At 31.7% G+C, this 57,671-nt stretch carries 52 protein-coding genes; 3 read left to right on the top strand and 49 right to left on the bottom strand.

The window, feature by feature from the left end; translation table 11 throughout:
- Positions 1-102: 102 nt before the first annotated feature.
- The 3 genes from recG to NR218_RS01840 all read right to left on the bottom strand — a co-directional run bounded on the left by recG (position 103) and on the right by NR218_RS01840 (position 4,777).
- Entirely contained in the window at positions 103-2,154 is a 2,052-nt protein-coding gene (gene recG, locus NR218_RS01850) for an ATP-dependent DNA helicase RecG (protein WP_265883231.1), read from the bottom strand.
- A 575-nt stretch (positions 2,155-2,729) separates the two neighbouring features.
- Complete coding sequence (fakA, locus tag NR218_RS01845) at positions 2,730-4,388, bottom strand: fatty acid kinase catalytic subunit FakA (protein ID WP_265883230.1); 1,659 nt, start codon at positions 4,386-4,388, stop codon at positions 2,730-2,732.
- Between the two features lie 14 nt (positions 4,389-4,402).
- A complete protein-coding gene (locus tag NR218_RS01840; RefSeq protein ID WP_002448841.1) occupies positions 4,403-4,777 on the bottom strand; it encodes an Asp23/Gls24 family envelope stress response protein in 375 nt (124 codons plus the stop codon).
- Between the two features lie 269 nt (positions 4,778-5,046).
- Here NR218_RS01840 and rpmB point away from each other — a divergent pair, with 269 nt between their 5' ends.
- Entirely contained in the window at positions 5,047-5,235 is a 189-nt protein-coding gene (rpmB, locus tag NR218_RS01835; protein ID WP_002448748.1) for a 50S ribosomal protein L28, read from the top strand.
- A 51-nt stretch (positions 5,236-5,286) separates the two neighbouring features.
- Here rpmB and NR218_RS01830 read toward each other — a convergent pair whose 3' ends face one another.
- The 9 genes from NR218_RS01830 to NR218_RS01790 all read right to left on the bottom strand — a co-directional run bounded on the left by NR218_RS01830 (position 5,287) and on the right by NR218_RS01790 (position 14,333).
- Positions 5,287-5,928 carry a thiamine diphosphokinase gene (locus tag NR218_RS01830; RefSeq protein ID WP_265883229.1) on the bottom strand — a complete coding sequence of 214 codons (642 nt, stop codon included), beginning with the start codon at positions 5,926-5,928 and terminating at the stop codon, positions 5,287-5,289.
- Positions 5,929-5,932: 4 nt separating this feature from the next.
- Entirely contained in the window at positions 5,933-6,577 is a 645-nt protein-coding gene (gene rpe / locus NR218_RS01825) for a ribulose-phosphate 3-epimerase (RefSeq protein ID WP_265883228.1), read from the bottom strand.
- The gene (rsgA, locus tag NR218_RS01820) at positions 6,577-7,452 is read right to left on the bottom strand and encodes a ribosome small subunit-dependent GTPase A (protein ID WP_265883227.1); all 876 of its coding nucleotides are present in this window, start codon (positions 7,450-7,452) and stop codon (positions 6,577-6,579) included. The genes rpe and rsgA overlap by 1 nt, the downstream gene beginning before the upstream one ends.
- Positions 7,453-7,749: 297 nt before the next feature.
- The gene (gene pknB, locus NR218_RS01815) at positions 7,750-9,774 is read right to left on the bottom strand and encodes a Stk1 family PASTA domain-containing Ser/Thr kinase (protein WP_265883226.1); all 2,025 of its coding nucleotides are present in this window, start codon (positions 9,772-9,774) and stop codon (positions 7,750-7,752) included.
- Complete coding sequence (locus tag NR218_RS01810) at positions 9,771-10,514, bottom strand: Stp1/IreP family PP2C-type Ser/Thr phosphatase (RefSeq protein ID WP_087436520.1); 744 nt, start codon at positions 10,512-10,514, stop codon at positions 9,771-9,773. The genes pknB and NR218_RS01810 overlap by 4 nt, the downstream gene beginning before the upstream one ends.
- 5 nt (positions 10,515-10,519) lie before the next feature.
- Positions 10,520-11,614 (bottom strand): 23S rRNA (adenine(2503)-C(2))-methyltransferase RlmN, encoded by a 1,095-nt coding sequence (rlmN, locus tag NR218_RS01805; RefSeq protein ID WP_265883225.1) that lies wholly within the window; start codon positions 11,612-11,614, stop codon positions 10,520-10,522.
- 1 nt (position 11,615) lies between these two features.
- Positions 11,616-12,923, bottom strand: a complete 1,308-nt coding sequence (gene rsmB, locus NR218_RS01800; protein ID WP_265883224.1) for a 16S rRNA (cytosine(967)-C(5))-methyltransferase RsmB — start codon at positions 12,921-12,923, stop codon at positions 11,616-11,618.
- Positions 12,920-13,852 carry a methionyl-tRNA formyltransferase gene (gene fmt, locus NR218_RS01795; RefSeq protein ID WP_025987215.1) on the bottom strand — a complete coding sequence of 311 codons (933 nt, stop codon included), beginning with the start codon at positions 13,850-13,852 and terminating at the stop codon, positions 12,920-12,922. Before fmt ends, rsmB begins: the two co-directional genes overlap by 4 nt.
- Positions 13,845-14,333: a peptide deformylase gene (locus NR218_RS01790; RefSeq protein ID WP_019835572.1), complete on the bottom strand. Its 489-nt coding sequence runs from the start codon at positions 14,331-14,333 to the stop codon at positions 13,845-13,847. Before NR218_RS01790 ends, fmt begins: the two co-directional genes overlap by 8 nt.
- Positions 14,334-14,509: 176 nt before the next feature.
- Here NR218_RS01790 and NR218_RS01785 point away from each other — a divergent pair, with 176 nt between their 5' ends.
- Positions 14,510-14,713 (top strand): TM2 domain-containing protein, encoded by a 204-nt coding sequence (locus NR218_RS01785; RefSeq protein WP_145435905.1) that lies wholly within the window; start codon positions 14,510-14,512, stop codon positions 14,711-14,713.
- A 59-nt stretch (positions 14,714-14,772) separates the two neighbouring features.
- Here NR218_RS01785 and priA read toward each other — a convergent pair whose 3' ends face one another.
- From priA to gmk, 4 genes are all read right to left on the bottom strand, one after another.
- Complete coding sequence (gene priA / locus NR218_RS01780) at positions 14,773-17,181, bottom strand: primosomal protein N' (RefSeq protein WP_265883223.1); 2,409 nt, start codon at positions 17,179-17,181, stop codon at positions 14,773-14,775.
- Positions 17,181-18,389 (bottom strand): bifunctional phosphopantothenoylcysteine decarboxylase/phosphopantothenate--cysteine ligase CoaBC, encoded by a 1,209-nt coding sequence (coaBC, locus tag NR218_RS01775; RefSeq protein WP_265883222.1) that lies wholly within the window; start codon positions 18,387-18,389, stop codon positions 17,181-17,183. The genes priA and coaBC overlap by 1 nt, the downstream gene beginning before the upstream one ends.
- 257 nt (positions 18,390-18,646) lie before the next feature.
- On the bottom strand, positions 18,647-18,859 hold the full coding sequence (gene rpoZ, locus NR218_RS01770; protein ID WP_002448867.1) for a DNA-directed RNA polymerase subunit omega: 213 nt from the start codon (positions 18,857-18,859) through the stop codon (positions 18,647-18,649).
- Complete coding sequence (gmk, locus tag NR218_RS01765) at positions 18,859-19,482, bottom strand: guanylate kinase (protein ID WP_002448723.1); 624 nt, start codon at positions 19,480-19,482, stop codon at positions 18,859-18,861. Before gmk ends, rpoZ begins: the two co-directional genes overlap by 1 nt.
- 158 nt (positions 19,483-19,640) lie before the next feature.
- Between gmk and NR218_RS01760 the strand changes: the two genes are divergently transcribed.
- The gene (locus NR218_RS01760; protein ID WP_019835569.1) at positions 19,641-21,344 is read left to right on the top strand and encodes an Rqc2 family fibronectin-binding protein; all 1,704 of its coding nucleotides are present in this window, start codon (positions 19,641-19,643) and stop codon (positions 21,342-21,344) included.
- 61 nt (positions 21,345-21,405) lie between these two features.
- Here the strand turns inward: NR218_RS01760 and NR218_RS01755 are convergent, their stop codons facing one another.
- The 33 genes from NR218_RS01755 to NR218_RS01595 form a co-directional block, all read right to left on the bottom strand.
- Positions 21,406-21,810 carry a VOC family protein gene (locus tag NR218_RS01755; RefSeq protein WP_017174564.1) on the bottom strand — a complete coding sequence of 135 codons (405 nt, stop codon included), beginning with the start codon at positions 21,808-21,810 and terminating at the stop codon, positions 21,406-21,408.
- Between the two features lie 319 nt (positions 21,811-22,129).
- A complete protein-coding gene (locus NR218_RS01750) occupies positions 22,130-22,354 on the bottom strand; it encodes a hypothetical protein (protein ID WP_231103763.1) in 225 nt (74 codons plus the stop codon).
- A gap of 14 nt (positions 22,355-22,368) precedes the next feature.
- Positions 22,369-22,977 carry an orotate phosphoribosyltransferase gene (gene pyrE / locus NR218_RS01745; RefSeq protein ID WP_017174562.1) on the bottom strand — a complete coding sequence of 203 codons (609 nt, stop codon included), beginning with the start codon at positions 22,975-22,977 and terminating at the stop codon, positions 22,369-22,371.
- 1 nt (position 22,978) lies between these two features.
- Complete coding sequence (gene pyrF, locus NR218_RS01740; RefSeq protein ID WP_017174561.1) at positions 22,979-23,671, bottom strand: orotidine-5'-phosphate decarboxylase; 693 nt, start codon at positions 23,669-23,671, stop codon at positions 22,979-22,981.
- A gap of 100 nt (positions 23,672-23,771) precedes the next feature.
- Positions 23,772-26,945, bottom strand: coding sequence for a carbamoyl-phosphate synthase large subunit (gene carB, locus NR218_RS01735; RefSeq protein WP_017174560.1), 3,174 nt, complete (start codon positions 26,943-26,945; stop codon positions 23,772-23,774).
- Positions 26,938-28,044 carry a carbamoyl phosphate synthase small subunit gene (locus NR218_RS01730; protein ID WP_017174559.1) on the bottom strand — a complete coding sequence of 369 codons (1,107 nt, stop codon included), beginning with the start codon at positions 28,042-28,044 and terminating at the stop codon, positions 26,938-26,940. Before NR218_RS01730 ends, carB begins: the two co-directional genes overlap by 8 nt.
- 1 nt (position 28,045) lies before the next feature.
- Positions 28,046-29,320 (bottom strand): dihydroorotase, encoded by a 1,275-nt coding sequence (locus NR218_RS01725; RefSeq protein ID WP_017174558.1) that lies wholly within the window; start codon positions 29,318-29,320, stop codon positions 28,046-28,048.
- A 2-nt stretch (positions 29,321-29,322) separates the two neighbouring features.
- Positions 29,323-30,216 (bottom strand): aspartate carbamoyltransferase catalytic subunit, encoded by an 894-nt coding sequence (locus NR218_RS01720; RefSeq protein WP_017174557.1) that lies wholly within the window; start codon positions 30,214-30,216, stop codon positions 29,323-29,325.
- 25 nt (positions 30,217-30,241) lie between these two features.
- Positions 30,242-31,555: a uracil-xanthine permease family protein gene (locus tag NR218_RS01715; protein ID WP_019835566.1), complete on the bottom strand. Its 1,314-nt coding sequence runs from the start codon at positions 31,553-31,555 to the stop codon at positions 30,242-30,244.
- 224 nt (positions 31,556-31,779) lie between these two features.
- The gene (gene pyrR, locus NR218_RS01710; RefSeq protein WP_017174555.1) at positions 31,780-32,307 is read right to left on the bottom strand and encodes a bifunctional pyr operon transcriptional regulator/uracil phosphoribosyltransferase PyrR; all 528 of its coding nucleotides are present in this window, start codon (positions 32,305-32,307) and stop codon (positions 31,780-31,782) included.
- Positions 32,308-32,574: 267 nt separating this feature from the next.
- Entirely contained in the window at positions 32,575-33,492 is a 918-nt protein-coding gene (locus NR218_RS01705) for an RluA family pseudouridine synthase (RefSeq protein ID WP_017174554.1), read from the bottom strand.
- Between the two features lie 11 nt (positions 33,493-33,503).
- Positions 33,504-33,980 carry a signal peptidase II gene (gene lspA, locus NR218_RS01700; protein ID WP_002448847.1) on the bottom strand — a complete coding sequence of 159 codons (477 nt, stop codon included), beginning with the start codon at positions 33,978-33,980 and terminating at the stop codon, positions 33,504-33,506.
- Between the two features lie 84 nt (positions 33,981-34,064).
- Positions 34,065-34,541 carry a CHAP domain-containing protein gene (locus tag NR218_RS01695; protein ID WP_025987213.1) on the bottom strand — a complete coding sequence of 159 codons (477 nt, stop codon included), beginning with the start codon at positions 34,539-34,541 and terminating at the stop codon, positions 34,065-34,067.
- Positions 34,542-34,545: 4 nt separating this feature from the next.
- Positions 34,546-35,340, bottom strand: a complete 795-nt coding sequence (locus tag NR218_RS01690) for a VOC family protein (RefSeq protein ID WP_019835565.1) — start codon at positions 35,338-35,340, stop codon at positions 34,546-34,548.
- Positions 35,341-35,532: 192 nt separating this feature from the next.
- Entirely contained in the window at positions 35,533-36,948 is a 1,416-nt protein-coding gene (locus NR218_RS01685) for an NAD(P)H-binding protein (RefSeq protein ID WP_265883221.1), read from the bottom strand.
- 196 nt (positions 36,949-37,144) lie between these two features.
- The gene (gene ileS, locus NR218_RS01680) at positions 37,145-39,895 is read right to left on the bottom strand and encodes an isoleucine--tRNA ligase (RefSeq protein ID WP_145421779.1); all 2,751 of its coding nucleotides are present in this window, start codon (positions 39,893-39,895) and stop codon (positions 37,145-37,147) included.
- Between the two features lie 219 nt (positions 39,896-40,114).
- Complete coding sequence (locus NR218_RS01675; RefSeq protein WP_071560724.1) at positions 40,115-40,795, bottom strand: DivIVA domain-containing protein; 681 nt, start codon at positions 40,793-40,795, stop codon at positions 40,115-40,117.
- 63 nt (positions 40,796-40,858) lie between these two features.
- A complete protein-coding gene (locus NR218_RS01670; protein WP_054105452.1) occupies positions 40,859-41,632 on the bottom strand; it encodes an RNA-binding protein in 774 nt (257 codons plus the stop codon).
- 75 nt (positions 41,633-41,707) lie between these two features.
- A complete protein-coding gene (locus NR218_RS01665; RefSeq protein ID WP_049431814.1) occupies positions 41,708-42,004 on the bottom strand; it encodes a YggT family protein in 297 nt (98 codons plus the stop codon).
- A 22-nt stretch (positions 42,005-42,026) separates the two neighbouring features.
- Positions 42,027-42,617, bottom strand: coding sequence for a cell division protein SepF (locus NR218_RS01660; protein WP_017174547.1), 591 nt, complete (start codon positions 42,615-42,617; stop codon positions 42,027-42,029).
- 5 nt (positions 42,618-42,622) lie between these two features.
- Positions 42,623-43,297, bottom strand: a complete 675-nt coding sequence (locus NR218_RS01655; protein ID WP_017174546.1) for a YggS family pyridoxal phosphate-dependent enzyme — start codon at positions 43,295-43,297, stop codon at positions 42,623-42,625.
- 62 nt (positions 43,298-43,359) lie between these two features.
- Positions 43,360-44,190, bottom strand: a complete 831-nt coding sequence (gene pgeF / locus NR218_RS01650; RefSeq protein ID WP_048685142.1) for a peptidoglycan editing factor PgeF — start codon at positions 44,188-44,190, stop codon at positions 43,360-43,362.
- A gap of 154 nt (positions 44,191-44,344) precedes the next feature.
- Complete coding sequence (gene ftsZ, locus NR218_RS01645) at positions 44,345-45,523, bottom strand: cell division protein FtsZ (protein WP_017174544.1); 1,179 nt, start codon at positions 45,521-45,523, stop codon at positions 44,345-44,347.
- 29 nt (positions 45,524-45,552) lie between these two features.
- On the bottom strand, positions 45,553-46,986 hold the full coding sequence (gene ftsA / locus NR218_RS01640) for a cell division protein FtsA (RefSeq protein WP_017174543.1): 1,434 nt from the start codon (positions 46,984-46,986) through the stop codon (positions 45,553-45,555).
- Positions 46,987-47,089: 103 nt separating this feature from the next.
- Complete coding sequence (locus NR218_RS01635) at positions 47,090-48,235, bottom strand: cell division protein FtsQ/DivIB (protein WP_019835559.1); 1,146 nt, start codon at positions 48,233-48,235, stop codon at positions 47,090-47,092.
- Between the two features lie 18 nt (positions 48,236-48,253).
- Positions 48,254-49,600: a UDP-N-acetylmuramoyl-L-alanine--D-glutamate ligase gene (gene murD / locus NR218_RS01630; protein WP_017174541.1), complete on the bottom strand. Its 1,347-nt coding sequence runs from the start codon at positions 49,598-49,600 to the stop codon at positions 48,254-48,256.
- Position 49,601: 1 nt separating this feature from the next.
- Positions 49,602-50,567 (bottom strand): phospho-N-acetylmuramoyl-pentapeptide-transferase, encoded by a 966-nt coding sequence (mraY, locus tag NR218_RS01625; protein WP_017174540.1) that lies wholly within the window; start codon positions 50,565-50,567, stop codon positions 49,602-49,604.
- 174 nt (positions 50,568-50,741) lie between these two features.
- A complete protein-coding gene (locus tag NR218_RS01620; protein WP_265883220.1) occupies positions 50,742-52,988 on the bottom strand; it encodes a penicillin-binding protein in 2,247 nt (748 codons plus the stop codon).
- A complete protein-coding gene (gene ftsL, locus NR218_RS01615) occupies positions 52,969-53,370 on the bottom strand; it encodes a cell division protein FtsL (protein ID WP_017174538.1) in 402 nt (133 codons plus the stop codon). The genes NR218_RS01620 and ftsL overlap by 20 nt, the downstream gene beginning before the upstream one ends.
- Before the next feature lie 13 nt (positions 53,371-53,383).
- Positions 53,384-54,319 carry a 16S rRNA (cytosine(1402)-N(4))-methyltransferase RsmH gene (rsmH, locus tag NR218_RS01610; RefSeq protein ID WP_019835557.1) on the bottom strand — a complete coding sequence of 312 codons (936 nt, stop codon included), beginning with the start codon at positions 54,317-54,319 and terminating at the stop codon, positions 53,384-53,386.
- A gap of 14 nt (positions 54,320-54,333) precedes the next feature.
- Complete coding sequence (gene mraZ / locus NR218_RS01605; protein WP_002455463.1) at positions 54,334-54,765, bottom strand: division/cell wall cluster transcriptional repressor MraZ; 432 nt, start codon at positions 54,763-54,765, stop codon at positions 54,334-54,336.
- Positions 54,766-54,907: 142 nt separating this feature from the next.
- Positions 54,908-56,521, bottom strand: coding sequence for a bacillithiol biosynthesis cysteine-adding enzyme BshC (gene bshC / locus NR218_RS01600; RefSeq protein WP_019835556.1), 1,614 nt, complete (start codon positions 56,519-56,521; stop codon positions 54,908-54,910).
- A 382-nt stretch (positions 56,522-56,903) separates the two neighbouring features.
- On the bottom strand, positions 56,904-57,593 hold the full coding sequence (locus NR218_RS01595; RefSeq protein WP_002448764.1) for a YjjG family noncanonical pyrimidine nucleotidase: 690 nt from the start codon (positions 57,591-57,593) through the stop codon (positions 56,904-56,906).
- Between the last annotated feature and the right edge of the window lie 78 nt (positions 57,594-57,671).

The following is a 57,671-nucleotide window of genomic DNA, read 5'->3' as shown; positions in this document are numbered from 1 at the left end:
TAATCATTCCTCACATATCATAACACTTTCTATTTATTATCCTCAACAAATATTACATGTTCATATAATAAATAATTTGAATTAAATATCAGTTTACTGATGTTAATCAAAACTTATGTTAAGTAAATGGTCGTTGATAAATGCTCTTAAACGTTCATATTTCTCAGTAAAGAACTCCCCGGATTGAATGAGTTCTGCAGCCTCATCATGAGCTACTTCTAGCATACGATAATCTTCTACTATATTAGCAACCATAAAATCTGGTAACCCGCTTTGTTTAACTCCAAAGAAATCACCAGGGCCTCTCATTTCTAAGTCACGTTCACTTAATTCAAATCCATCTGTAGTTTGTGTCATAATGGTCATTCTTTCTATGCCAGTTTCTGTTTTAGGTGATGCAATTAATACACAATAACTTTGATGTTCACTACGTCCAACACGACCTCTAAGTTGATGTAATGTAGATAATCCAAAGCGATCAGCATCATAAATCATCATGAATGTAGCATTAGGAACATTAACGCCTACTTCAACTACGGTTGTCGACACTAAGATATCAATATCATGATGACTAAAACGTGCCATTACATCATCTTTTTCGTCTGCTGACATTTTCCCATGTAATAAACCTACATGTGTTTTACCATAAAATTCTTGTAGTGACTCAAAAAGTTCAACAACATTTTGTACATCTTCTAGATGTTCAGAACTTTCAATTAGTGGACAAATCACATAGGCTTGGCGTCCTTTTTTTAGTTCGCTTGTCATTTGAGCTAACACTTGGTCATACTGTTCATGTTTCGCCCAATGTGTAATAATTGGCTTTCGACCTTTAGGTAGTTGTTTAATTGAGGACACATCCATTTCTCCAAATACTGAAATGGCTAACGTTCTCGGTATAGGCGTCGCAGTCATAAACAATACGTTGGTCATAGCACCTTTTTCTCTTAGTAATTGACGTTGATTCACACCAAAACGATGCTGTTCATCAGTAATCACTAACCCTACATTTTTAAATTGTACATCATCTTGAATCAATGCATGTGTACCAATTAAACAATCGATCGTTCCATTCTCTAATTGTTCTAGCAATACACGTCTTTTTTTTCCTTTTACCGATCCAGTTAATAAAGCCACATTCATATGGTCACCGAAAAGTTCTGTTAAACTGTTTGCATGTTGTTCAGCCAAAATTTCTGTAGGTACCATCAGTGCAGATTGATAACCAGCAGTTTTGAGTGCATACATACAAATTGCTGCTACAACTGTTTTCCCTGACCCAACATCACCTTGTAATAAACGATGCATGCGTATTGGCGCTTTCAAATCTCTAAATATTTCATTAACGCTCGATTTCTGTGCATCTGTTAATTCAAAAGGTAACGACTGGATAAATGACTTTACTTTATTAATATCATAATTAATTTCAATGGCTTCATCTGAAGCTTTTTCTAAGCGATTTAACCATTGCATACGTAGTTCAAACATAAATAATTCAGTAAAAGCATATGTACGTCTCGCACGCATAAGCGCTTGTTTATCTTTAGGTAGATGTAACGTTTTAATAGTATAATCTAGTAATTCCAATTTGTACTTTTGTCTTAATTCCTCTGTAATCCATTCATGTATAGTGACATCATTAAGAGATTGATGAATCATATCACGCATCTGTTTTTGTTTAATACCTTCTTTAAGTCGATATACCGGTTCTAATCTCACTTCTTCAGTAGAGGTATGAGTGTCATTAAAAAAAATACGATTGCCATTAATTTCTTGTTTAGCACGATTCCATTTACCTTTTATTGTTACTATTTGATTTAACTCAATTTTCTTTTTTAAATACGGTTGATTAAAAAATACACATTTAACTGCGATATTATCAATCATTAAATGGACAGTTAATTTTGATTTATTCCGGCCAAAAAAGGCTACCGTGGGTACAGAATAAATTTCTCCTGCTACTGTCACAGTAGATTGATCTTCAGCTAAGTTTAAATCTACGACAGTATTATCTTCATAACGTGTTGGTAAATATAACATTAAATCTTCTATTGTGTGAATGTTTAATTCATGTAGTAAAGCAATTCTCTTTGGTCCAAGTCCTTTTATAGATTGAAGCGGATATGGACTTTCAATTAAACTAACTTTCGACATTATTTCTCACCTAATATTTTTAATCTTATTTATATTTTATCACGTTTATTATAAATATTTAGTGATACCATCTTACTATAGTCCACTTGACAAATGAATATCACTCACTTCATTTAAACGTACAACATTCACTTTTAATACTAATATCGTTTTATCATACTTAACTAATAATATGAAAGAGAGCATAAATCTATTTTAAATGATTTTGCATTAGCTCTTAATCTTATTTAAATTTTAGAAGTACGAAGTATTTTTATGTTCCATCAAGGTTTAAATCAAAAAACGATTTATACATACATTCCCAGTTATTATTACTGCTAAATTATATGATATTTTTTTAATCACTCTTTGAATATTAGTTATCTTCTTAATTGTGATATCTTCCTCTATTTTACAGTTCATTATTGATAGCATATTTTTCTATTTTAATATATATTGACTGGTCATTATGTCTTGAAAAACCTATTAAAGTAAGTTTTCCAGTGTCATATTTTTCAATACTTTTATTAAATATAAAATGGGGAGTGACAACGATAATCATTTCATCGTTATCACTCCCATTATTAAATCTCACTTTATTCTACAGCAAATAAATATGGATAAATTGGTTGATCACCTTTATGGATTTCTATTTCAACATCTGGATATTCATTTTCTACCCATTCTTCTAATTGAGTTGTCATATCAGATTGTGCATCTTCACCAGTAATCACTGTTAAGATTTCACTTTCTTCATTTAACAATGTACTTAATAAGCTAGTAATAGTTTTAAATTCATCTGCATTACTAGTCACAATTTTACTTTCAGCTAATCCCATAAATTCATCTTTTTTAATATCTACATCATCAATCTTAGTATCTCTGACAGCAAATGTAATTGAGCCAGATTTAACTGTTTCTAACGCTGTATTCATATGAGACGCATTTTCTTCTAACGTAGATGCAACATCATATTGGAAAAGTGCTGCAATACCTTGAGGAATAGATGTAGTTGGAATGACTACTGTGTCAGCTTTAACAAGTTGTGCTGCTTGATCACTAGACATTCTAATATTTTTATTATTTGGCAAGATAATTGCACGCTGACATTCAGACTGTTCAATCACCTTAACAATATCCTCTGTAGAAGGATTCATTGTTTGCCCACCACTAATAATGTGTGTCGCACCCATTGAAGTGAACAACTCAGAGATACCTTCACCCATTGAAATGGCAATTACTGCTGTTTCAACTGTTTTAGGTTGTTGCGAAGCTGTTGCTTGTTGATGACTTTGTTCTTTTCTAATTACTTCACGATGTTGTTCACGCATATTTTCTACTTTTAATTTAATAAGTTCACCATATTGTTGTCCATAATTGAACACTTCACCTGGTGTTTCTGTATGTACATGGACTTTAACTATTTCATCATCATTAATAACTAATAACGAATCACCAAATTCGCTCATGTCATTTCTGAATGTTTGTTCATTAAATTCTTTTTTATCTTTTCCAAAGCGTACCATCATTTCAGTACAATAACCGTACTTAATATCTTCTGTATTAATAACCCCATGAAAATCATGTTCTTCATGAACCAAATCTTCTGTGTCTAATTTTTGTTTGTTAGCTTCAACTTTTTCGCCTTTTAGTCCTTTTAAAAAGCCTTCGTATACACACAATAAACCTTTACCGCCACTATCCACTACGCCTACTTCTTTTAAAACTGCTAATAAATTTGGCGTATTATTTAAAGATTGCTCAGCTTTTTCGATTGTATATTCCATTACTTCGATGCAATCATCTGTTTCTTCTGCTTTAGTCATAGCTGCACTTGCTGCATCTTTGGCAACAGTCAAAATAGTTCCTTCAACTGGTTTCATGACTGCTTTATAAGCTGTATCGACACCTGCTTGAAAACTACTAGCAAATTGTTGAGCATTAATTTCCTTTTCATCTTCAATATTTTTGCAAAATCCTCTAAATAATTGAGATAAAATAACACCAGAGTTACCACGTGCTCCCATTAAAAGTCCTTTAGAAAAAGTTTTACCTAATTCACCAATACTTTGAGATAAATTATTTTCAACTTCTTCGCGACCTGAGGTAATTGTTAAATTCATATTTGTTCCTGTATCACCATCAGGTACCGGATATACATTAAGGGAATCAACTAAATCTGCATTATTAGATAAATTGTGTGCCCCTTGTATTATCATATCGGCAAATAATTTACCATTAATTTTGCTAATCATCGTGCTTTGTCCTCCTATACCTTCTTGCCCTTGTTATTAAGTCTTACACCTTGTACAAAAATATTAATAGAATTCACTTTAATATTAAGTGAACTTTCGAGTGTATATTTTACTGATGATTGTACATTGTTAGCTACTTCAGAAATTTTGACACCATAACTTACAATGATGTACATATCTATATCAATCACACCATTATCTTCTTTAACAACAATACCTTTAGCATAATTCTCATGTCCTAATATTTCAGCAATACCGTCTCTTACTTGTTGTCTAGATGCCATGCCAACAATGCCATAACTTTCTACAGCTTTACTTCCTACAACAGAAGCAATGACCTCATTTGAGATATCAATTTTGCCATAGTCATTTAAGATTTCTAATGTCATCTTCATTATCCTCCTGAATTATGGTTAAAATCATATTTAAAAATGATGTATACATATATGATAAAGATAACTATTTTATAAATAAGCCAATCTACATAAAAATATATTATAATAACTCCACAATAGTTAATTATACCATAGATTTACATTTTCAAAACAATTAACATAAATTACATATGATTTTATTGCTTTAAATATTGATATATGGTATCTTATTTAAAGTATATAAGTAGTTAAGTGTATTTATATTTATTAAAGGAGGTACTTTGATGGGTAAACAATGTTACGTAACAGGTCGTAAAGCTACGACTGGTAATAATCGTTCACACGCTTTAAATGCGAACAAACGCAGATTTAACGCTAACCTTCAAAAAGTTAGAATTTTAGTTGACGGTAAACCTAAAAAAGTTTGGGTTTCTGCTCGTGCTTTAAAATCTGGTAAAGTTACTAGAGTTTAATAAATATAATGCACTAAAAATGCCTTCATATGTGGTGAAGGCATTTTTTTATTACTCTAAATCTTTACTTCTCATTTGCAATACTTGACCTTTTTCAACTTCGATAATCGCTATTGATTGATCGACTTCATTAGAAATTGTCAGTGTAGAGCCTATTTCTAAATGCTGATGATCTAAATTATATTTAAACCCAGATAAAGATACTATCACTTCTCCATTTACTGGAATAAATGAAACATATTGATATTTATCAGATTTATGAAGTTGATGTGTCCCTTTATTAAGTAGTATGATTTCATTTTGCTTATCTATTACTTTAATTATAATTTCTTTTTTTATATAGACTGACTTGAAAAGAATTTGTAATGTTCCCATAAAATGATCTAATCTTCCACCCGTTGCTCCATAGATATTTATTTCTGTATATCCTTTTTGAATGGCTTGTTCTACGCCTAATGCTAAATCAGTGTCATCTTTTTCAGCTTTAACTGGATGAATATTTAATGTTTTTTTTAAAATTTCTCTTTCTTCATCATTGACGGAGTCAAAATCGCCCACTGAGAAAACAGGTACAATACCTTGTTCAGAAAGAATTAAAGTCCCACGATCTATTCCGCCCCACGGTTCAGTTGATAATTTTGAAAAAATATGAGGGGGTAAATGCCGATCTCCACATAGTAAATTAATTTTCATTATCTCAACCTCTCAATATTTTAGTCACTGTTTTATAATCATCTTGGTTAAAAAAGTATGAACCTGTAACAAAAAGGTTAGCCCCATGTTTTGCACAAATATCTATCGTTTTATCATTTATACCACCATCTACTTCAATATCAAAATTTAAATTAAAAGATGACTTCAAATCATTTAATAACTTAATTTTTGAAGCACACATGTCGATAAATGTTTGTCCACCAAATCCAGGATTAACCGTCATTACTAAAACATAATCCACCATAGAAAGAACAGGTACAACCCTATCTACAGGGGTGCCAGGATTAATTACTACACCTGCTTTTTTATCTAGACTTTTGATAAGTTGAATAGCACGATGAATATGAGGGGTTGATTCAATATGGACTGAAATCATGTCTGCCCCATGTTTTGCAAATGTCTCAATATAGTTTTCAGGATTCTCAATCATGAGGTGTACATCAATTAGTAATTGCGTAGTTGATCTTACTGCATCTAATATGGGTAATCCAATTGATATATTAGGTACAAATTGACCATCCATAACATCAAAATGTAGACCGTCAACGCCTGCTTCTTCTAATAATTGTATTTCCTGTTTTAAATTCAAAAAATCGACTGATAATAAAGAAGGAAAAATGTGTCTCATTAATATCTAACCTTTCTATTCGAAATTTCATTAACTAATTGTAAATAATGTTCATAGCGAAATCGCGCTAAATTATTGTTTTCTAATTGATGTTTAACATTGCATTTAGGTTCTTTAATATGATTACAATTTCTAAATTTACAATCATTTCCAAAAACATTAATTTCTTTAAAGTAATATTTTACATCATCTTTTTCAATATGATCAAAATCAAGTGCACTAAAACCAGGTGTATCTGCTATAAAACCATTTTCTCTTTCAAATAGTTCTACATGTCTTGTCGTATGTTTACCTCGATTAAGTGATTTAGAAATATCATTGGTTTCAAGATTTAGTTCTGGTTTAAACGTATTTATAAATGTTGATTTTCCAACACCAGATTGTCCACTTAGCACAATTAGACCATTAGGCCAGGTATTCACAATATCAACTTTATCAGTTTCTTTACCTACAAATTGAACAGAATATCCTATTTCCTTATATGTATTTAGTAATGTTTCGATATGACTGATTTGCGTTTCACTAGCAATATCTTTTTTAGTGACTAATATACTAGGAGATAAGTTGTAAGAATGTGCAATCACTAAAAATCTATCTAACAATTGTGTTGAAAAATTAGGTTCAACCGCACTCATTACAATAACCAGACCATCAATATTACTTACTGGAGGACGCTTTAATGCATTGTGGCGTTCATGTACGTGGTGAATATAACCTTCATCTTCATTTTGAATATCAAAGTCAACGATATCTCCTACTACAGGAGAAAATTTTTTCTTTCTAAAAAGACCACGAGGTTTAGTATTATATTTTTTTCCACCTACATCTACTTGATATACTCCACTAATTAATTTAACAATACGTCCTGTTTCCAAATTAACACCTCAAATTAAGTATTTATATTTATATTATTATAGCAAACATAGAATTAATAATATATATTCTATACCATCATCATAAAGATAAGGATAGAAAGACATTGAAATCGCTCAAAATAATTAACTTTACATAATAAAATTATAGTTGTTAAAAAGACAATTTCTATATTATTTCAATAGAAATTGTCTTTTTAAATTGACATCATTTATATCATAAAATATATATTAATGTATAAACAGTAAACGATGCATAACTTATCATTACTATCTTACTCTCGTTCTGATATTTGAAATTTATTCGTAGTCAATATCTTTATCTGCAATAACATTGTCATCTACTTCAATCGTATATCCAGCAGGATCACCTTGTTCAATTTTTAATGGAATAGTAATGATCTTATCTTTGTGAATATTGTATGTTTGACTTACCTGTGTACCACTATTATTTTTATCTCTAATATAAATCTTTACCTTTTGACTTTCTCCATCATTTCCAGTATACGGAATATGATAAGTTTCCGTATAATTTTTTACGCTTGTCGTATGAGTATCTTTCTTATCATCAGAAGAATCTGAGTCCTTTTTTGAATCTTCTTTTTTATCTTTACCCTTAGAAACCATCAATTCTACTGTACTTCCTTCATTTACTTCAGTCTGCTTTGGAGATTGTGAAATAATGATATCCTTATCTTTAGTATCACTATTAGTCGTCTTAACTTGTACGTTTAGACCCATCGACTCTAATTCTTTTTTAGCATTTTGATAGTTTTTATTTTCATAGTCTTTGACGTAAACTTTTTTTACACCTAACGATTCAGTCAGTACAATATGATGATCGTTAAGTTTCACCGATTCATTAGGGTTAATATTTTGCTTGAAAATATATCCTTTTGGCATTTGACTATTATATTCTTGATTAATTGTCACATGATTTAATTTATGATCTTTAAGTTTTTTTATAGCATCTTCTTTTTTAATCCCGATCACATTAGGCATATTTATCTTTTCTGGGCCTTTTGATAACACAACATCTACTTTTTCTTGTTGGTTAACACGTTCTCCTGCTTTAGGATTGGAGTTAATAATTTTATTTTCGGGATAGTTATCATTATATTCTCTAGATATATGTCCTATTTCTAAATGCGAAGCTTTTAATACTTTTTCTGCTTCTTTTTCAGTTTTACCCGTTAAATCAGGCATTTCTGTATATTTATCACTAAGCATGCCCCAAGCGATAAACCCAATCAAACTTAATAATAAAAGCGCTAAAATAAAAATAATAGCGAACTTTTTCTTTTTAGAACGTTTTTTACGTTTAGATGTGTATACATTATTTTCGCTTGCTTGAAATTTATGATGATTGATAATAGGAATTTGCATCGTTTGCGCTATATCTTTTTTATGAGTTTCTTCGTCGAGTTTATTTTTTATTTCTTTTTTATCAATGGGTACTGTTTGAGTTGTATCACTTATACGCGTATGCTTTTCTTCATTTAATCTGCTTGTAACAAGCACACTACTCAAATCATTATACATTTCTTCTATCGTTTGATAACGATCTTTAGGATTTTTTTCAGTCGCCTTAAGTACCACATTACTTAAAGATTGTGGAATATTTGGATATTTTTCAGTAATATTAGGAACCGTTTCTTGAATATGTTTAATAGCAATACTTACAGCTGTCTCTCCACTAAAAGGTGGTTCACCAACTAACATTTCATACAACACTATACCAATTGAATAGATATCGGTTGTTTCATTCGTTTTATCTCCTTTAGCTTGTTCTGGAGATAAATATTGAACCGTTCCAAGCACATGATTTGTTTGAGTCATTGATGTCTCACTTAACGCTTTTGCGATGCCGAAATCAAAAATTTTTAAGATTTTATCTTTATTAATTAGCACATTTTGAGGTTTAATATCTCTATGTATAATACGTTGCTCATGCGCTTGTTTTACTCCATTTAAAATTTGCTTAATAAAATCAATAGCTGTTTCTATATTCAATGGACCATGACTATGTATATACTCAGATAGTGTCGGCCCATCAATATATTCCATAATAAGATAGAAATTATCATCATCTTCTTCAACATCATATACTTCCACGATATTTTCATGAACAATTTGTGTAGCACTATTTACCTCTCTGTAGAAACGTTTCATAGTTTCATCTTTTTCGCTTTGGGGAATAGAAATTGCTTTAATAGCCACTTTACGTTCAAGTATAGTGTCTTCAGCAAGATAAACCATACTCATTCCTCCGCCACCAAGTTTATCTAAGAGTTGATAGCGATCATTAATTAGCTTGCCATTCATACATTATTACCCTCAATTTCAGCTAATAGTACACTCACATTATCTTTAGATTGATGATCTAAGGCAGCTTGTATCAGTGCTTCTCCAAGTTCATTTAATGATGTAGACTGATTCATTAACATTTCTATTTCATGATTTCTTACATAATCTGACAGTCCATCAGAATTAAGTAATATATAATTATAGTAACTGATGCGTTTTGTAAAAATATCAGGACTTACTCGTCGATCGGTACCCATTACTTTAGTAATTATATTACGTTGAGGATGATTAAACGCTTCTTCTTCAGTAATTTGTCCAGTCATAAGCAAATGATTAACAAATGAATGATCATATGTAATCTGTTCAATTTCTCTTGAATTAATCACGTATGCTCTAGAATCACCAATATTTGCTACTACAATTTTATTATCAAATATGAGGGCACATACACACGTTGTGCCCATACCACGATATTCTTCATTCGTTGTAGCATATTCAAATAATTCGAGATTAATATCTTTTAATGTTTGACTTAACCATGATTCAGCTCGGTCTAATTCAATAAAATTTTCTTTTTCAAAATAGTCTTGTAATTGATTAGTAACAAATTGACTTGCAACTTCACCTGCTTTATGACCACCCATTCCATCACACAACACTAACAATTGTTGATGTGTTTGGTTATAAAATATACCTCCCGCGTCTTCGTTCTTTTCTCGATGTTGTCCAGTATCTGTGAAAAACTGTGCGTTAAGCATGATGATTACCTCGTTTCTACTTGTCGTTCCTTAGCTCTTAATTGTCCACATGCTGCATCTATATCTGAGCCTTGTTCTCTTCTAATTGTTGCATTGATGCCTAAACGTTTCAATTCTTTTTCAAATTTAAAAATATCATCTTTTGGTGTTTTAACATAATTACGTTCAGGAACATGATTGACTGGTATAAGATTTACATGACAGTTTAAATCTTTAATTAAATATGCTAAATCTCTTGCATGTTCAAGTTGATCATTTACGCCTCCAAACAATCCATATTCAAATGTAATTCGACGATTCGTTTTTTCTTGATAATATTTAATTGCTTCCATTAATTTTTCAACATTATACGCTCTATTAATTGGCATTAATTTTGAACGAATTTCATCTTTAGCGGCATGTAAACTTACTGCAAAATTAATTTGAATTTGTTCATCAGCAAAATCATAAATACGTGGGATAATTCCTGACGTTGATACTGTAATATGTCGCGCTCCAATGTTTAAACTATTATCATCATTGACTATTTTTAAAAAGTCCATCATTTCATCATAATTTTCGAAGGGTTCACCAATTCCCATAATAACAATTTGTGATACACGTTCATTAGTAGCATCAAGTGCTTTTTGAACTGTAAGTACTTGAGATACAATCTCGCCAGCCTCTAAGTTACGCTTTAAACCACCTAAAGTTGAAGCACAAAATGTACAACCAATTCGACAGCCAACTTGAGTCGTTACACATACAGAATTACCGTAATCGTGTCTCATTAATACCGTTTCAATAGTATAACCATCTTGTAATTCAAATAAAAACTTAATTGTTCCATCTTTACTTTCTTGTTTAACTACGGTAGTTAACGTTGTCATAACAAAGTTATCTTTTAACAATTGTCTTAAGTCTTTAGATAAATTAGTCATCTCATCAATAGTGTCTACACGCTTTTGATATAACCATTCAAAAATTTGTTTAGCTCTAAATTTTTGTTGTCCGTGCTCAACTAACCAATTTTGCATTTCATCATATCTTAACGAATATATTGATTGTTTTTCAAAATTTGGTAAAAATTTATTTTTTTTCTTTTTTTCAGCAGTTATCATCTTAACTTTCCTTTCTTTTTATTTTAGTAATGAAAAAGCCATCTGAATTAAAGTCTTGTGGCAAAATTTGTAGTGTTTTTACTTTTTCACCAGTAATAGGATGCGTTATCAATTCAAATTCAAAATCTTTATTTTCCTTTAAAAATGTATAAATTACATTTTCATTTTCCATTTGTTCAATTGTGCAGGTTGAATAAATAAGTGAACCGCCTGGTTTCAAGTTATGTTTAACATTATCTAATATACTTAATTGAATTTCTACAAGATCATTAATACTATCCTTAGATTGTACATATTTAATTTCAGGCTTATGTCTTAATACACCTAATCCACTACAAGGTGCATCTACTAAAATTTTGTCATATAGTTCTGAATATGGTTGTGTTGCATCATGGTCGAAAGTGGACACATTCTTTAATTTTAACTTTTTGATATTTTCTTTAATTAAACCAATTTTATGCTTATAAATATCTGTAGCATCTACATGGCCTGTGGATGCTAGTAATTCTGCCATATGACAAGCCTTACCGCCAGGAGCACTGCATGCATCTAATATGGTATCGTCTTTTTGAACATCCATTAAATACCCTACTAACATTGAACTTTTATCTTGGATGGAAATAAGTCCATCTTTAAAAGCTCGAGATTCAATCACTGGTTTACCTGTAAGGTGTAAACAATATGGAATGAGTTGATCAATATCCACATGATAACCTTCTTGTAAAAGCTCCTTACTTATTGTTTCAACATCCGTACGACTTGTATTCACTCTTACTGTACTTGCAGATTGTACTAGAAATGATTTTGCAATCTTATGTGTCGTTTCTATTCCGTAATGTGTAATCCAATGCTCAATAATCCATCTTGGTATACTATACTCAATCGTCATACGTTGCTTTTCATTCTTAATTGTTTCCAATGTCGGTAAGTCACTTTTAAATATGTGACGAAGTATAGCATTAACAATGTTCCCATTGTGCTGGCCACCTCGACGTTTAGCAATATTAACTGCTTCATTTATAATTGCGTGATTAGGTATTTTATCTAGGAAGACATATTGATATAAACTCATCCATAATAATTGACGTACCCAACCTTTAATTCTAGTCTTAACAAAGGGTTTTAAATAAAAATCTAAAGTCATTTTACGCTTTATTGTTCCATAAACTAATTCTGTAAACAATGCTTTATCGACAGTTGCAATATTATATTGGTTAATGACTTCGTTAATTTTTAAATTGCTATAAGCATTATCGTTTAAAATATCTTGAATGGTATGAAATGCAAGGTCTCTTACTGATTGTGTCATACTAATTTAGTCCCCACTAATGAATCTTGTACACCGCTTAAATATTGAGCAGCAAGCATTCGTTTTTTCCCAGATAATTGAATATCTGTTAATGCAATAGCATCCAAAGAGCCAGTTCCTACAATAATTGCAGTCTTAGTGATTTCTATAATTTCACCTGGTTCTCCGTTTTTTCCTTTTTCAATATGAGCTTGATATAGTTTTAAATTTTTATCATTCATAGTTGTATAAGCCACTGGCCATGGTGATAATCCGCGAATATGATTGTGTATCTCTTTAGCGCTTTTAGTCCAATCGATACGTTCGTCTTCTCTGCTAATATTAGACGCAAACGTTGCTTTTGAATCATCTTGTGGAATACTTTCATTTGAACCATCTATAATAGAAGGTAATGTTTCTTTTAATAAATCTGCACCTAAAAAGCTTAATTTATCGTGCATTGATCCTACATTATCATCATCTTCAATGTCGATGGCCTTTTGAGAAATAATATTACCTGCATCTAACTTTTTCACCATATACATGATTGTAATACCCGTTTGTGCTTCACCATCTATAATGGCTTGGTGAATAGGTGCTCCACCGCGATATTTTGGCAATAATGAGGCATGTACATTTACAGCACCTAACTTAGGAAGATTTAATAGACTGTCAGGTAATAATTGTCCAAATGCTGCCGTTACAATTAAATCAGGATTTAAATCCATAAGTTCATTTAACTCATTAGAATCTTTTAACTTTTCAGGTTGATATACTGGAATATGGTATGTTTCTGCCACTTTCTTTACAGGAGGAGGGGTTAATACACGCTTACGTCCTACTGGTCTATCTGGCTGAGTAACTACTGCGATGACTTCATGTTCAGCGATTAACATCTCTAGTACTTTTGTTGAAAAATCTGGTGTTCCCATAAAAATTATCTTACTCATTGTCAAAATATGCCTCCACTTCTTTTTCAGTCAATATTTTTGTAGCACGTTCGGTAAATGGAATACCATCTAATTGATCAATGATGTGCAGTATCATTCTAGCCACATCATCATAAGCAGTTAATTCAATCTCGTGACCTTCTAAATCATTTGCTTCTACAGTTATCATTTTACTACGTTCTACCTCCCCAAATACATTAGGAAGATTAACCGAACCTTCTAAATCAATGATTTTCTCATTAGATTCTATTTTGATTTTAGGATTGATTAATTGCAAGAGTCCTTCTGCTTCCATGTCAATTATAGCAACACGTTGACTTACACCAATTTGTGGCGCTGATAAAGCTGATGCTTCTTCAGAATATAAAGTGTCTTCAATATCTAATAATAAACGTTTTAAATTTTCATCAAAAGTTGTTATCTTTTTTGCTTTTTTAGATAAAACAGGATGAGTCGATGGAACTAATTTCTTTATTGCCACTTAGAACGCCTCCCGAAAAAAATTCATCATATTATTATAACGTAATTCAATTTAAAATGCGACCTTAGTCTTATCTTCACTCTTCTCAGATAACTTTAATTGCTTTTAATTTTTTTCATATCTAAAATAATTATGAAGACAATTAATATATTAAATAGACTAAGGAGGTATAAAGAATGGAAGTCAATAAAGTGATTTACATTATCCTAGCTATCTTTTTAGGTGGCTTTGGCGTACACAAATTTTATGCTGGTAAAATGATGTCTGGTCTTCTTCATTTATTATTCTGTTGGACAGGAATTCCTCATATTATTGCAATCATCAGTGCGATTCTGACATTACTAAGACCAGCAGATGAAAATGGAAACGTAACAATGTAACATGTAAATACAAAAAGAGTTACACCACGCAGTTAAACGCAAACGGTGCAACTCTTTTTTTACATTAATATTTGAGGATTGATATCAATCTTTAATGATAATTTATCTTTAATATATGCTTCATGATAATAATCATCTAAGTACTGTAATGCATGAATTAATTCTGGCTCACTCTTGTATTTAACCAATATTTGAAAACGATGTTCGTTATTAATTCTAGCAATTGCCGCTGGAGAAGGTCCAAGTACGAGTGCTCTTTCTGAAAGATGTTGCAGTAAAATTTGATGTACATGTTTAGCAGCTTCCATTACTTTTTTCATATTTTTATGCGCAATAGTAAAATTAATTAAATAATAATAAGGTGGATATTTACCTAATTTTCTAAATTGCATTTCTTTATGATAAAACGTTAAATAATCATTTTTTTGAACATCTTCTATTGCATAATGAGTTGGATTATATGTTTGAATAATCACTTTACCGGGTTTTTCATGACGACCAGCACGACCTGAAACTTGTGTAAGTAACTGATACGTTCTTTCACTCGCTCTAAAGTCGGGCAAATTTAACATTGTGTCGGCATTAAGCACACCAACTAATGTTATATTTGGATAATCTAAACCTTTTGCAATCATTTGTGTGCCTAATAAAATATCGCCTTTTCCCTTTTCAAAATCAGTCAATAGCTTTTCATGTGCACCTTTTCTTGACGTCGTATCTACATCCATACGAATAATACGTGCCTCTTCAAATTCTTGTTGTAAAATTTCTTCTACCCTTTGTGTACCTGTACCAACCTGTCTGATATGCGGGCTTTCACAATTAGGACACAGGTTAGGAGGCAAGTCTTGATAGCCGCAATAGTGGCATTTTAGTTGGTCTGTCGTCTTATGATAAGTTAACGAAATATCGCAATGTGGACATTGTGGAACATATCCACAATCTCGACATAACATAAACGAAGCATAACCCCGTCGATTTAAAAATAAAACGATTTGTTCATTTTTATTCAGTCTATCTTGAATCGCTTGTCTTAATTCTTCTGAGAACATGGAACGATTACCTGAACTTAGTTCTGCTCTCATATCAATGATATCTATTGAAGGTAAAGCTTGTTGATTAACTCTTTCAGGTAAAGTAAGTAATTGATATACATTTTTTTCTGCCCGTGCATAAGATTCAAGACTTGGTGTCGCACTTCCTAATACTAATGGACATTGATGAAATTGACTTCTCCATTCTGCTATGTCTCTAGCATGATAACGTGGATAATCTTCTTGCTTATATGTTGATTCATGTTCTTCATCAATAATAATAATGCCTAAGTTTTTAAATGGTGCAAAGATACTTGATCTCGCACCTACGCTTACACGTGCTCTTCCATCTCTAATTTTTTGCCATTCATCATATCGTTCACCATTTGACAAACCTGAATGTAAGACAGCTACATCATCACCAAAACGTCGCTTAAAGCGTAAAACCATTTGTGGTGTCAGCGCAATTTCTGGAACAAGCATCATGGCTTGTTCATCTTTTTTTAATACTTCTTCAATGGCTTGCAAGTAGACTTCAGTTTTACCTGAACCTGTGATGCCGTGTAATAAAAATGTACGTTGTGCGTTGTGATCTATTTTTTCTTTAATTTGTTGAAATGCGTTATTTTGATCAGGGGTTAACATTCGTTTTTCTTCTTTTTCAAAGATACGATTTGCAAAAGGATCTCGTTCAATTTCAGCATCATATTTTTCAAGGAAACCTTTTTTGACGAGACCCTCTATACTTGATTTAGAAAACCCCATTTCTTCAAGTTCTTTTAAAAATACATTTCTATGATGTTCTTCTAAAAGATAAGCATACACATCATATTGTTTTAATTTCTTTTCTAGTAAAGCTAATATATCATCTGGATTGTATCCTTCAACAACTCGTACTGCACGCTGTGTTTTTCTTTTTGTATGTTGAGATAATATGGTTTCTTCTTCTATTAAATGTTGTTCAAGTAAACGGTTTAATATATTTAAATGATTATTTTTTTGCGCATCTTTATACTTATAATATCCGTTGTTATCAAAATATTTTAATATATCTTCTTCAATATCATTGTGACGGACTATTTTAAATACTTTAGTGTATTTTGCTTTAATCGCGCTTGGAAGCATTGCCTCTAACACAGAAATGCGTTTTGAAATATGATAATGACTCAACCATTCACTTAATTGGATAAGTTCAGGTGTTAATTCTGGTCGAATATCTCTAATTTCTTTAATTGGTTTCAATTTATCTATATTGACATCTTCACTTGGTTGTTGTTGTATATCCATAACATATCCTTGAATAGTACGTGGACCAAACGGTACAACAACTCTTACACCCACTTTTATAAAATCTTTTAAATGGTCAGGTACGAGATAATCGAATTTAAAATCAACACTCTTAGAAGGAATATCTACAATGACCTTCGCAATCATTATTGCCACCTAGTTTCCAGTTCATCTAAAATTTGTTGTGCAAGTTGCACTTTCTTTCCTTTTTTTATATTAATACGTTGTCCATCTTTAAAATGCATAGTGAGTTCATTATCATCAGATTGAAATCCAATGGTCTGATCTCCTACATTATTCGAAATAATGACATTCGCATTTTTACGTTTTAATTTATCTTGTGCATAAGCATTAATATTTTGGGTTTCAGCTGCAAATCCGACCAAATATTGATGTGTTTTATGTTCACCTAAATATTTCAAAATGTCCTTTGTTCGCTTAAAAGTGACAGAAAGATTGCCATCTTGTTTTTTCATTTTATGATTCAATACATCAGCCGGCGTATAATCTGAGACGGCTGCTGCTTTAACAACAATATCTTGTTCTTCATATCGACTTGTAACTGCATTAAACATTTCTTCTGCACTTTCTACATGAATGACTTCTACATTCTCTGGATTATCAAGTTGCGTTGGTCCTGCCACAAGCGTCACCTTTGCACCTCTTTTAGCTAAAGCTTCTGCAATTGCATATCCCATTTTTCCAGAGGAACGATTAGATACAAACCTTACTGGATCAATTACTTCAATTGTAGGACCTGCAGTAACTAAAGCATGTTTCCCTTCAAAAGAAGTATGAGATATGTGTGATAGTTCATTCTTATCTTTAAAATAATCATTTATGATTTTGACAATTTGAAGAGGTTCCTCCATACGTCCCTTTGCAATGTACCCACATGCTAAAAAACCATCTCCAGGTTCAATAAAATGATATTCATCGTCTTTTAATACAGAAATATTATGTTGCGTACGTTTATTTTCATACATATGAACATTCATAGCTGGAGCAATAAATTTAGGGGTTTCTGTAGCAAGTAGCGTTGATGTGACGATATCATCAGCAATACCTACACTTAATTTGGCAATAGTATTAGCAGTAGCAGGTGCAACAACGATACAGTCTGCCCAATCACCTAATGCTATATGTTGAATGTCTTCAGGGTTTTCTTCAATAAATGTATTGGTATATACAGGGTTTCTACTAATGGCTTGAAAGGCTAAAGGTGTAACAAATTCTTGTGCATGATCAGTGAGCATTACTCTTACATCATAATTCGCTTGCGTAAGTTTACTAGTTAAATCAATTGCTTTATAAGCAGCAATGCCTCCTGTAACAGCTAATAGAATGTTCTTCATGATTCGACTCCTTTAGTTATATTTATAGTCTTCACTTTTAAATTTATTATACACAACTAAGATGAAAAACTAAAAACACGGGAGTAGAACAGATTTTTAATTCACTGTTCTACTCCCGCAAGATTAACTGATTCTAAAAACGCTTATATAAGTACATTTTCAATTGAATCAGAGATTGCAAAAATGTTTAAAAGTCTGAAACACATGGTAACTTATATTTCAGAACAACAACTTAACTGATAACGAAATAATTTTATTTATGCTTGAAACTCTTCAGGTACAACAGGTGAAATTTTTCCGCTTGCAATTTCTTCTAGTGCTTCACCCACAGGTTTTGCTGAATGATAACCATTTAGTAATGCAGTTTCAGGCTTTTCGTCTAATTCACGTGCACGTTTAGCAGCTGTTGTTGCAATTAAATATTTTGAATTAATTTGTGATTGTAATTGATTTAACGGTGGGTTTAACATTATTTCTTTGCCTCCAATAACATTTTTCTATATATCGCTTCAACGCGTTCTCTTTTTAAGTGCTCGGCTTCTACAATTGATTGAATTCTTTCTTTAGCCAAATGAACTTCATCATTAACAACGACATAATCGTAAAGATTCATCATTTCTACTTCTTTACGTGCTTCATTTACCCTACTTTGAATCTTTTCATCTGTTTCTGTACCGCGACCAATAAGACGTTCTTTCAAATGATCTAAGCTTGGCGGTGCAAGAAAGATAAATAATGCGTCAGGAAATTTTTTTCTTACTTGTTTCGCACCTTCAACTTCAATTTCTAAAAACACATCATGACCTTCAGCCATTGTATCTTTAACATATTGTACGGGTGTCCCATAGTAATTTCCTACATATTCGGCATATTCAATAAATTGATCTTCTTGAATTAATGCTTCAAATTCTTCTTTCGTTTTAAAAAAGTAATCTACACCGTTAACTTCTCCTTCTCGCATTTGACGCGTAGTCATCGAGATTGAGTATTTATATGATGTAGTTGGATCGTCAAATATCTCTTTACGAACAGTTCCTTTACCTACTCCTGAAGGACCTGAAAGAACAATTAGTAATCCTTTTTCATTATCCATGCCTTACGACCTCTCTAAGCTATTCTTCTATTATTTAAATATGATATCACATTGTTGTTTACGTTGTATAGAGTGTACTAGGATAAACTTAACTCATGACGCTCTATTGTTACCATGTTACAATATAATGAATGACAAAACTGAAGGTGGAAAAAATTATGGCTTATGATGGCTTATTTACAAAAAAGATAATAGAATCACTACAATTTTTAGTAACAGGTAGAATTCACAAAATTAATCAACCAGAAAATGACACAATCATTATGATTATTCGTCAAAATCGTAAAAACCATCATCTATTGTTATCTATTCATCCCAATTTTTCAAGAATGCATCTCACCAATAAAAAGTACGACAATCCCTTTGACCCACCAATGTTTGCACGTGTCTTTCGTAAGCATTTAGAGGGAGGTATTGTTAAATCAATACGACAAATCGGTAATGATCGTAGAGTAGAAATTGACATTGAAAGTAAAGATGAAATTGGCGATACGATATATCGAACAGTGATATTGGAAATCATGGGTAAACATAGTAATTTAATACTAGTAGATGATCAATATAAAATTATAGAAGGCTTTAAACACTTGACGCCAAATACAAATCAGTATCGTACAGTGATGCCTGGTTTCAAATATGAAGCTCCTCCTACTCAAAACAAACGAAATCCATATGATATTTCAAGTGATGAGGTGCTCAAATTCGTTGACTTTAATGCCGGAAAAATTGCTAAACAATTACTCAATGCGTTTGAAGGCTTTAGTCCTCTAATTACAAATGAAATTACAAATCGTTACCAATTTATGAATCAAGATACTCTTCCTCAAGCTTTTGAAGAAGTGATTGACCAAACATTAAAAGTACCCGTACCAGTATTTCATAAAAATCATGAAACAGGTAAAGAAGATTTCTATTTTATGAAATTAAAACAATTCTCGGATGATATTGTTATCTATGATTCGTTACATGATTTATTAGATCGTTATTATGATGCTAGAGGTGAGCGAGAACGTGTAAAACAACGTGCGAATGATCTAGTACGCTTCGTACAACAACAATTACAAAAATATCAACACAAGTTAAGTAAACTTATAGACGAATACGAAAGTGCTAAAGATAAAGACACACAACAATTATACGGTGAACTCATTACTGCTAATATTTATCGTATTCAACAAGGTGACGCGTCTATAAACGTTCTAAATTATTATACTAATGAAGAAGTAACGATTCCATTAGACCCTACTAAATCACCATCTGTGAATGCTCAATACTACTATAAGCAATATAATCGAATGAAGACACGAGAAAAAGAACTCGATCTTCAAATTGCTCTTACACGTGAAAATATTGACTATTTTGCCAATATTGAACAGCAATTAGAACATATTACAGTTGATGAAATTGATGACATTCGTGATGAATTGGCAGAACAAGGATTTATGAAACAACGTAAAAATACTAAAAAGAAAAAACAAGATAAAATCCATTTACAAACATATATCTCTTCAGATGGAGACACGATTTTAGTAGGTAAAAATAACAAGCAAAATGATTATTTAACAAATCGTAAAGCTCAAAAATCACATATATGGTTCCATACTAAAGATATTCCAGGTTCGCATGTTGTCATTTTAAATGATGCACCGAGTGAGACTACGATAAAAGAGGCAGCAATGCTTGCGGGATATTTCTCTAAAGCTGGAAATTCTGGTCAGATACCGGTAGACTATACAGAAATCAAAAATGTCCATAAACCTTCTGGCGCTAAACCAGGATTTGTCACATATGATAATCAAAAAACGTTATATGCAACACCTGATTATGACCAAATCCAGCGTATGAAGCAGGATAAAAATTAAAAAAATAAAAATCCGTAGATGCTTTTTTTAAGTCATCTACGGATTTTATATATCATAGTGTCTATTTTTCTGGTAATGCAAGTTGGAAACTTACTCCAAATTTATCTTGCACCCATGCAAACTCACGAAATGGTGGCATAGAAGTTTTAGGCATCAGTATAGCACCTTCTTTTTTTAGACCATTAAATAAACGTTCCATTTCCATAGCATCTTCAACAGTGATATATAAAGAGATGGAAGGATTCATTGGTAATTCTTCACCATTATCGGCATCTATCGCCATGAATACTTGACCATTTAATGTGAAAATAGAATGTTGAACTGTCCCAGGTTCTCCAGGACCATCTTCTCCGTATTTTACCATTGTTAAAATCTCACTGTTTTTAAATAAGCTTGTATATAAATTGACTGCTTCTTCAGCTTGATTATTAAACATTAAAAATGGTGTTACTTTAGGTATTTCCATTGTAATCCTCCTATAATTTATAATTAATGTCTATTTTAAACTATTTTTAAAAATAATAAAAAGTTAGCTATTAAGAACTTTGAATTAAAAGTAGCTTTAATTTTGAAAACTTTCCATAAACAGTTAAAATTAAATAAAAGTATAATAGGAGGCATTTAATATGATGCATTATATTCTACCACTATTAGCAATGGTCATCGTTTTATTAATCGGATGGGTGTTAATTAAAATCTTTATACGTTAAGTTAATTATAGATTGATATAAAAAGATACATATAAATATGTTGATTCATATTTATATGTATCTTTCTTTCTATATTTAGATTTTATCTTTTTGACGTAAACGTGCTTTGGCTTTTTTAAAGAAGTCACTTGTATGCTCAAAAGATTCCATTTGTGCGTGATGCATATGTTTAATACTTTCTTTAATAGTTAACACATGTGCTGTTTGTTTAAATTCTTTTTCACTGTATAAAAATTGATTCACATGTTTTAACTGATTATAAAATGCATTATTATCTTTGTCTTTAGACAACTTTATCACCCTTTAAGCGAAACTTAGAGATTATCGCGCCAATCCACTAATGTTTGAATATCATTTTCTGAAATTTTGCCTTCTTCTTTAGCTACTTCAATAAGTTCATTATAATTACTTAGCGTATAGAATGGTAGATTCGCTTGTTTGAACATGTCGTCTGCTTTAGCTAGACCATAAGTAAAGATTGCAACTACACCTACGACTTCAGCCCCTGCTTCTCTTAAAGCTTCCACTGCAGTAATTGACGATCCCCCTGTTGAAATTAAATCTTCCACGACAACGACTTTTTTATTTTTACTTTGTGCGCCTTCAATTTGATTTTGTTTACCATGACTTTTACTTTTAGATCGTACATAGTTCATTGGTAAGTTTAGTTTTTCAGAAATATAAGCAGCATGTGGAATACCAGCAGTTGCTGTTCCTGAAATAACCTCTACATTATCAAAATGTTCTGTAATAAGTTCACTTAATCCATCACGAATGTCTTGACGTACTTTAGGGTAACCTAATGTAATACGATTATCACAATAGATAGGTGATTTTATGCCTGAACTCCATGTGAATAAGTCATTGGGTGATAAACTTACTGCTTCAATATCTAATAATGATTTTGCTATGTGTTTTGACATATTAACTTAACCAACTTTCCTTTATTTTTGTATAACTCTCTTGTGGATGCTCACTTTGAGTTATTGGACGACCCACTACAATGTGAGTTGAACCTAATTGTTTCGCGTCTTCTGGAGTTGTAATACGTTTTTGATCATTCACCGCTGCACCTTTAGGTCTGATACCAGGCGTCACCTTTAAAAAGTCAGAACCTAGAGACTTTGTCAGTAATTTAGCTTCTAATGGTGAACATACTACGCCATCTAATCCTGACTCCTGCGCTAATTTTGCATAATTCAACACTGCTTCTTCAATAGACGTTTGGATATTTTGTTCTTGATGTAGCATTTCTTCAGTCGTTGATGTTAATTGAGTCACTGCTATTATTTTAGTAGTTTCATTATATTTACGTAACCCTTTTACAGCATGTTTCATCATTTCAGTTCCACCAGCAGCATGCACGTTAACTAAATCAACATTTAACTTACCTAAACCCTCCATAGCTTTTTGAACTGTATTAGGAATATCGTGTAACTTAAGGTCTAAAAATATATCATGTCCACGTTCTTTTATTTTCTTAATTAAAGCTGGTCCAGTTTGATAATATAATTCCATTCCTACTTTTACAAAAAGTGGTTCATCAAATTGATCTAAAAAATCAAGAACATGATCCTCAGAATCAAAATCTAAAGCTATAATTGGTAAATCTCTCATTCATTAAACTCCTTTAAATAACTCACTTTTATTTTAAAAAGAAGCGACTTGTGCTTAAACATAAAGCAAGTTAACACATAAGTCGCTTATAATTACGGCATTACATATTTCTCATTGAAAATGTCATACTTTCAATGACATTTGTTAATGCACTTGCAGTATCTAATGAAGTTAAACATGGCACTCCGTTTTCTACAGTAGTACGTCGAATTTGGAAGCCATCTCTTTCAACTTCTTTACCTTTTGTCATTGTGTTAATAACAATTTGTACATCCCCATTTTGGATACGTGTTAATAAATCATCTTCTCCACCGATTTTACCAACAACTTCAACAGGGATATTGTGCGCTTCTAATTTTTGTGCAGTACCTTGTGTAGCTAAGATTTTATAACCTACTTCATTTAAACGGTGCGCAATATCAACGATTTCTTCTTTATCTTTATCACTTACTGTCATTAATACGGTACCATGATCTTTTACTTCTACACCACTACCTGTTAAACCTTTATATAAAGCTTTTTCAAGTGTTAAATCTTTACCCATCACTTCACCGGTAGATTTCATTTCAGGTCCAAGTGTCACGTCAACATTTTTTAATTTATTAAAACTAAATACCGGTGCTTTAACAAACACACCCTCTGAATATGGTTGAATACCTTGTTGATAGCCTAAATCTTTAAGTTTTGTGCCCATTATCGCTTGCATGGCAAGTTGTGCCATTTGAATATCAGTAATTTTACTTAAGAAAGGCACTGTACGACTTGCACGTGGGTTAACTTCTAATACATACACACCATCATGTGCAATAACGAATTGAATATTGATGAGACCCACAATGTTTAATCCTTTAGCTAATTTAATTGTATAATCTTCGAGTGTATTTATTTCTTCATCGCTCAATGTTTGTGGTGGATACACTGCAATTGAATCACCGCTATGAACACCTGCACGTTCAATGTGCTCCATAATACCCGGAATAATAACTGTTTCACCATCAGAAATTGCATCGACTTCTATTTCTTTACCTGTTAAATATCTATCCACTAATACTGGATGTTCTGGACTTGCTTTAACAGCTTGTTCCATATAGTCTTCTAATTCTGCATCACTATTTACAATTTCCATGGCACGGCCACCTAATACATAAGAAGGTCGTACAACTACTGGATAACCAATTTCACGTGCATTTTCTAATGCTTCTTTAGGAGAAGTGGCTGTTTTACCTTTAGGTTGTGGCACATCAATTTTTCTTAAAAGTGCTTCAAATTCTTTTCTATCTTCTGCACGATTTAAATCTTCTAATGATGTTCCTAAGATTTTCACACCATGTTTAGCTAATTTATCAGCTAAATTGATTGCTGTTTGACCACCAAATTGAACTACTACACCTTTAGGTTGCTCTAAATTAATGATATTCATTACATCTTCTTCAGTTAGCGGTTCAAAATATAATTTATCTGAAATTGAAAAGTCTGTTGATACTGTCTCTGGATTATTATTAACAATGATTGCTTCATATCCGGCATTTTGAATTGCCCAAACTGCATGCACTGTCGCATAATCAAACTCTACACCTTGTCCGATACGTATTGGTCCAGAACCTAATACTAAAATTTTCTCTTTATCTGTAACTATAGATTCATTTTCTGTTTCATATGTTCCGTAATAGTATGGTGTAGATGATTCAAATTCTGCTGCACACGTGTCTACCATTTTATACACAGGTTTAATATCATTATCTTGACGTAATTGATATACTTCTTCTTCAGTCATATCAAAGCGATGAGCAATCACTTTATCACTGAAACCATAATCTTTTGCATATTTAAGATATTCTAAGTCTCCTGGATGCGCTTTAAGTTCATGTTCAATATGAATAATATTAAGGAATTTATTTAAGAAGAAATAATCAATTTTAGTCATTTCATGAATTTCTTGTAATGATGTGCCACGTCGAATCGCTTCACCAATAAAGAATAAACGCTCATCATCTTGATGACTAATACGTTCTTTAATGTAGTCTAAGTCATAACTTTCACCGTTTGGTAAACCAAGATGATGGACACCATATTCTAATGAACGAATCGCTTTTAATAATGATTCTTCATATGTACGACCAATAGCCATCACTTCACCAGTAGCCTTCATTTGTGTTCCTAATTCACGTTCACCTTTTTCGAATTTATCAAATGGGAAACGTGGAATTTTTGAAATGACATAATCAAGTGTTGGTTCAAACGCAGCATAAGATGTTCCAGTTATAGGATTTAGCATCTCATCTAATGTTAAACCAACCGCAATTTTAGCCGCTAATTTAGCAATTGGATAGCCTGTTGCTTTTGATGCTAGTGCAGATGAACGAGACACACGTGGATTAACTTCAATAATGTAATAATTTAATGAATATGGATCTAAAGCCAGCTGTACATTACAACCACCTTCAATACCTAAAGCACGAATCACTTTAAGCGATACATCACGTAACATTTGGTATTCAACATCTGATAGTGTCTGACTAGGAGCTACAACAACTGAATCTCCGGTATGGATACCTACTGGGTCAATATTTTCCATATTACATACTACAATGGCATTGTCATTTTTATCACGCATCACTTCATATTCAATTTCTTTATATCCTGCTATTGATTTTTCAATTAAACATTGAGTCGCTGGACTATAATGTAATCCATTACTTACAACTTCTTTTAATTCTTCATCATTATGACAGATACCACCACCAGTACCCCCCATTGTAAAGGCAGGACGTACAATTAATGGATATCCTACTTGTTCTTTGAATGCAAATGCTTGTTCTACAGTATTTACTATATCACTTTCAGGTACCGGAACATCTAATTCATTCATCAATGATCGGAATAATTCTCTATCTTCTGCTTGTTGTATAGATTCTAATTTTGTACCTAATAACTCTACATTATTTGCTTTTAATACACCGCTATCATGTAATTGTATTGCCATATTTAAACCTGTTTGTCCACCTAATGTAGGTAATAATGCATCAGGTTGTTCTTTACGAATGATACGTGCAATAAAGTCATGAGTTAAAGGTTCAATATATACTTTATCTGCAATTTCTTTATCAGTCATAATGGTTGCAGGATTTGAGTTTACTAAAATAACACGGTATCCTTCTTCTTTTAAAGCAAGACACGCTTGTGTTCCAGCATAGTCAAATTCTGCAGCTTGTCCAATAATAATAGGACCTGAACCAATTACTAAAATCGTTTTAATATCGTCACGTTTAGGCATTCGTTTTACTCTCCTTTTTATTATCTTTAAAATCTCTCATCATGTCTAAGAACTCATCAAATAAGTAATTTGAGTCACTTGGGCCTGGTCTTGCCTCTGGATGATATTGCACTGAAAAGGCTGGTAATGTTTTATGTCTTAATCCTTCAACCGTACCATCATTTAAAGCAATATGTGTCACTTCTAAATCTGTATTTTCTAATGAGTCTTTATCAATAGCATAACCGTGATTTTGACTTGTGATATCTACTTTACCTGTGCGTAAATCTTTTACAGGATGATTCGCACCACGATGTCCGAACTTCATCTTAAATGCTTTGGCACCTTGAGATAATGCAAATAACTGATGACCAAGACAAATGCCAAAGAATGGTATATTTCCTAAAACACCTTTAATCATATCTAAGGCAACATTAACTTCTTCTGGATCTCCAGGTCCATTTGAAAGCATGACACCATCTGGTGACATTGCTAATATTTCCTCTGCTGAAGTATCATAAGGTACTACAGTAACATTACATCCTCTTGAATTAAGCTCTCTAACAATATTTTGCTTTTTACCAAAGTCTAATAACACGACGCTTAAATCTGAGCCTGTTGATACATACGGTGTTTTTGTTGACACAGTAGTTACCTCATCACGAGGTAATTCTGCAGTTTTTAAGTTAGCTGCAAGTGATTCAATTTCCTCTTTATTGTCAGTAAATCCTGCTTTTAATACACCATATTTTCTAATTTTTCTAGTAATACTGCGTGTATCTACCCCTGAAATACCAGGAATTTGATATTGAACAAGCACTTCATGTAATGTTTTTTGTTTTCTAAAATTACTTGGATGCGTACTTGCTTCCTTAACCACTACCCCATTTAATGTAGGTGTAAGTGATTCAAAATCGTCTCTATTAATACCATAATTTCCAATTAAAGGATAAGTAAATGTAACAATTTGACCAGTATATGATGGATCAGAAATCGTTTCTTGATATCCAGTCATCGCTGTATTAAATACAATTTCACCGATTGATAATTGATCTGACCCTAATTTATATCCTTCATAATATGAACCATCTTCAAATACGAGATATCTACGTTCAAACATTTTACTTGTCCTCCTTAAATTTAACTTCACCCTCAACCATTGTTAAAACAGGGTTACCATATACTTTATATCCTATAAATGGTGTATTATCTGCTTTAGATAAGAAGTCTTCACCACGAATTTCTCTTTCTTCATCTAAATTGATGATTGTTAAGTCTGCATAGCTGCCTTCTTCTAATTTTCCATAAGGTAAATCAAATATTTGTGCTGGTTTAATTGTTAAGTAATCAACAAGTTGTTGTAATGACCAGTCTCCATTTTTAACAAAATGAGTATATAATAATGGGAAGGCTGTTTCACTTCCTACAATACCAAATGGTGCTTTTGTCATTGGCTGAGCTTTTTCTTCTTTGGCATGAGGCGCGTGATCTGTAGCAATACAATCAATGGTACCATCTAGTAATCCTTCTAATAATGCATCTCTATCTTCTTTACTTCTTAATGGTGGATTCATTTTAAAAATGGCATTATCACCTGGAACATCATCTTCAGTTAATAACAGATGATGTGGTGTCACTTCAGCAGTAACATGAATGCCTGCTGCTTTAGCATCACGAATTGCTCTTACACTTTCTTTTGTTGAAACGTGGCACACATGATAGTGACAATTTGCTGCTTCTGCTAATAAAACGTCTCGTGCAATTTGTACAGATTCACAAATGTTTGGAATGCCAGGAATACCTAATTCTTCACTACGTTTACCTTGATGCATTGCACCACCATAAATTAAGCTATTATCTTCACAATGAGCAACAACTGCTTTATTTAATTTTGCAGCTTGTTGCATCGCTTCATACATCATTGCTGACTCCTGAACACCTACACCATCATCTGTAAATGCAAATGCACCCTCTTTTGAAAGTGCTTCAAAATCAACATGCTCTTTACCAGCTTGACGAATTGTAATTGATGCATAAGGCAAGACACGGACTTGTGCATTTTCTTTAATTAATGATTGCAACTGATCCATGTGTTCTACTGTATCAGGTACAGGACGTGTATTAGGCATAGGACATACTGTTGTAAATCCTCCACGTGCAGCTGCTTTTGTTCCAGTTTCAATTGTTTCTTTATGTTCTCCACCTGGTTCTCTTAAATGTACATGCACATCTACTAGTCCTGGTGCTACAAACTGACCATTTGCATCAATGACTTCAGTACCTTCATCAATATTAATATTTTCATTCATTTCCTTGATATATTGTCCATCAATTAAAATTGACGTTGATTTAAGTTCACCATTGTCTAAAATTTTAGCATTTTTTATAAGTTTCATAATTATTCTCCTTTTCTTGATAAAAGTTTATCTATTACAGCCATTCTTAAATACATTCCATTTTCCATTTGTTTAAAGATTCTTGACTTAGGTGCTTCAACTAGTTCACTATCGATTTCTACGCCACGATTTACTGGAGCAGGATGCATCACTATCGCATCATCTTTTAAACGACGATACCTTTCTTTAGTTAACCCATATTGTTCATGATAATGATCAGCTTTAAAGTTTGCTTCATCAGTAATACCATGTCTTTCATGTTGAACTCTTAAAAGCATAATGATATCAACTTTATCAATCACATCATCAATATTTACATAGGGAGCATCTAATGTTTCATCTACCCATTCATTAGGACTTGAGAACATTACTTTAGCGCCAAGTGAGGTTAAACTTGTATAATTACTTCTTGCTACACGAGAATTTTTAATATCTCCACATATTAAAATATTTAATCCTTCAAACGTTTCGTATTCTTCATAAATCGTCATTATATCCAATAAGCTTTGAGTAGGATGCTGACCACTACCATCTCCAGCATTTGCAATCGGAATATTTAAATTTTCTAGTTCTTCGTAATATGCATTTTGAGGATGTCTAATGACTAATAAATTGACGCCAATACTCTCTAACGTTTTACAAGTGTCATAAAGTGATTCTCCTTTTTGTACTGAAGAAGTGCTTGTTTCAAAGTTAACTTGTTTCAATCCAAGATTAAGTTCAGCTACTTCAAAACTGCATTTTGTACGTGTTGAATTTTCAAAGAATAAGTTAGATACATATTTTCCTTCATACTGAGGGACAATTTCTTTTCCTGATTTAAAACGACTCGCTGTTTGAATAAGATTAAAAATATCGTCGTTTGTTAAATATTCCATTGAAAATAAATTTTTCATGACCTGCCTCCTAAAAGATCCTCTTTTATTTAATGTCTGATTCTTCTTTTTCTTTTGGCAAAATAAGATTTAATATGATTCCTGATAATGCTGCTAAAGCCATGCCTTCAATTTGTAGGTTCACACCAAGACTTTTTAAATTGATAAGTAAATTTCCAATACCAACTACTAGTACTACTGATGCAATAACTAAATTACGATTACTAGCAAAATCAACACGACTTTCTACCAACATTCTAAGTCCACTTGCTGCAATAATACCGAATAATAAGATAGATACACCACCCATAACTGGTGTAGGAATTGATGAAATTAAAGCTGAGAACTTACCTATAAATGATAAGATAATTGCAATCACTGCTGCGCCACCAATGACATAGATACTATATATTTTTGTAATTGCGAGTACACCAATATTTTCGCCATAAGTTGTACTAGGCGGTCCTCCAATAATACTAGCGAACATTGTTGAAACACCATCACCTATAATTGAACGATGTAAACCTGGATTTTCAAAGAAATTACGTCCTACAATTTTATTAATTACCATTTGATGGCCAATATGTTCACTGACTGTTACAAATACTATAGGCAACATGACTAAAATAAGTCCGATATGTATCGATGGAACATAATCTTTAAATGGTAAATATATATCTGGAAAATCTAGCCAACTGGCTTTAGCAATTGGTTTGAAATTAACAATGCCTACAAAAATTGACACAATATAACCTACAATAATTCCTATTAACACAGGAATAAGAGAAAGGAAGCCTTTAAAGAATCCTTGAACAATAATAGTTACTAGTAAAGTTACTAATGCTACTAATAAATAGCTTAAATTGTAACCCTTCATATCTCCTGAATTCTCATACATTGCCATGTTTACTGCTGTTGGTGCGAGACTTAAACCAATGACCATAATAACTGGACCAACAACAACTGGTGGTAAAAGATGCATCAACCAACCGGTACCACTTAATTTTATGAAGATACCAATAACGATATACATTACGCCACTAGCGAATAATGCGACAAGCATATCTCCTAAACTGTGTGTACTTAACCCCGTAATAATTGGAGTAATAAATGCAAAGCTTGAACCTAAATAGGCAGGTATCTTTGCTTTAGTAATTAATATATATAGTAATGTTCCTATCCCAGATGCTAATAATGCTGCAGAAATAGGTAACCCTGTTAAAAATGGAACAAGGACAGTTGAACCAAACATTGCAAATAGATGTTGTAAGCTTAAAAACGCCCATTGTGCTGGTTTTGGTTTATCTTTTACATCTAGTACTGGTTTGACAGTACGTTCAAACATTTGCTCATTTTCCATGAAATGTTCTTCCTTTCTAAAAAAGTCTCTTTACACTATGGTAAAGAGACTAAAATAAATTAATGAAATATTATAAAAAGCTTCTTTAAGTTTTTTATAACATGACATAGGAAAAGTATTTAATTTAAGTGAGACATATCATCTATCCAATTAATAAATACATTACACGCTCACCATTAAATACTTTACCTTTTTCAGTCTCTCGTACTGGTTTAAAAGGTTAGTTATTCAATTACTACTGCATTTCTATCATCTATTTCTTCAAGATAAACAGATACTGCTTCATCTTTTGCAGTAGGTATATTCTTTCCAACAAAGTCTGCTCTAATTGGCAGTTCACGATGGCCACGATCCACAAGGGCAGCGAGGCCAATTTTTATAGGTCGAGAATGTAATAAAATTGCATCTAAAGATGCTCTAACTGTTCGTCCAGTATAAAGTACATCATCAATAATGATCACTATCTTATCTGTAACATCTTGATCAATTTCAATGGCATCTTTAGTGATAGGCTTTTTCGAGTTTTCAATATCATCTCTAAAATGAGTAATGTCAATCGTACCTGTTGGAACTACATGATGTTCAATTTGTTTAATTTTTTCTTGAATACGACGTGCTAAAAATTCGCCTCTTGTTTTAATACCTAAAAGAACAAGTTGTTCAGTTCCTTTATTATATTCTAGAATTTCATGTGCTATACGTGTAACAGTACGTTGTATAGCTGCTTCGTCCATAATAATACGTTCTGACATGATTACACCTCTTAAAAGAAAAAACCTCATGCCTTTTACAAAGACATGAGGTTTAATGTATATAAAAATATTTTATATGATTCGTCTGATAACAATCGAACAATTAAAGTTAATCATATTTATATCATTAGTCACCCTGTCTTTTGAGCCTCTCTGGACTCTTTTTAAAAGACACTGTTTTGTTTAATTTTAACTGTTATTAGCTTAAATCTTTTTAGTTCATAAGTCAATATGCTTTCTTTTAATTTACGACTTTGTTCTCTAATTTTATGATTCTCTTAATCGAATATCTTCTAATAGCGATTGAAACTCTTGAGGTAACTCAGCATGACGTTCAATATATTCATGAGTGACAGGATGTTCAAAACCAATAACTCCAGCATGTAAAGCTTGTCCACCAATATCTAATGTTTTTCTAGGACCATATTTAGGATCTCCAACAAGTGGGAACCCAATATATTTCATATGAACACGAATTTGATGAGTACGACCTGTTTCTAATTGACATTCAATTAATGTATAGTCATTGAAATGTTCTATTACATTAAAATGAGTCACTGCTTCTTTTCCATCATCAACAACATCCATAGATTGACGGTCTTTTTTGTTTCTGCCTATTGGAGCATCAATTGTTCCATAATCATGAGGGATATTACCATGTACTAAAGCTGTATACTTACGCTTTACTGTTTTATCCATAAGTTGTTCTACTAGACCACGATGTGCTATATCATTTTTAGCTACCATAAGTAAACCAGACGTATCTTTATCAATACGATGAACAATACCAGGACGTATCTCTCCATTGATACCTGATAAATCTTTAATTTGATACATTAACCCATTAACTAATGTACCTGTATAATGACCTGGTGAAGGGTGTACAACCATGCCTTTAGGTTTATAAACAATGGCTACATCTTCATCTTCATAATAAATATCTAAATTGAGGTTCTCCGGTAAAATATCGGCTTCAACCACTTCTTTTTCAGTCACTTGAATCTCATCATTTAATTTAACTTTATAATTTGATTTGATTATTTTACCATTAACAGTGACTAAATCATTTTTAATCCAATCTTGAAGTTGACTTCTAGACCACTCACTATTGAAATCAGATAATAATTTATCAATACGCTGACCTACGAGTGCTTCGTCTTCTATTTTATATTCATACGTTTCCACTACGTGCCCTCCTATTCTTTTTTAGTTGCATCCTTAACCAATGCAATAATGACAAAAATAACACCAATTGTTAAGCTTGAATCTGCGATATTAAAAATTGGAAAATCATATCCAAAAATATTTGTATCAATGAAATCAACAACTTCACCATTGAATAAACGATCGATAAAGTTACCTAATGCACCAGCAAATAATAAGCTAATTGCAACTTGCATAAACGCATTATATTTAGTTTCTTTAATATAAAATATAATAAGTACAGCTAAAATAATAAGAGTAATAATATAGAAAAATCCCATTTTACCACTTAAAATCCCCCATGCTGCACCATTATTTCTATGTGATGTAATATTTAAAAAATGAGGAATCACTTCATAAGAATCACCAATGTTCATGGTTGCTGTAATTATTTTTTTAGTTAATTGGTCTATAATTAAAATCACGATGGCTACTATTAAAGATAAACCAATATAATATTTCTTTTTCATTCATGTGCCTCCATTCAGCCCTCAACTCTTTGACAACACTCTACATTATAGCCTACTACTTAGCATAAAAAAAGCTACAATCTTCTATGTCATATTTGTGTTACTTTTAGGATGAATATAATTAAATTGATCGACTTGATCAACATCTACAAAACGTGTTGTAATTTCGTAAGGTTTTCTGAAATTCATATCAGAGACTATTAAAGAGCCATCATTATTGACTTGTTCTACATAAGCAACATGTCCATGTTTTCCTTTTGGATAATGTAAAATAGAACCCTTAGTTGGATTTTCATTGACTGTATACCCTTGTTTCTTAGCCTTATTTGCCCAATGTTTAGCGTCACCCCATTGGTTACTTATTAAATGATGGTCTTCTTTTACTCGATCAAATACATAGTAAGTACATTGACCTTTAGCGTATGTGTTATATTTCATAGGATTTTTTTCCCAAAAATGAATTGTAGGTTCAGTCATATCTTGATTGTCTAGACCATCAAAAACTGCACCGGCCGTAAATATCATGCACACAAACACCATTAAAAAAATCCATTTTTTCATTTCATCACTCTACCTCTATAAAATTAAATCTAAACTGGATACCATCTGGACCTTTTATATTGATATGATGTGTTTCTGGATAATGAAAGTCAACGATAGATAAACCATAAGTATGTTCATTATCTATTCGCTTTATTTTTGAATTCCATTGATTCATTGAAAGATGACAATAATATTGTTCAGAAGCTAAATAAAACGATTCATCATCTAAATATGCAGAAGGTACTAGTCCAAAATGGTTTAAATAATACTCTCTTACTTCATTTAATCGAATGGTTTTTAAACTAATATTCCCAATTTTACTATCATTAGGTAAACCTTGCCATCCGATGGTGGATGCATATGGTAATAATGAAGAAACATCGAGCGGCTTAATATTGAGTCTAATCCATTCACTTTCTTGTTTCCAATCAGAAATCGCTTTATCAACATAAAATTTAAACATATGACCTTCTGGATCTTCGACAAAAATAAATGTACATACATTTTGTTCTCCACCATTAATTGGTAACTCATAATCATTTAACTTTTCGATTAGATCTGCCAGATGTTGTTTATTGAATAATTGAATTCCTATATAAAATAAACCAGCTTCTTGAGATAAAGGATTTCGTCCAGACTTTATCTCTCTTAAAGTAATATAATGGTGACTGTCTCCAACTTGATATTTGACAGCGGTTAATGTCTCTTCCACTTTTTTAAACCCTAATAATTCTTCATAGAACGGTTGTAAAGTACGTAAATCTCTTACATTTAAAGTGATACCATTAATAAAATGTGCATCATTATCATGAAACATAGGACACCTCCTAAATTTTAAAATCTCTCTTTCAATTTAAAAAAGCTATGATTAATGATTATTCTATAATAAAATATTTAAAATTTTATCAGTCTTAATGCGTAATATTCAACTATTTAGACTAAAAAAGCTTTCGATAGAGAGAACTTCATTGCGTTTCCATCGAAAACTTTTAAATATATATAAAGTACATTATTTTTTAGCTAAAACTTTATTGTAGATTCTTGTACCAACACATGCACCAAACATTACACCAGTAGTCATAGCAAGATTAGTAAAAATTTTATTAACGGAATCTTGTTTATCTTTTTCATAACTAGCTAAATGATTCATATGCTGTTTGAATACACCCATCACAAACTTATGTGCAATGGCTTGAGTAAACTTATAAACTCCCCATGGTAATGTTGATTCATATTCTTGCAACGCTGCAATACCTTCGTTGGTATCTAATATACGTCTAAATTCAAATCGTGCATTACCACTGTTTTTAACCATAGCTAAATCTCCACCAACAATTTTATACACAATCATTTCATTAATAGAATCATGATTATCTCTTTTCATTTTTAAAATACATTTCCTTATTAATGGTAATTGAATATTAAATTCATGCTCATTAATGGTACCATTTACTAAATGGAGCGTGATATTATTAATAAATTCTGCATATTCTCTTGTTACATCCTGTATCGAATAACTTTCCGGAATTCTAAAACGCGTCATTGCTCTAACATCTTTAACTTCATCTCTCTTATTTTGATTTGATTTAGATTTAGATTGTTTTGTAGTTATTATTTGTTGTTCATCTTGTTTTTCTTTAAGTGCTTTTTTCACATTTTCTTTACCATTCATTTTCTCTTTAATCCAATATCGACTTAACCGAATAAGGATGGTTGGTAAGTGCAATATAAACAAATGTTTATCAAGAATAGTCGCTATACGTTCAAATAATTCTTGATAATTCATTACCTTAGGCCTTGTAATATTAAATACTTCATTTTCTTTAGGAGAACGTTCGACTAACATAGCTAATTTATCAATAACATCATCCATACATACTGGCGCAATCATATTGTAAGCCCAGTTCGGTAGAATCATTGCTGACAAACGCTCTATCATTCTTTTAAAAATAGGATATGAACTACCGTTTGAATCTATAATTAACCCAGCACGTAATGTGCTTACAGGGACGCTATAATATCTTAATATTTTTTCACATTCTAACCGACTTTTTAAGTGAAGTGACAAATGACTATCATTCGTGATAATACCACTCATAAATATAATGTGTTTGACCCCATGTTTTTTCGCTACGCGCCCAACATTATCAGCTAGTAGTGCATCCATATCTTCAAAATTAGCCTGTGTAAGTTTAGCACTTGTCTTCATTGAATGACCAAGATAAATCGCAGTATCTATACCTTTCATTACTTCAGTTATAGCATCTAAATCAAATAAATCTGCTGATTTCCAAGTTACATTTTTTTCATTTTTTTTATTTTGAGCATTTCTTGATATTGCGATAATCTCATGATTAACTTTTAATTTATCTTTTAAGTGACTACCAATATATCCAGAAGCCTCTGTTAGTAAAATCTTACCCATCATTTTATCTCTCTTCCTATATTACTTACGAGAAACATTCTATCACTTATTATTTGATATAACCTCATCCGTTTTTATCTAAACTTGAAACTCTATTCAGATATATTTTCAAACTATTATTATTTAATATTTATATACTTTATAAAAAAACGCTCGTAACCCTTAATTAGGTTACAAGCGTTCTATCTCTATTGAATTAAACTAAAGTTTTTACGACTTCTTGACAACGTGGACATAAATGATCAAGTTCACCAACAGATCCTAATGTTTCACTATAATTCCAACATCTTTCACATTTTTCACCTGAAGCATGTTCAATACGAATGTCACCATGTTGGTATTCATTTCCATTGTCTACTTTTTCAGTCACTTCAACTTGAGAGACGATAAATAATTGTTGTAAGTCATTAAATTGTTGTAAAAATTCTGCAGCTTTAAAGTGATCATTGTTTCCAATCACTACTTTAGCTTCAAGAGATTTACCGATAACTTTTTCATTACGTGCTGCTTCTAATGCACGGTTTACATCATCACGTAATGACATAAATTGATTCCATTTATCTAATAATTTTTGATCAACGTCAACAACTTTTGGCATATCTGCTAAGTGAACACTTTCTTCTTTAACATGTGGTGTATGAGACCATACTTCTTCGGCAGTGTGTACTAAAATAGGAGCAAGTAATTTAGTCATATCTACTAAAATTTGGTACAACACTGTTTGCATACTACGACGTTTATGTGCGTCTTTTTGTTCAATATACAGAATATCTTTACCATAATCTAAATAGAAGTTACTTAATTCAACATTGATAAAGTTTTGAACTTCTTGATAAATATTTAAGTAATCAAAGTTATCATAGTGATTAATAGTACTAGCAGTGAATTCACGTAAGCGATTCAATAAGTAACGATCTACTTCTAATAATTCATGTTCAGCTACACTGTCTGTTTCAGGATTAAAGTCATTAATATTACCTAACATAAATCTTAAAGTATTTCTGATTTTTCTATAAACATCAGACGTTTGTTTTAAAATTTCATCTGAAATACGTACATCTGCTAAGTAGTCTGTACTACTTACCCATAATCGTGCAATATCTGCACCTTTTTGTTTTACTACTTGATTAGGAACGATAACGTTACCTAAAGATTTACTCATTTTTTTACCTTCGCCATCCATTACGAAACCATGTGACAATAAGAATTTATATGGTGCTTGTCCTCTAGTCGCAACTGCTGTAGTAATTGAAGAGTTAAACCAACCACGATATTGGTCACTACCTTCAAAATATAAATCGGCTGGGAAACGCAATTCTGGACGAGTTTCTAACACGCCTCTATGAGATGAACCAGAGTCAAACCAAACATCCATAATATCTGTTTCTTTAGTAAATTCTCCATTAGGGCTTCCAGGATGTGTGAATCCTTCTGGTAATAAATCTTTAGCTTCTCTTTCAAACCAAACATTTGAACCATATTCTTCAAATAAATCAGCTACATGATTGACTGTTTCTTTTGTCATAATAATATCGCCATTTTCAGCGTAAAATACAGGCAATGGTACACCCCATACACGTTGACGAGAAATTACCCATTCACCACGGTCACGAATCATATTATAAATACGTGTTTTACCCCAATCCACTTTAAAATCAGTCTCTTCAATCGCATCTAAGATATCTTGTCTTACTTTATTAATTGAAGCAAACCACTGAGGTGTTGCACGGAAAATAACTGGTTTTTTAGTACGCCAATCATGTGGATAACTATGTGTAATAAAGTCTAATTTTAATAAGGCGTCTTTATCAGTTAAAAGGTCTGTTACAGCTTTATTTGCTTTATCATAGAACATACCTTCAAATTGTCCGCCTTCCTCTGTGAAGACACCTTTATCATCCAAAGGACTGATGACAGGTAAATCGTATTTTTGACCTACAATATAGTCATCTTCCCCGTGACCAGGGGCAGTGTGTACACAACCAGTACCAGCATCAGTTGTTACATGACCACCATTAATGACTAATGACACTCGATCTAAGAAAGGATGTTGTGCTTCAACATACTCTAATTCTTTCCCTGTAAATTCTTTTTCCAATTGAATAGTATCTTTATCCCAGCCTAATGCTTCAGAAACACTTTCAGCTAAAGCTTCAGCAATCACGTATTTCTTACCATTTACATTATATTGACCATATTTCAAATCTGGATGAACTGTAATTGCTACGTTAGAAGGTAATGTCCAAGGTGTAGTTGTCCAGATAATAAATTGAGCATCCTCATCGATAGTACCTTTTGAATCTTTAACATCAAAGGCTACATAAATAGATGCTGAACGTTTATCGTGATATTCAATTTCAGCTTCAGCAAGTGAAGATTCACTTGATGGTGACCAATAAACAGGTTTTTTACCTTTATAAATTAATCCTTTATCAGCCATTTCACCGAACAAACGAATTTGAGCTGCTTCATATTCAGGTTTAAGAGTAATATAAGGATTATTAAAGTCCCCACGTACACCTAAACGTTTAAAATCTTGTTTTTGAAGTTCAACTTGTTCTAAAGCAAATTCTTTACATTTTTCTCTAAACTCAGCAATTGACATTTTTTTGCGATCAACGCCTTTTTTAGTCAATGCTTGTTCAATTGGTAAACCATGTGTATCCCATCCTGGAACGTAAGGTGAGTAAAATCCTTGCATCGTTTTATAACGTACAATAATATCTTTAATAATTTTATTTAATGCATGTCCCATGTGAAGATTACCATTTGCATAAGGTGGGCCATCATGCAAAATAAATGATTGATTTCCTTCATTTTTCTCTAAAGCTTTTTGATAATGATTATTTGCTTCCCATTGCTCTTGAATTTTTGGTTCTTTATTAGGTAAACCTCCTCGCATTGGAAAGTCGGTTTTTGGCATTAATAACGTTTCTTTGTAATTCATATTTTCCACTCCTTAAATATAAAAAGAACTCTAAGTTCAATTAATAGGGACGGGAAACCCGCGGTACCACCCTTCTTAACTCAACTTAGAGTTCTCTTCTTAATATTATAAAGTTTTAATATGTCAGTGATATAAAAAATAGACTTATATTAGGCTTGCACCGTCTCCTAACTCGCTGTGAAAAGTTTATTATTTTTTACGTGTCTGACATTTTATTAACTATTTATTTGATGATGATTCGCTACTTGAAACATCCTTATTTTCAGATGTAGACTTACTTGTATTAGTTGTTTCATTAGAATTGATTGACTGATTTCCCTCATTTGATACTGTCTCAGTTGTTTCACTCGTTGGAGTTTCATTATTCGCATTTGGATTTACATCTTGTGGATTTAAATGCTGTATATTTTCTTGTGTCACTTGTTCTGCATCAAAATCATAATTTAATAAGTAATCCCAATCATCATTTTTCAATAAATCTAACTGTGCTTCTACAAGCATACGAAATCTTGATCTAAATATTTTAGATTGACGTTTCATATCTTCAGTTTGGAAAGATAAATGACGTGCTTTTTCAATAGCATCATTTACAATCACATCAGCTTGCGTTTTTGCTTTAGAGATAATTGCTTCTGATTCTTTTGTGGCAGCAATTTTTGTTTGTTCTCCAGCTTGTTGAGCTTGAATAAGCGCATCACTTACTGATTGATGAACATCTTGATACGATTTAATATTAGTATCTCTCTCTTCAAGCACTTTTTCAAGTTGTTTTTTTTCTTCTTTAAGTCTTTCAATCTCATTACTTAATTGAGTTAAAAAGTCGCTAACTTCAGCAGGCTCCAAACCATTTTTCACTCTTGTAAATTCCTTATTTCTTATTTCATTAGGTGTAAAAGCCATCTGTTATCCTCCTTAAAACAAACCATCATAAAGGTGTTTTTATTATTTATCAATCAATATCATTTACTTAAATAGTGTTTGATACGTTATATGAACTTTTTCTTTTTTAGTTTTGCCACCTATATCAACAATTCGAGCACGTCCAAATCCTTGAATAGAGAGCAAATCATTGTTTTGAAGTTGAAAATCGGGAGAATCGATTAAAGTATGATTCACTTTTACCCGTTTTTTTTCAATTAATTGTTTAGCGATTGATCTAGATTTTCGAATCATTTCTTTTAAAACGACATCTAATCTTAAAGCACTGACTGTACTATGATGAATATTCCAATTCTCTTTTGATTGTATCATATCTTTAAATGGAATAGAATCAAGTTTAACTGTAGCACCTTTAATCTTTGTTAATTCCATCATAATATATGATTCCAATTGCTTTGTCAAAACAAACTGAATAGTATCACCAACAAGTATATCTCCTACTTGTTCTCTTTCTATACCTAAAGACATTAAAGTTCCAAGTACATGTTGATGTTGAATAGACACAAATTTCTCGGGATAATTAATTTGGATTAATACCTCTTCAAAATCATCTTCAGTAGGTTCAAAATAACTAGGCGCAATAATTGCTCTCTTTCTTTCTGCCGATTGACCACCGAAATAGCTCACTTTCATATCTTCAAAACTACCGACGATGACTTCTAATATATATTGTCCTCTAGGATCTAAAAATGAAGTCAATACAGGTGCATATTGTTGATTAACTTGTTCACATTTATCTAATAATTGATCAATAAGTGGTTGTTCTTCATTTCTAAAATGCTGATAAATATCGATGATTCACGCCTCCTTTTTTAAGTGTTAAAAAGCCTGAGACATTATGCATATCACAGGCTCTACTAACTTATTATAAAACTATTTTAGTATTAAATAATTTAATATCATATCAAAAATACTTTGCAGTCCATATTGAAATAATACAAGTACAAATAATGCTACAATTGATGAAATATCAATCATACCAATGGGTGGAATAATCTTTCTAAATGGCTCTAAGAAAGGTTCATATATCTTACTTAAAAATGATCCAAATTTAGATTCTCTAATTGTTGGAACCCATGATGTAAAGAAATAAATAATCATTCCCCAATAATAAATTTGAACTAGTAATAATATAAAGTTAAATATACTAGCTAATATACCAACATCCATATATTATATTCTACTCCTTAAATTATTCGTAATGTTGTTGTGTATTCATCTGTTCAAGGTGATCGGTAATACTACCTGCCACCTCAACATTATCAGGTGTACAAAGGAAGATATCAGCACCTACACGTTGTATATCTCCGCCAATGGCATAAACTGTTCCGCTTAAGAAGTCAATAATACGTTTCGCTGATACTTTATCAATACGTTGTAAGTTAACTAATGTCGCACGACGATTTTTAAGTTCATCTGCAATATCTTGAGTATCTGAAAATACACGAGGTTCAAATAAGCACATTTTTGAATTTTCGTAATTACTATAACCTGTACCAGCTGATTGATTCATAGTAACAACATTTTTTGAATTAGACTTATTTGATGTATGTCCCATACGATAATTCCTTTCTTCAGTATTGTAATTTTTTGATACTTTCTTTTGAGGTACAGTTTTTAAGTGATTTTGATTATTCTGTGTTCTTTCAATAGGTTGCTGTTGCATATTACGATTTTGATTTTCTTCATTTTGTGTTACACGCTGTTGTCTTTCAGCAGGGCTTTCGACTTCTTCTTCATCTTCCATTAGGAAAAAATTATTAAATAAATCCTTGATAGCCACGGGGCTCACTCCTCTTCTCCAACAAGTTTAGTCCCTATTCTTATAAATGTAGCACCTTCTTCTACAGCAATAGTATAATCATTACTCATTCCCATAGATAAATATTCACATGGTGCATAATTTAATTTAAGGTTTTTAATTTCATCTCGTTTTAATCTCAATTGTTTAAATAACTGATGTATGTAGTCCTTATCATCGGTATAAGGCGCCATTGTCATTAATCCAACAATTTTAATATTGTCGAATGCTTTAATTTGTTCAATAAAATCATTAACTTCACTAAGCGCAATACCATGTTTAGTTTCTTCACCAGAAACATTCACTTGGATAAAGCATGAAATAGTGTGAGTTGCTCTTTTATTAATTTCTTTTGCTAAATTCAAACGATCTAGTGCATGTAAATAATCGATGTCATTAATCACATCTTTTACTTTTCTAGACTGTAGTGAACCGATAAAATGCATTGTAACATCTTTAGGTAAGGCTTGTTTTTTTTCTAGAAAACCTTCTACTCTATTTTCTCCAAAGTGTCTTAAACCAGCATCATACGCTTCTTTTGCTCGGTCTATTGTAACATATTTTGTTACTGCAATCACGTTTGGAGCGGTCTTAATCACACTTTTTTCAAGATGATGATTAATTTCCGTTTGTATTTTTTCTAAATTTTCTGTCACTTTCATTATATATCAACCTCTTAACTTTGTAATGACATAAAGGATTATAGTGATATAACTGCATTACACTACACTTCTCCTTTTTGACCTATAAATGCTAGCATCCTGCCAGTTTTACCTTTTTCAACACGATAAGAGAAAAAAAGCGATAAGTCTTCTGACGTAGTATATTTTGTAATGTTAATATTTTCAGCTGGTACGCCACTATTTATTAATAATAAAGCGTTGGCTAATTTTAAATCAATACCATGTCGATCAGTATCTCGTGTTTCAATATATTTGTCAGAATTAATAGGCAATGTTTCAAATTTCTTTTTAATATCATCATTTATTTCATAGGTTGAAGAAGTCGCTGGACCTATGACTACATTTAAATCTTGATAGTCAAATTCTACATATTTAAGCATTTCTACTACTATTTGACCATATGTTCCTCTCCACCCCGCATGAGCTAGAGCGATAAAATGATGTTTTTCACTATAAAAATATACAGGTACACAATCAGCATAACACATCGTTAATAATATATCTGAATCATAAGTATACATACCATCAATTCCATATAATTCATTACCTAATGTCTTAATATTAGCGCCACAATGTGCTTTAGTAATGTGAGCGATATTATTTTCGTGTGTTTGAATAGGAAAAACCCATTGTTGTGTAGGAAAGTTGATAGCATTAGCTAATATCTCTTGATGATGCGTCACATAACTAGGTTCATCATCAATATAACGTGCCATATTAAATGCATCTCTTGGATATGGACTCTTTCCATCTTCGCGTGTAGTAAAACCAAGTGTTAACTGATCATATTGTGATGTATAACTCAAATAATGTGGCTGTTTTATAAATTTTTCCACGTTGTGAAAACCACCTTCACTTTTAAGAATAGTCATACCTAGACTATTGTTTTATATTTTATCAGCATTTCGATTAAAAGATGTAGATAAATGTATTATATAACATATTTCTTTTTAAATTAAACAAAACAAAAAGAGCAGCATTCTCCTCAGAAATCACTGCTCCTTTCTTTATATTTATACTTTAATATTAGCGTCTAGTTCTTCTAGAACGTCTTTCTTCTCTATTACGAATAAAGCTAGGAATATCATCATCTTTAGTAGTATGACTTCTTTCGCTTAGACCATCAGAAGGACGTGAATTAGATGTACTATGTGTGAATGAGTCTTCTTTTGGTGCACTTTGAGTTGATGTACTAGAAGTTGCACTTGAACCAAAACCAGTACTTGACGCTTTACGTCCTTGAGATGTTGGTTTATCTTCAAATCCAGTTGCGATTACTGTTACAACAATTTCATCTTGCAATTCTGGATTAATTACAGTACCAAAAATCATATTTACATCTTCATCTGCTGCATCTTGTACAATATCAGCTGCTTCTTGGGCTTCGAATAAAGATAAAGATTCTCCACCTGTAATGTTCATTAACACACCTTGAGCACCAACAATTGATGTTTCAAGTAATGGAGATGAAATAGCTTTTTTAGCAGCTTCCACTGCTCTATTTTCGCCTGAAGATACACCAATACCCATTAATGCAGAACCTTGGTTAGACATAATTGTCTTAACGTCAGCAAAGTCTAAGTTCACTTCACCTGATACAGCGATTAAATCAGAGATACCTTGAACACCTTGACGTAAAACATTATCTGCTTCTTTAAATGCTTCCATCATAGGAGTTGATTTATCAACAATATCTAATAAACGATCGTTAGGAATAACAATTAATGTATCAACTGCCGCTTTCATTGCTTCAACACCTGCTGCTGCTTGTGTAGAACGTTTACGTCCTTCGAAGCCAAATGGACGAGTTACAACACCTACTGTTAATGCTCCCATTTCTTTAGCAATTTTAGCAACTACTGGTGCAGCACCTGTACCAGTACCGCCACCCATACCAGCAGTAACAAATACCATATCAGCGCCTTGAATAGCATCTTCAATTTGTTCGCGTGATTCTTCAGCAGCTTTTTTTCCAATTTCTGGATTTGCACCTGCACCTAAACCACGTGTTAATTTTTCACCGATTTGTATCTTAGATTCTGCTTTAGATAAGTTTAAAGCTTGCCCATCAGTGTTAATAGCAATAAATTCAACATTGTTCATTCCATGATCAATCATGCGGTTAACAGCGTTGTTACCGCCGCCACCTACACCGATGACTTTTAATGTCGCCAAATGATTAAATCCTTGTTCAAATTCTAACATTTATTTTTCCTCCTAGTCTTAATGGCCAATTATTCAAATAGAGATTTCATAAGCTTTTTAAATTTGCTTTCTTCTTTATCAGATTTTTCATGTTCATCATCATAATGATGTGTTCCATCTTGATGGTTGTTTTCGTCATACGTTTCATAATCATCATGTTTCTCCGCTTTTTCACGTACTTCCGGTTGATGATTTTCGTCAGTGTCTTCGTTTTTATTAGATTTACGTTTAAACCAGTCAAAGCCACCTGACTTTGAAGTATGATTGTGTTCGTCATTTTCAATGACTTCTTCTTCAAATTCATCATTATCTTGATAATTTATTGTAACATAATCTAATAATTCATCAAATGTGATACTACTAGATATTGTAGAAATCGCTGAAGTAAATTCAGGTTTTCTAATTCCCATTTGAGACGGTGTATGGATTCTTATTTTTTCATTAACCATTGTACTTAGTAATTCTTTAACGCCCAATAAGTTTGAAGAACCACCTGTAACAATGAATCCACCATTTACTTTAGTTAATCCTAAATCTACCAACACATCAAATACTTCATCAAAGATATCTTGCACTGTTCTTTCAATAACTGCACTTAAATCTTTTTGAGTATACTCTACTAATTCGTCACTATCTACCTGATCAACACTGAAAACGTCTTGATCAGACGCTGATTGTGTATAAGCATGTCCATATTGATGTTTAATTTTTTCAGCTGTTTCATATGTAGTGTTTAATTCTTCTGCGATATCATCTGTAATATCACGTCCAGCTAATTCAATTGAATCGGCATCTACAAGTTCACCTCGTTCATAAAAGGCGATTTGAGTGAGATCTTCACCAATATCAATTACACATGCACCTAATTCTTTTTCAGTTGCAGATAAAATAGAGCCATAGTTATAAGCATCTGAATAGACGTCCAATACATCTACTCCACAAGATTCTACACATTTAATCATATTAATTAGAATTGACTTGTGAATTGCAATAACACCTGCTTCTACTTTTAACGAGTGTCTAGCAATGAGTTCTTTAGGATCCGAAACCTCGTTATCTCCATCTACAATGAATCTAATCGGAAACACATCAATAACTTCTGTATCAGGTACATCATTTTTTTGACGTATACCTTCCAATACTGTTTCAATATGTGATCCACTAATTTCTGTATCTTCGTAAAAATCAATTTCGTTTTCTTCATCGTACACTTCAGTACCAATGATAGGTAATTTTAAGAAAACTTCTTTTATATCCACACCTGATGCGATAGAAGCTTTTTTAATTGTATCTTTAATTGCTTGTTTCGCAATATCAAAATCATCAATCAATCCATTCTTAATACCGCTAGTGTAGGTTTGCCCTGTACCTATCACATTAATACCATTGTGAAATTTTTCGCCTACTATTGTTTTAACACTTGATGAACCAATATCTATGCTTACATAGTAATGTTCCTCCATAGATAGGCACCTCCTGACAAAATACTATTAAAATACACTATATTTAGTTTACAATACGTCGTTTAGCTTGTGAACTATAAACACATATTATTATCGAAATTTTTTAATTATTTGTATCCGATTGTTCGCTTATTTTATTTAATGCACTTTGTAATTCATTTTTTGCTTCTGTTTCTTGCTGTGTTTTTTGACGAACATTTTGATCGGACTTAGAATTAATACTGCTATTTTCATTATATGGAATAAATGATGCTCCTACAGATAAATCAATATATCCTTGTGTTTTTAATTGACCTGAACTATCTTTTGCAAGAGATTGAGACATTTGAGGATAATACTCGATTTTGTTAGCTAGAGTATTGATGTCTCCTACTACTTGCATGCCATCTTTCATATATAAAAGGACTCGATTTTGTTGATTCTGCAAAGGTGCATATTTTATTTCTGAAATCATATCTCTCGTTTCATTAGACATTTTAGATAATGCTTTCGTGATACGATTTAAATTGTCACCTTTAAAATCTTCTAATACAGGTGCACTATTCGCAATATCACCATTATAATTGTCTAATTTTTTATTTCCTTCAATTATTGGCACATATTTATTTTTATCTTTTACAATACCTACTAAATTATTTTCAATAATTTTAACATTTAAAGTATTAGGCAACTGTTTATTAATCTGAACATCTTTGATTAATGAATTTTTCTTTAAATTATTGATAGCTTTGCTTTTACTAAAAGTATAAATGCGTGATCCTTTTTTGATATTTAATTCTTTTTCAACTTGGCTATCACTTACATTATGATTACCACTAATATTAACATGAGAAATTCTACTTAATGGTGTAAACATATATAGTAGAAATAATATAATTAAAAGTATTAAAGTAGTAACAATAATATATTGGATACGTTTTTGTCGCTTTCTTTTATCTATCTTTTGTTGTTCTCGTTTTTCAGCTACCGTTAAGTGACTATATTTATCATTTTGAAATTTATTGCGCTTTTCTCTTAACCTTGTTTTTACTTCTTTCTTTAAATTTTCACCTTTATTTTTCGAAGAATTTAAAGATTTATTTGACCTTCTATCATTTGAAAGATTCTTTTCTTTTTGGAGTCTATCTTTTGATTTAACATCATCTTTAATTTTTTTATTTTTATCATTTTCTAATTCAGTTTTGTCTTTATCAAATGAACGCTTGATAGAACGAATCTTTTTATTTCTATTGCCCCTTGTATCATCCAATTACTTCACATCCTTTAATTAAGATGGTAGGTATGCACGGAAACTTTCAATAAATCTTTCGCCGCGTTCTTCAAATGTTTTATATTGATCCCAACTTGCACATGCTGGTGAAAGTAAAACAACATCATTAGGTTCAATGACATCTTGAACTTTTTTTACTGCATCTTCTATATCAACTGCCTTGATTACTTCTTTACCTTGACTATTACCTAATTTAGCGAATTTATCTTGAGTTTCACCGAAAACTACCATTACTCTAACATGTTTCATGTAAGGAATTAATTCATCAAATCCATTACCTCGATCTAAACCACCACATAACCAGATAATAGGTTGTTTAAATGAATTTAAAGCAAACTGTGTTGCTAATGTATTGGTTGCTTTAGAGTCATTATAGTATTTATTTGTTCGATTCGTTCCAATATATTGTAATCGATGTTCAATACCTGAGAATGTTGTTAAACTATCTACGATAGCCTTAATTGGTACGCCTGCAAGTATCGCAGCTAAAACAGCAGCTAAAATATTTTCTAAGTTATGTTCTCCTGGTAAAACTAAATCATCAATATTAATAAGGTTAACATCATTATAAACGATATAATTATCTTTAATATAGATGCCATCTACTTCTTGTTGAGTAGAAAAATATAATGTTTTAGCTTTTAAATTTTCAGTTTCAATTAAATGACGTTGATGATAATTACAAATCAAATAATCATCTTCTGTTTGATTTTTGTAAATACGTCGCTTCGCATTTTGATAATTTTCTAATGACTCATGATAATCTAAATGAGCAGAATAGATATTTGTAATGATGGCAATGTGAGGTTTGTAATGTTCAATGCCAAGTAATTGGAATGAAGATAATTCAGTGATTAGATATTCATCAGGTGACGTTTCTTGAGCTACTTTAGAAGCAACATACCCAATATTTCCTGAAAGTCTTCCAGTTAATCTACTTTTTTTAAACATATCTCCAATGAGAGAAGTTGTTGTTGTTTTACCATTTGTACCAGTCACAGCGATAATTGGAGCTTCAGAAATTAAATAACTTAATTCTACTTCAGTTAAAATTTTAAGGCCTCGTTGATATGCTTCATCAATAATTGAAACTGTATAAGGTATACCTGGGTTTTTAACAATAATCGGGTTGCTATCAAGTAATGATAATGGATGACCACCATCAACAATTTTCACACCTAATGTTTCTAAGTCTTTTGCATGGGGATCTTTAGATAAATCTTTCCCATCATTTACAGTTACATTTGCACCTAATTTAACTAATAACTTAGCAGCTTCATAACCACTTTTTGCTAATCCAACTACAAGAACATCTTTATTCTCTAATCCTGTATAATTTAGCATTCTAATGCACTCCTATCCATAATCCAATTAATCCTGAAATTAAGCCCACAAGCCAAAATACTGAAACAACTTTCCATTCACTCCATCCGCTAAGTTCAAAATGATGATGAATTGGTGTCATTTTAAAGATTCTTTTTTTAGTTAATTTATAAGATGATACTTGCAACATTACTGATAATGTTTCGATAACAAATACTAAACCTACAAAAAGTAATGAAAATTCTTGGTTTAACATGATTGAAATTGTAGCAAAAATACCTCCTAATGCTAAGCTTCCTGTATCTCCCATAAATACTTTGGCTGGATTTAAGTTATACGGTAAGAAACCGAGTAATGCAAAAATCATAATAATACAAAAAGTACCAATTGCAGGGGCATTTAACATGAAACTCATAATTGCATACATAGTGAATCCAATAATTGATAAGCCAGTTGCTAATCCATCCAATCCATCAGTTAAATTAACTGCGTTTGAAAACCCAACTTGCCAAAAAACAATAAAAATAACGTACGCAAACGACAATGGAATTCCAAAATTAGTAAATGGAATATTTATACTTGTTGAAAATTCTATTAAATGAAAAACATCGCTTAGAATGAAAAATATAATTGCTATTGCAATTTGAGCTAAAAATTTCTGCTTACTTGTAAGTCCTTGGTTATTTTTTTTAACTACAATAATGTAATCATCAATAAAGCCAATGAGTCCAAATCCTATTGTGACAAAGAGTAATAGAATAATGGGATTGGAATGATCTGTGAAAAATATAGCAATAATAGATGTAATAATAATACTAATTAAAAATGTTAAACCACCCATGGTTGGTGTACCCGTTTTTTTCATATGACTTTGAGGGCCTTCTTCGCGGATACTTTGCCCAAATTTCATTCTTTTAAGTGTCGGTATAAGTACAGGAACTAAAATAAATGTGATAAGTAATGCGATAATCGCAAATATAAAAAGCATGGTAATCTCCTTTATGTATTTTAAATTTATTCGTTTTTCACTTTATTTCCTTTATAATCTTATCAATTTTCAAACTAATTTTATATATATTATGTAAGAAAATGAGATTATAAATAAGGTATACATAATATATGACACCTTATTTATTATCATTTAAAACGACGTCATTTGTTCTTATGAATCGTTTTTATCATTAGACGTTGTATCAGTTGAATTATCTGAAGTGTTATTTGAATCAGAGCCACTCGAATCAGTTAAGGATGTACTATCATTAGGATCATCAGTAGATAATTCTATTTCAATTTTATTATTACTTTTGAGTGTTGACCCACTCGCTACAGATTGTTTTGTTACGTATCCACTGCCTTTAGTCGTAACATTGATTCCAGTTAATTCTTGGAAGGCTAGGACATCGTCTGTTGTCCAACCTTTCATATTGGGCATAGTAATATCGCCGTCTGTCACTGCTAACACTTTACTATTCGGTAATAATTTTGTATTAGCTCTAGTAGATTGAGCTTTTATTGTATTACCATTACCAATAATGACAGGTTGTAAATCTTTTCCTTTAAGACTATCTTGTGCCTTTTGACTTGGTTGCCCTACAACATTTGGCACTTTACTATACTGTGCTGATTGAGTCTCATCTTTTTTAGAGCCTACATTTAAATACTTAAGTGTATTTTCCATGATAGGTTTAAAAGCTTTACTTACCCCTAATTCATATGCTTCTTGGTCATTTTTCTGAGCAAGACTCATACCGGCATAAACAATAACTCTTGGATGTTTTTTTGGCGCATCTCCCATAAAGCTTACAAAGTAGGGATTTGCTCCTTTAACGTATCCACTACCATTTTCATTAACGACCTGAGCAGTACCTGTTTTCCCTTCAATATCATAACCATCAATACGATAATTGGAAGCATGACTTTTATCACTATTTACTACTTTATCTAATTCTGTTTCAACTTTATCCGCAGTTTCTGAAGTAATAGGTTTTCCAGCTATTTTCTTTTCACCTTTATAGAATGTTTTCTTTGAAATTGGATTGTCTATACTTTGAACAAACCAAGGTTTTAACATATTTCCTTTATTAAAGAAAGCTGATTGTGCTTGTATCATTTGTACAGGTGTCACTGTAGTCGATTGACCGAATGCTGATGTTTTTTGTTGTAATTCATTTGACCAAGCAATATTTCCTTTTAATTCTCCGTCAAACATGCCATTTGTTGATTTACCAAAACCAAAGCGCTCGTACCAAGATTTCATTTTGTCAGCACCAACTAAATCTTGAAGATGCATCATCAATATATTAGATGAGTAAGTGAAACCTAATGACATTGGAATTTCTCCCCAACCGGTTTTATTCCAGTCAGAAATTCTTGAACCCATAATATCACGATGACCAGATTCATATTTTTCTTTAGGATTAAATTTACCTTCTTGAATGGCAGCTGCTAATCCATATGATTTAAATGTTGACCCAGGCTCATAGGCATTTTGATATAAATCATTCGCCCATTTTTTTCCAAAGTCTTTACCCGTTTCGGGGTTGAACGTTGGACGTTGACTATATGCAAGAATTTCTCCTGTTTTCGCATCCATAACCACTGCAAATAAATCTTTTGGTTCATATCGTTTCACCATATCATCAAGGGCCTCTTCGACAAATACTTGTATATTTGAATCAATGGTTAAATGAACGTCATCACCACGTTTTGGCGCTTTTTCATTTTTACTGTTTGGTGCAATATAACCCCAAATGTCATGTATATAAGATAGCGAACCTTTCTGTCCATTTAGATAACTATTAAAAATCTTTTCTACACCTAATGCACCATTTAATTCCCCGGTATCAGGATTTTTTTGAGCCATACCAATTAAATGAGAAGCAAAATTACCGTTAGGATAGAATCGTTCAGTTTCTGGATATAAGGTGATGCCTGGTAAGTCCATTTTATCGAGTTTAACTTTATCTTGATATGTTAAATTTGTCCCTTTCTGTCCAAATTCAACTTGAAAGGCTTTCTTTTGATTAAGACGTTTTTCAATTTCATCAGGTTTCATATCAATAATTTTTGATAATTGTTTTGCTGTTTTCTTTTTATCTTTAACATACCTTGGTGTATCACCAACTTCTCCAGCATTTTTATCAATAATAGCTACTAATTTATATCGTTGAACATCTTCGGCTAAAATTTTACCGTTTCTATCGTAAATTTTCCCTCTTTCAGGCTGTTCTTGCGTTTTTACGAGATATTTTTCATTAGCGCGCATCACTAAATTTTGTCCATCTGAATGTCCAGTTATCATGATATATGAATATCTTAAAACCAATACAAAAAAGAGCAGTCCGAATAATCCAACAAGGAGGACTGCTCCTAATTTATTTTTTCTAATTTTAATTTTTCGCTTCGCCATTAGTACGCACTACCTTTACATTATCGTTCTTTAGGCTCATACCTTGTTTTTTAGCCTGATCGTAAATGCGCTCATAAGAAGAATTTTTCTTAATTTCAGATTGAATTGCATTGTTTTCATTAGATTGTTGTTCAATCTTTTGATCTAACTCGGCAATTTTATCATTTGTATCGTATGCATCCATTTTTAAAGATAGCATATAGATTGCTAGAACAGCAATTGCTGTGACAAGCGTTATGTATAAAAATTTCTCAAATCGCGTAAGTTGAACAACAACCTTTTTAGTTACTGTTTTCGTCTCAGATTGTGTTTTTGGTTGTTCTTTCGGTATGCTAGTGTGCTGAATGTGTTCATATGGTTCGTAAATTTTTTCTACAGCCATCCTCAATTACTCCTTATTTTAATATTTCAGCAACACGTAATTTTGCACTACGTGCTCTATTATTTTCGTCTAAATCCTCATCTGTAGCAGTAATTGGTTTACGATTTACTCGTTTTAACTTAGGTGTATAAGCTTCAGGAATAATTGGTAACCCTCTAGGCACGTCAGGTCCTTTTTCGTATTCTTGGAAAATTTGCTTGCATAGTCTATCTTCCAGAGAATGGAAAGTAATGACTGAAATCCTACCTTTTACTTTAACATGCTCAATGGCTTGTTCAATTGAATCTTCGAACGCAGATAGTTCATCGTTCACTGCTATTCTTATCGCTTGAAAAATGCGTTTAGCAGGATGACCACCTTTTCTTCGAGCTTTAGCTGGAATACCTTCTTTAATAATGTCTACAAGCTCTAATGTTGTTTCAATAGGTTGTTGTTCACGATGTGCTTCTATTCTTCTCGCTATTTGTTTAGAAAACTTTTCTTCTCCATAACGATAAAAGATTTTAACCAATGCTTCATAAGGCCAATCATTAACAACATCATATGCAGTTAATTCTTGCGTTTGATCCATACGCATATCTAACTTTGCATCATGATGATAACTAAATCCTCTTTCAGGTATATCAAGCTGTGGACTTGAAACACCTAAGTCGTAGTAAATACCATCTACTTTTTCAATTCCTAAATTTTTCAAAATATCAGTTAATTCTCTAAAGTTATTATGTACAAACGTGACCTTGTGTAAGTGATCTTTTAGTACTTCTTTAGCATTTTCTAAGGCAGTAGTATCTTGATCGATTGCAATCAACCTACCGTCATCGTTTAATTGATTTAATAAATAGAGTGCATGACCGGCTCCACCAAGCGTACAATCTACATATATGCCATCCTCTTTGATGTCTAATTCATCTATTGTTTCTTTTAGCATAACGCTTACATGATGAAACACTATAAATTCCTCCATTAAAAATCAAAATCTATCAAATCTTCGGCAATATCTTCAAAACTTTCTTCTGATTCTTCGTAAAATTCATTCCAAGTTTCTCTATCCCAAATCTCTATACGATTTGAGACACCTATTACCGTACATTCTTTTGTTAAATTTGCGTATTTCCTCAAATTTTGAGGAATGTTAATACGCCCTTGCTTATCTAGCTCTACTTCGATAGCTCCAGAGAAGAACATACGCATAAACTTACGTGCGTCTTTTTTTGTCATAGGTAAGGTTTTCATTTTCTCTTCTATCTGTTGCCATTCTTCAAGCGTGTAGCCAAACAAACATTTATCAAGGCCTCGTGTGATAATAAAACGTTCATTTAAGTCATATCTAAACTTAGATGGAATTATCATACGTCCTTTAGCATCTAATTGATGCTCGTATTCTCCCATGAACATTATTACCACCTCACCTTATTAATAATTTACCACATCTCACCACTATCCTCCACTAATTATGTAAAATATCTTAAAATTCTTTAATTTGACATAAAAAGACCCATATTATCTATTTAAATAATATGGGTCTCTCCCTTACAAATTAAGGTTTTATAACTATTTGGTTAAATGTATATTTAAGTGGAGGATAAGTGGAGGGACTGAACACATCTATCCCAAATTCATTCATCATTTGAAGTGGATTCCAAATTCTTTCTTGTAGACCACCCATTGGATGCAATACATGTTCAATCTCTCTAAAATGTTTCATACTTATATCGTTATCTCTTTCAATGTTAAGTAAATATCGGTTTAATAAATATTCAAATTGTTTATTATGAATGTCATAATTTTTCTTTACTAAATTGATATTGTCATGATTATCATTCACTTCTTTAAGAAGTGATTCGTATATTTTGGCATGATTCTCTTTTAAAGACTCTACTTTTTTAATAAATGTATCTGAGGCTTTGCTACGAACGAAGTTTTCTCTATCCGTTTCTATACCGTTCATAATAACATTTTCAGCATTTAACTTATACTGATTAATTAGCTTTTCTATTCTAATTGGTAAATAAGTGATTTTCATTCTTGGTAAAACAATAGGCATTTCAACATCTAAAATTTTAAATACTTCATTCAATTCAGCCCAGTATTTAATTTCACTTGGTCCTCCAATAAAAGCTACCGTATTAAATAGCCATTCTTCCATTACTGGTCTAGTTACAACATTATTAGAAAAACGAGTTGGTTCTTTTTCAACTAATTTTAACAATTCATCTTTATTATATGTAATATCTGATTTACTCAATTTGAATACATCATCTTTTTTAATAATTAGTTGACGCATACTATCTTCATGAAGGAACAAATGGACATTGGTATCTGTTTCAATCATTTTGTTTAAACCTGATTGCGTAGTTAATTTTTGTGTTTTTCTAAACGCCTGGTTAATTTCATTATGTTTTTGAATAATATTTTTTAATAATGGCTTCTCCAATTCACGAATTTTTTCATATTGAGCATCAATAAATAGTACACCGTAATCTTTAAATACTTCTTGAAGTAACCCTTTAAAAATATCAGTCCAATTATTGTACTTTTCTATAATCTCTAAACATACTTGATAAAGTGCGTTAGTATGTTTCGTTTCTTTTAATCCTTTAAAAAATTGATTAAGTGCTTCAATCATCTGTTCCTTTTCTGGAATATAGCGAGAGACGCTTGTTTCAGGCGGTGTCATTGTATGATATTTTACTTTATGTAATTGAGCGTCTTTTGCATTATAAGCATACGTATGATTTACTTCTTCAAAGTCATGATCTTCACCAGCAATCCAAAAAACAGGTACAACTGTTTGTTGGTATGTTTCAGTTAACTCACGACTTAAATTAACAATTGAAAGAATTTTATGAAACGTATATAAAGGTCCACCAAAAAGACCAGCTTGCTGGCCCCCAATTACCACTTTAGCTCCTTCACTGAGTGCAGTAAGATGAGTCTGTTGAATTTCTGTTATATTCAAATCTGACATATATGATTTAATCACTTGAGCAAGTTGTTGCTCTCTACCATTATTAGGACGATTCATTCTTTGATTAAAACTAGATGGTTTGACTGGATTATATTGATAAAATTTCAATAATGTTTCATCACTGTTTTCTAACTTAGTAATAAATGAATCTTTTTCTTGAAAATTAGTTACTTTACAGTTCATTCCCTTACTCCTTCAATATAACATTACTTATTCAGTATAAAGATTATATCCTTAGATGACAATTTTACGGCTTAAATATTGAAATTCAAATCCATTTTATCAGATTATAAGTAATTAATATGTTATTAAATGAAAATCGTATATTAATGACGATACAATATATATATAAAGAATTTAAATGATAATGAAAACATGAGTAAAGTTCAACATCTTTAAATAAATTAAAAAAACTGTTGAATTATTTGAGGAATTTAAAGAAAAAGAAATTAATAATAAAGATTTGCATAAGGATTCAATATACTAGTATGGTTTCCAAATCATTAAGCTATAAACGCTATTTGCATAAATAAGCCTGAGCCATTTAGCTCAGGTCTATTATTAATCATTCTTCCACTAAATTAACCAATTCATACAAAGATTGTATTTCATAATCCGGTACAATATCACTGTTATTTTCTTTATTACGATAATTAAACCAACATGTTGTAATACCAGCATTTTTTCCACCTAGTATATCTGATGTAAGAGAATCTCCTACTATTATTGAAGTCTTTCTTTTTTCTTCACCAATTCTCTCAAAGATATAATCAAAAAATTCACTCATAGGTTTTTGATATCCTGTTTCTTCTGATATATATACTCCAGATAAGATATCTTTAAACTCTAATTGAGCAATACGACGTTTTTGAGTATCTGTAACACCATTAGTCACAATAAACAATTCACATTCTTGGCTTAATCGATCAATTGTTTCTAAAGTAGAGTTGAAGAATTTTAATGGTGCTTTAGCTAGTTCGTCTCTAAATAAAACATCGGCTTTTTTACCATCTACGTCTATGCCATACTCTTTAAAATAATTAATAAAACGATGTGTTAATACTTCTTCTTTAGATAGTTCATTTTTTTGAAATGCTTCCCAATGATTTTGATTTACTTTCTTAAAATATTGAAAATCTTCTTCAGTTGGATAATGACCGAAATGATGTGCCATTTGATGAAATGCTCGATCTTCTGCATCAAAAAAGTCTACAATTGTATCATCAAAATCAAGTAAAATAGTATCGTATTTCATTTTTATACTCCTAAATTATAGTATGTATATTATTTTAGCAGATTTGTCATGATTCATTAAATAATGCTAAAAAATAAA

The sequence above is a fragment of the Staphylococcus sp. SUC_1.2 genome (assembly GCF_026222585.1).
This window is presented reverse-complemented; position numbering and strand designations above follow the sequence as displayed.

Excerpts from the sequence above, each read along its gene's own strand:
- recG (WP_265883231.1), bottom strand. The coding sequence starts at position 2,154 with ATGTCGAAAGTTAGTTTAATTGAAAGTCCATATCCGCTTCAATCTATA.
- fakA (WP_265883230.1), bottom strand. The coding sequence starts at position 4,388 with ATGATTAGCAAAATTAATGGTAAATTATTTGCCGATATGATAATACAA.
- NR218_RS01840 (WP_002448841.1), bottom strand. The coding sequence starts at position 4,777 with ATGACATTAGAAATCTTAAATGACTATGGCAAAATTGATATCTCAAAT.
- rpmB (WP_002448748.1), top strand. The coding sequence starts at position 5,047 with ATGGGTAAACAATGTTACGTAACAGGTCGTAAAGCTACGACTGGTAAT.
- NR218_RS01830 (WP_265883229.1), bottom strand. The coding sequence starts at position 5,928 with ATGAAAATTAATTTACTATGTGGAGATCGGCATTTACCCCCTCATATT.
- rpe (WP_265883228.1), bottom strand. The coding sequence starts at position 6,577 with ATGAGACACATTTTTCCTTCTTTATTATCAGTCGATTTTTTGAATTTA.
- pknB (WP_265883226.1), bottom strand. The coding sequence starts at position 9,774 with ATGAATGGCAAGCTAATTAATGATCGCTATCAACTCTTAGATAAACTT.
- NR218_RS01810 (WP_087436520.1), bottom strand. The coding sequence starts at position 10,514 with ATGCTTAACGCACAGTTTTTCACAGATACTGGACAACATCGAGAAAAG.
- rlmN (WP_265883225.1), bottom strand. The coding sequence starts at position 11,614 with ATGATAACTGCTGAAAAAAAGAAAAAAAATAAATTTTTACCAAATTTT.
- rsmB (WP_265883224.1), bottom strand. The coding sequence starts at position 12,923 with ATGACACAATCAGTAAGAGACCTTGCATTTCATACCATTCAAGATATT.
- fmt (WP_025987215.1), bottom strand. The coding sequence starts at position 13,852 with ATGAGTAAGATAATTTTTATGGGAACACCAGATTTTTCAACAAAAGTA.
- NR218_RS01785 (WP_145435905.1), top strand. The coding sequence starts at position 14,510 with ATGGAAGTCAATAAAGTGATTTACATTATCCTAGCTATCTTTTTAGGT.
- priA (WP_265883223.1), bottom strand. The coding sequence starts at position 17,181 with ATGATTGCGAAGGTCATTGTAGATATTCCTTCTAAGAGTGTTGATTTT.
- coaBC (WP_265883222.1), bottom strand. The coding sequence starts at position 18,389 with ATGAAGAACATTCTATTAGCTGTTACAGGAGGCATTGCTGCTTATAAA.
- rpoZ (WP_002448867.1), bottom strand. The coding sequence starts at position 18,859 with ATGTTAAACCCACCGTTAAATCAATTACAATCACAAATTAATTCAAAA.
- gmk (WP_002448723.1), bottom strand. The coding sequence starts at position 19,482 with ATGGATAATGAAAAAGGATTACTAATTGTTCTTTCAGGTCCTTCAGGA.
- NR218_RS01760 (WP_019835569.1), top strand. The coding sequence starts at position 19,641 with ATGGCTTATGATGGCTTATTTACAAAAAAGATAATAGAATCACTACAA.
- NR218_RS01755 (WP_017174564.1), bottom strand. The coding sequence starts at position 21,810 with ATGGAAATACCTAAAGTAACACCATTTTTAATGTTTAATAATCAAGCT.
- pyrE (WP_017174562.1), bottom strand. The coding sequence starts at position 22,977 with ATGTCAAAACACATAGCAAAATCATTATTAGATATTGAAGCAGTAAGT.
- pyrF (WP_017174561.1), bottom strand. The coding sequence starts at position 23,671 with ATGAGAGATTTACCAATTATAGCTTTAGATTTTGATTCTGAGGATCAT.
- carB (WP_017174560.1), bottom strand. The coding sequence starts at position 26,945 with ATGCCTAAACGTGACGATATTAAAACGATTTTAGTAATTGGTTCAGGT.
- NR218_RS01730 (WP_017174559.1), bottom strand. The coding sequence starts at position 28,044 with ATGTTTGAACGTAGATATCTCGTATTTGAAGATGGTTCATATTATGAA.
- NR218_RS01725 (WP_017174558.1), bottom strand. The coding sequence starts at position 29,320 with ATGAAACTTATAAAAAATGCTAAAATTTTAGACAATGGTGAACTTAAA.
- NR218_RS01720 (WP_017174557.1), bottom strand. The coding sequence starts at position 30,216 with ATGAAAAATTTATTTTCAATGGAATATTTAACAAACGACGATATTTTT.
- NR218_RS01715 (WP_019835566.1), bottom strand. The coding sequence starts at position 31,555 with ATGGAAAATGAGCAAATGTTTGAACGTACTGTCAAACCAGTACTAGAT.
- pyrR (WP_017174555.1), bottom strand. The coding sequence starts at position 32,307 with ATGTCAGAACGTATTATTATGGACGAAGCAGCTATACAACGTACTGTT.
- lspA (WP_002448847.1), bottom strand. The coding sequence starts at position 33,980 with ATGAAAAAGAAATATTATATTGGTTTATCTTTAATAGTAGCCATCGTG.
- NR218_RS01695 (WP_025987213.1), bottom strand. The coding sequence starts at position 34,541 with ATGAAAAAATGGATTTTTTTAATGGTGTTTGTGTGCATGATATTTACG.
- NR218_RS01690 (WP_019835565.1), bottom strand. The coding sequence starts at position 35,340 with ATGTTTCATGATAATGATGCACATTTTATTAATGGTATCACTTTAAAT.
- NR218_RS01685 (WP_265883221.1), bottom strand. The coding sequence starts at position 36,948 with ATGGGTAAGATTTTACTAACAGAGGCTTCTGGATATATTGGTAGTCAC.
- ileS (WP_145421779.1), bottom strand. The coding sequence starts at position 39,895 with ATGAATTACAAAGAAACGTTATTAATGCCAAAAACCGACTTTCCAATG.
- NR218_RS01675 (WP_071560724.1), bottom strand. The coding sequence starts at position 40,795 with ATGGCTTTTACACCTAATGAAATAAGAAATAAGGAATTTACAAGAGTG.
- NR218_RS01665 (WP_049431814.1), bottom strand. The coding sequence starts at position 42,004 with ATGGATGTTGGTATATTAGCTAGTATATTTAACTTTATATTATTACTA.
- NR218_RS01655 (WP_017174546.1), bottom strand. The coding sequence starts at position 43,297 with ATGAAAGTGACAGAAAATTTAGAAAAAATACAAACGGAAATTAATCAT.
- pgeF (WP_048685142.1), bottom strand. The coding sequence starts at position 44,190 with ATGACTATTCTTAAAAGTGAAGGTGGTTTTCACAACGTGGAAAAATTT.
- ftsZ (WP_017174544.1), bottom strand. The coding sequence starts at position 45,523 with ATGTTAGAATTTGAACAAGGATTTAATCATTTGGCGACATTAAAAGTC.
- ftsA (WP_017174543.1), bottom strand. The coding sequence starts at position 46,986 with ATGGAGGAACATTACTATGTAAGCATAGATATTGGTTCATCAAGTGTT.
- murD (WP_017174541.1), bottom strand. The coding sequence starts at position 49,600 with ATGCTAAATTATACAGGATTAGAGAATAAAGATGTTCTTGTAGTTGGA.
- mraY (WP_017174540.1), bottom strand. The coding sequence starts at position 50,567 with ATGCTTTTTATATTTGCGATTATCGCATTACTTATCACATTTATTTTA.
- NR218_RS01620 (WP_265883220.1), bottom strand. The coding sequence starts at position 52,988 with ATGGCGAAGCGAAAAATTAAAATTAGAAAAAATAAATTAGGAGCAGTC.
- ftsL (WP_017174538.1), bottom strand. The coding sequence starts at position 53,370 with ATGGCTGTAGAAAAAATTTACGAACCATATGAACACATTCAGCACACT.
- mraZ (WP_002455463.1), bottom strand. The coding sequence starts at position 54,765 with ATGTTCATGGGAGAATACGAGCATCAATTAGATGCTAAAGGACGTATG.
- bshC (WP_019835556.1), bottom strand. The coding sequence starts at position 56,521 with ATGAACTGTAAAGTAACTAATTTTCAAGAAAAAGATTCATTTATTACT.
- NR218_RS01595 (WP_002448764.1), bottom strand. The coding sequence starts at position 57,593 with ATGAAATACGATACTATTTTACTTGATTTTGATGATACAATTGTAGAC.